Genomic DNA, 57,540 nt, shown 5'->3' with positions numbered 1-57,540 from the left:
GAAACTCACGTCGTTCGCGGGACGCCCCACCGGCGGATCAGGGGCATCGCCGAGACGATCGGTGCGAGCCTGACGATCGTTGGCTCGCGCGGGAAGAGTCCGCTCGAGAACCGCGTGATCGGATCGACGGCGCGAAACCTCGCTCGAACGACGGAAACACCGCTACTCGTCAACCGAATCGAACGCGAAACTGACGAGCCGGATGTCGTCAGGGAGCACCTGTTCCAGCGAATGCTGTACGCGACGGACTTCTCCGAGAACGCCGATCAGGCGTTCGAGGCGTTCTCGTACCTACACCGTGCCGCCCAGGAAGCGACGCTAGTCCACGTCGAGACGCCGAAAGATCCGGGCCTTGCGGAGGAAGAAGCTCCCGAAGAGAGACTCGCGGAACTGGCAGCGCAACTCGAGGAGTGGGGTATCGAAACTCGGATCGAGATCCGGCAGGGCGATCCCGCAGACGAAATCCTCGCAGCGGAGGCCGAGTACGACCCGACGACGATCCTCGTGGGCTCGCGCGGACACAGCAGACTTCGCCGACTGTTACTCGGCAGCGTCTCCGAGGATATCGTCGCCCAGGCAAACGGAAACGTGATGCTCGTCCCGCCGTCTCGAGTGGCGTGAGATCGACGTCTCGAGTTCCGTCCGCTCCCTCGAGAACGACGGGCTGAGGGACACGAAACTGGATCTCGGTAGAGCCGGGATAGCCGTGATCGCGACGGCCGTCAGTGGCCCCATATTCAAGGGAATCGCCATCGTAAAATAGACGATGTATCAGAATATCCTCGTTGCGACTGACGGAAGTGACATCGCGACGACCGCTGCCGATCAGGGCATCTCGATCGCGAAGAAATTCGACGCGACCATCCACGCCGTCTCGGTCGTCGAAGGTGATGGGACCGACGGACAGGCAGACGACGAGGCCCGGTCACGTCACCGACAGTTCGTCGAAACAGTCGAAGAGAAGGCAGTCGATCGCGATGTTTCCGTCGGTACGAGCATCCAGACCGGACAGCCGAGCCGAGAGCTACTCGAGTACGCCGACGAACACGATATCGACCTCTGTGTTCTCGGAACACACGGTCGAACAGGTATTCGACGATGGATCATGGGAAGCGTCGCGAGGGCGGTCGTTCGCGAGGCGCGGTGTCCCGTACTTACCGTGAACCCCTCAGTGACAGATGTGGCTCACGATATCGACGATATCTGTATCGCAACGGACGGCCGACCCGGAGTGGAGGCAGCCGTCGAAAACGGACTCGACCTTGCAGAGGCGTACGGATCGACCGTTCACTCGTTGTACGTCGTCGACGACGTCCACTCGCACATGGATATCGTCCTCGACGCGCTCGAGGAAATCGGTGAACGGTCGACGAACACGATCGCCAACCGCGCCGCAGAACGCGGGTTGGAAACCAAACGAGCGATCGAACGTGGGATTCCGAACGAAGCGATCGGTTCCTACGCGGCGGACCACGACATCGACATCGTCGTCGTGGGAACGGAGAGTCGGTCCGGACTCGACCGACTAGTCACTGGTAGCGTTTCACAGCGAGTCGTCAGCAGTTCACCGGTCCCCGTGCTGTCCGTCCGCACGCTCGAGCAGTGAGCGACTGTGCCGTCTCCGGGCTGCCGTCGACCTATTCCTCCTGCCCGCAGTTATCGGCGAGCAACGATCGTGACGATAGCGTCTTCGGGCGGCCGAACTCGAGGTCGCTACGCTGAAGAAGGTGGGTTAGTCAGCACCTGTTGGAGTGCTTTCGGACGTAGCTCGCTGGCTGCGCCAGACGCCCTGGATGTAGGCGCCGACGAACATGCCCGCGAGCGCCCACAGAATCGTGACGTTACCGACTCCGAGGCTAGCGTAGGCCGCGCCGGGGCAGATCCCCGACAGCCCCCAGCCGACGCCGAAGATCGCGCCGCCGATCAGGACGTTGCGGTCGAACGGTTTCAGTCGACGACCGTAGGTGTCGCCCGTCAGCGGCGCTCGCTCGCGCAGTCGCGGCATCAGCGCGAAGGCGACGCCCGAGACGACCGCCGCGCCGCCCATGACGAACAGCAGTCCGAAGTCCTGGAACTGCAGGAAGTTCAGGACGACCTCGGGCCGGGCCATGTGGCTGAAGCCGAGGCCGAACCCGAAGATCAGGCCGCCGACGAAGATCAGCGGCATGAACAGGGGATGTCGATTTCCGTTCATCGTTATGGACTCACCCCTAGCGCCATCACGATCTGGGCCGTTCCGATCGCCACGGCGAGGAACGTGATCACGCCGACGATCGAGGTCTTCGAGGCCGAGCCGACGCCACAGACGCCGTGGCCGGAGGTACAGCCCTTCCCGATCCGGGTGCCGATCCCGACGAGGATGCCGCCGAGGAACAGCCGCCAGGGCTGGACGTCGGTCAGCCAGATCGTCAGGCCGCCGACCTCTCGCAGCTCCCCGGTCGTCCCGGGCTGGTAGAGCCCGCTCGAGACGAGCCCGGACTGGAAGGTCAGCGCGTACACCGCCGCGCCGGCGACGATGCCGAGCGTGAACACGATGCGCCAGTCGCGCGAGCCGCGGTACTGCTGGAACCGCGACTGGTCGGAGACGTACGATAGCGTCGACTCGAGGAACGTGCTCGCGCCGGCGGGAATGCCGGTGCCGAGGTAGATGACGACGGCGCCGAGGCCGACGAGCAGTCCCCCGACGGCGTACCGACTGATCCCGGCGGGGAACAGGGTCTCGTACAGCGCGGGAGCGATGAGTTCAGTTACCATTCGGCTGGTCGTGTGTGGAGTTAGTCACCGGCCAGCGAGTCCTGGCTGGCGGCGCAGTTGTTCGGGCCGAGCTCGAGTTCGAACGCTTCGTCGTCGTCGGCCGTCTGCTGTCCGAGGTTGGTCGGGATGATCTCCTCGTAGTTGGCCGGTCGCGGGGGCATGTCCGAGAGGATCAGCTCGACGAACTCGTCTTCGTCCATCGTCAGTGCGGCCATCTCCTCTTCGATCTGGCCGATCGGCGCCGTGTAGGTGCCGTCGTCGGCGGGCTCGGCCGCGTCGCTGAAGTGAGCCCCACCGATGAGGGTGTCGTCGGGCAGCGTCAGCACGCGCTCCTGGAGCGACTCGTAGAGCTGTGCGGCGGCTTCGGGCGCACCGTCGTCGCCCTCCTCGAGGTCGGGCCGGGCGACGCTCTCGACGAAGAGGCCGTCGCCGGTCGCCAGCAACTCGCCATCGATCAGGTACGAGGTCATCCCGGAGGTGTGCCCGGGCGTGGAGACGGTCTCGATCGTGACGTCGCCGACCTGGAACTCGTCACCGTCGGCGGCGAGGGTCATCTCGTCGGCGTAGGTGACGCCGCGGTCGACCGACGCCTCGGGAATGACGCCCTCGGCGCCGACGGCGTCGAGCGCGCGAACACCCGAGATGTGGTCGGCGTGGACGTGCGTGTCGATCGCGTACGTCAGATCGACGCCGAGCTCTTCGGCATCGTCGAGGTAGCGATCGGTGAACGCCCGCAGCGGATCGATCACGGCCGCTTCGTCGTCGTCGTAGACGAAGTAGCCGAGGCAGCCACTCGAGGGTCGCTGGTACTGCACCAGCGTGCCGGCGCCATCGTAGCGCTCGACCTCGACGGCCTCGTAGATGCGCGCCCAGCCGTTCATTCCCTCCTCGAGGTGGTCGACCTCGTAGCCGCGCTCTTTCAGCGCACCCGCGACGTACTCGCTCGAGCCCCCTTTCGCACAGAGGACCGTGATTTCGCGATCGTCGGGAATCTGTGCAAGAACGTCGTCGTCGATCTCCTCGTCGAGGAACTCGAAGTACGGAACGTTGATCGACTCGACGTTTTCTCCGTCGATCCGCCACTCGTCGTAGTCCGATTTCATGCGGGTGTCGAGAAGCGTGACGTCCTCGCCCGCATCGATTCGTTCCTTCAGGTCGTCTGGATCGACCGATTCGATCTGAACGTCCGGCGTCGGGAAGTCCATGTCGTCCATGTTGTACACTGCTCAGTACCGGTCGCTCCCATATAAGAGTTTGCATGGTATTTCCCTAATTGCACAATACAGGTAGCGCGGTAGGTATCTGGAATCGCGTATATTGTACTTCTACAGTTTCTATAGCGTACGTGGGCGCACACTCTGTCTATAGATGTTCGAGACTGGTGCAATAATCGATATCCTTTTATGCTCGCACCCGATATTGTATGATAGCTCCAATACAGAGCACAGATATCAATCATGAGTTCGGAACACAACGTTACGGAGACGCTCGACGTAAAAGGACAGTCCTGCCCGATGCCTATCGTGAAGACCAAGCAGGCGATCGACGATCTCGAGGCCGACGACGTCCTCGAAGTCGTCGCGACCGATTCGGGTAGTATGAGCGACGTTCAGGGCTGGGCAGAGGGCACCGACGGGGTCGACCTTCTCGACCAGGTCGAGGACGGCGATCTGTACATCCACTACGTGAAGAAAACGGAATAAGATGAGCACGGACAATCCCACGACGTCGGTTGACGACAGTGACGTCGAGTTCGATGCCGCGGAGTTACAGGCGCTGCGCGAGCGCGTCGAGGAACTCGAGGAATCGGTCGCTGATATAGACGAGGCCGACGATCAGAAGAAGATGACCATCGTCGCCACCCAGGGCAGTTTCGACATGGCCTATCCGCCGCTGATCCTCGCGAGCACGGCGGCCGCGTTCGGCTGGGAGGTCGTCGTCTTCCACACGTTCTGGGGACTCGACATCCTCCACGAGGAGAAGTCACAGGACCTCAAACTGAGTGCGGTCGGCAACCCGAACATGCCGATGCCGAACGCGCTCGCGGCGCTGCCCGGTATGGACGCGATGGCCACGAAGATGATGCAGAAGAAGATCGACGAGAACGGCACCGCGACGATCGAAGAGCTGATCGACCTCTCGCTCGAGAGCGGCGTCGATCTGCAGGCCTGTCAGATGACGATCGAGCTGATGGAGTACGACGAGGACGACTTCTACGACGGCGTCACGACGGGTGTCGGCGCAGCTACGGCGATCCAGCACATGGCCGAATCCGACGTTCAGCTTCTGGTCTAACGATGCCCGGGGACGACACGCCCTCTGAGGACGGGAGCGAGTGTACGACGAGTATGCGCGTCCTCGAGACGATCGGCGAGGCCGACGGCGTCGATCCGATCGACCTCGAGCCGCCGCTCAACGACGTTGTCGACGCGTCTGCGCTGGACCTGCTGTTCGAACCGACGACGGGCGACGATATGACCCGTCACGGTCGAGTCTCGTTCACGTATCGTACCCACGACGTGACGGTCTACTCGGACGGTCGCGTCGAACTCGAGTAATTCGACTGCGAGTTTTTCTCGATAGTCCGCGTCGCTACATCGGTAGTTCCCAGTATTGGGGAACCTGGGAAATACTTTATCGGGTCGACGGCGTAGTGTCTGGTATGAACGATCCGTTCGTTATCGTCGGCGGTGACGCTGCCGGAATGAGTGCCGCGAGCAAGGCGAAACGCGAGGAGCCGGACCGGGACGTGATCGTCTTCGAGTTGGGAGAGTGGGTCTCGTACGCGGCCTGCGGGATGCCCTACTACGTGAAGGGAACGGTAGACGACCTCGAGGACCTCGTGGCCGTGACGCCCGAGGAGTTCCGCGAGGAGCGCGACGTCGACCTCCGAACCGGTCACGAGGTCGTCGCGATCGACCCCGAGGAGAGGACCGTTACTGTCGAAACCGACGGCGAGCGGTTCGAGCAGCCGTACGAGGACCTCCTGATCGGAACCGGCGCTCGAGCCGTCGAACCCCCGTTCGACGGGTTCGACCTCGAGGGCGTGTTCACCCTCCGAAGTATGGACGAAGCCGACGCGATCGAGGACTTCGTCGCCGATCGCGAGCCGACGACCGCCGCGATCGTCGGCGGCGGCTACGTCGGCGTCGAGATGGCGGAGGCGCTCACCGAGCGCGGATTCGAGGTGTCTATTTTCGAAATGCTGCCACAGACTCTCCAGCCCTTCGGCGAGGAAACCGCACGGGTCGTCGAGGACCACCTTCGCGATCGGGGCGTCGAACTCCACCTCGAGACGGCGGTGCAGGGGTTCGCAGGCGATGACCGCGTCGAGGAGGTCGAACTCGAGGGGGAAACGGTTCCGGCGGATCTCGTCGTCGTCGGCGTGGGCGTTGCACCGAACGTCGAACTCGCCGAGGAAGCGGGGATCGAACTCGGCCCGACGGGTGCTATCGCGACCGACGAGTACGGTCGGACGAACGCCGAGGACGTCTACGCCGCCGGAGACTGCGCGGAGGCGACCAACGTCGTCACCGGCGAGCCCGACCACGTCCCGCTCGCGCTGACTGCCAACCGTGCCGGGCGAGCGATCGGCTCGACGGTCGCGGGCGATCCCACGCCGACCGGCGGCACGGCCGGGACGGCGATCGTCAAGGCGTTCGAACTGGGCGCGGCCCGGACGGGCGTGATCGACTCGGAACAGGCGCTCGAGGCCGGGTTCGATCCCGTCTCGGTTACCATCGAGGCGCCGACGCGGCCCCACTACTATCCCGGAGCGACCGACCTCACCGTGACGCTGGTCGCCGACCGAGAGAGCGAGCGCGTCCTCGGCGCCAGCGTCGTCGGACGGAAGGGTGCGAAACGGATCGATACGGTCGCGACTGCGCTGCACGCTGGGCTCACCGTTTCGGAACTACAGAATCTCGACCTCGCGTACGCGCCGCCCTTTAGCCCCGTCTGGGATCCGATCCTCACCGCGGCGAAAGTGCTCGCCGGGAAACTCGAGGACTGACGGGCCCGTCTCCGGGGCCGTCCCTCGTCAGTCGGTTTCGGCGACCGCCGCCGGCGATCGCTCCGCGCCGAGTGCGTCGCCGGCGTCCGTCCCCATCACCAGACGCACGAACTGCCCGGCGTTCGTGACGAGCTTGTTCTCGGCCTTTCGAAGGTGTTCTTCGTACGTTGATCGCGCGACGGACGTCCGTTCGGCGAGTTCGCTGACCGACGCGCCCCGGGGCTGCTGGTAGTAGCCGTTATCGAGCGCGACGCGGAGCGCGGCCAGCTGGCGGTCGGTGAGCCCGTCGAACAGCTGATCGACCGGCGCCAGCATGCTGTGGGGAAGCTGGCTCTCCTCGAGACCCGTTTTCGAGAGCACCTCGATGTCGCGGTCGGCCTCGAGGTCGTCGTACAGCGACCGAACGTTCGTTTCGTCGAAGGCGATGACGGTGTAGTGTTCCCACCCCTGCCGGTGGACGGTCGGGGGCTGGTAGAGGCAGTTGTGCTCCTCGAACCGCTCAATGATCGAATCCTCGAGCGAGCACTGACACGCCTGCATCACGACGTGGATGCCGGACTCGTCGACGTTTTTGTGCAGTACCGTTCCGAGTTCCTCGACGTCCGCGAGCAGTTCCTCCGTCGGACCGTTCACGGACGAAATCTCGAGCACCTGGCAGTCACTCAGGTACCACTCCCTGATCGTGAGGTCGGGATATCGCTCCGACAGGTCCCGGTACGGACACTCGTGGCGGAGCCGGAACGAGGTCTGGTAGAGTCCCATAGTGTAGTGTTCGACCGCCGTCCAGATAGGGGTGCCGGTTATAGCCCGCAGTGCTCATATTGATATCTCGTCCCTACACAAAGTACGATGACTGAACTTTCTCCCGATCGATTCGCGGCGAAATGGGCGCAGGACGACGACGACCTCCTCGTCCTCGATATTCGCCACGAAGCGGAGTACGAAGAGTGGCACGTTCCGGGAAGCGAAAACGTCGACGTGTACGACGAGTTGCAGGACGATCCGAACGCCGCGAAAGACGCCCTCTCGGAGCTTCCGGACGGCAACGAAATCGTCACTGTCTGTACTGCTGGCGTCATCTCCAGGACGGCGACGGAACTGCTCCGAGAGATGGGGTACGACGCGAAGACGCTCGCCGACGGGATGAACGGCTGGAGTCGCGTCCACCGACGCGCGCCGGTCGACGCCGCGCTCGATGGCAACCTGATTCAGGTCGCCCGCCCCGGGACGGGTTGTCTCTCCCACGTTCTCGTCTCAGACGGCGCGGCCGCGGTGTTCGAGCCGTCCCAGTACGTCGACGAGTACGAGGCCGTCCTCGAGGAGCACGACGCCGACCTCGTCGGCGTCTTCGACACCCACGCCCACGCCGATCACGTCTCCGGCGGTCGAAAATTCGCTGCTCGCCACGACGTCCCCTACTACCTGCATCCGGCGGACGCATCCGGGGTCGACGCGACGCCGGTCGCGGACGGTGACACGATCACCGTCGGCTCGGTAGACGTCGACGTGATCCATACTCCCGGACACAGCCCGGGGGGCGTTTCCTACGCGATCGAGGACGAGGCGCTGTTGACCGGCGACACCCTCTTTCACGAGAGCGTCGGTCGCGTCGAACTCGGGGTCGACGCCGGTCTCGAGGACGTCGACGTCGAGGACAACGCCGAGACGCTCTACGAGAGCCTCGAGCGCCTCCGAAACGTGGACGGCGACCCGCTCGTGCTCCCGGCTCACGACCCCGGCTCGCCGGAGCCGCCGGTCGCCGCGCGACTGAGCGAACTCGAGGAGCGTAACGAGGCCTTCGGGCAGGACCGCGAGACGCTCGTCGAGGCGCTGTCCGACGACGTGCCCGAACAGCCGCCGAACTTCGAGCGAATCAAACGCACGAACGTCGGTTCGGAATCGCTGTCCGAAGACGAGGCGGCCGACCTCGAACTCGGCCCGAACCGCTGTGCGGCCGAGTAATCCATGAGCGGCGAGTACACTCAGGGAATCCGGGAGAACTGGCAACAGTTTCTCCTGCAGGTGCTGACGGTCTTTGCAGTCGGACTCACGATGGGGTCCCAGCGCAACGTCGTGCCTATCATGGGCGAGGAGACCTTCGGCGTCGAGTCGCTGCTGGTCATCGGCTCGTTCGTCGTGAGCTTCGGGATCGTCAAGGCCGTCCTCAACCTCTACTCGGGGAAGTGGGCCGACGCGCACGGTCGGAAACCGATCCTGATCCTCGGCTGGCTCGCAGCCGTTCCGATCCCGTTCATCCTCATCCTGGCACCTAGCTGGTGGTGGATCGCCGTCGGGAACGTGTTGCTCGGCGTCAACCAGGGCGTCGCTTGGAGCATGAGCATGATCTCGAAGATAGAACTGGCCGGCCCCGACGAGCGCGGGCTGGCCGCCGGCATCGACGAGGCGTTCGGTTACACGGGCGTCGCCGTCGGCGCGTGGCTCACCGGCGTGATCGCCGCCCAGTACGGGCTGCGTCCGGAGCCGTTCTACTTCCTCCTGCTCGTGATCGTCGTCGCCGCGCTCCTCGCGGTCGTGCTGATCGAGGAGACGCTGCCGTACGCGAAGGCCGAAGCGGCGGCGGCCGAACCCGACGGCGGCGAGTCACGTGAGGCGGAGCTGCCGTTCGTCGAGATCGTCAAGCGCGCCACCTACCAGGATCGTACGCTGTTCGCCGCCGCGCAGGCGGGTCACGTCGAGAACTTCGTCGACACGCTCGTCTGGATCGCCTTCCCGCTGTTTCTCGTCTCGCAGGGACTCGACGTCGCGCAGGTCGGCGTGGTGGTCGGCGTCCACAGCGCGGCGTACTTCCTGCAGGTGTACACGGGTCGGCTCGGCGATCGGATCGGTCGAAAGCCACCGATCGTCGCCGGCTTCTTCCTCGCGGGGGCCGGCATCCTGGGAATGGTCTTCGTCGAGGGCTATTATGCGTGGATCCTGCTGTCGGCCGTTTCGGGCGTCGGAATGGCCCTCCACTACCCAAACCTGATCTCGGTTGCCAGCGACGCGGCCCATCCGCTGTGGCGATCGACTGGACTGGGTGTCTACCGGATGTGGCGCGATCTGGGGTACGCGGCCGGCGCCGTACTCATCGGCCTCACCGTCGACCTGTTGACTATCGAAGCGGCGTTCTACGGGACGGCTCTCGCGATGTTCCTCTCGGGAACGTACGTACTCTTCCAGATGAACGAAACCCATCCGGAACTCGGTAGCCACGAATCAGCAGCATCGATCGAGTAACCAGTACCCCTCGAGAGTCCTCCGGTCGCCATACCCACTTCTTGGAGTGGAGAGAACACAGACTGACGAGTTCACTAGTTCCCGCTCGTTTCACGAGTTCTTTATCGTTCTACATCTCTTCGGAGCGACAGTCAGCTTGGGTTATCAGTATAGAGAATTAACGCACCATCAGGTTCGTATCCGATACGACAGAACACCAAAACCAATTGAAAGAAAAATTAGGGTACCTATTTCAACGACTCGGAGATCAAACTCCCCAAGCAAGCCCAAGAGGAGACTATCGAGTAGGCTGATGAATACGGCGATGAGATAGCCCGGAATCTGGAATAGCCTCATCTGAGTGTTCAGCGAAATCCAGTACAGGGTCACGAGGACGACAAACATCACCGTCATATCCACCACCGGACTTCGAGTGATCCGTCCCATCGAATCCATACCCATATATTATGGCTCTCTGACAATAACTGTTCCTCGTAGAGGACCGATCAGTGCGCAGACTGTACGTAACGCGCGTTCGTCCCCGGTGCAGCTGCGTTCAAGAGCGACGGACGCTCTGTACAGCTGAAATACATACCACGATTGGTGGATAGCTTTTATCACAATAGACGGTCAATAAGAGGAGAGAATGGGGATCGTGTTAACAAATGGAGATCTTATTCTTCAAGTTCAAACCTGAACGCCCATGAGCCATGATCGCCATATTTAGAGGTTGCACGATAACTGCCGGGTTCTGGACATCTCTCGTCCAGTTCGTAATCGGACCCCGCAATACCATACCGTTGCTCGATGGATTCACCGGGTTCGAGATTCGTTGTTACCAGAACATCGTCTCGATCGATGCCCCGTTCCACGCGGGCACATCCGCCTCCCTCCAGTAGTCGCGTCTCGATTTCGTCTTCCAACCCGATCACAAGTCCGCCACCAGTTCCAGTCACAGATCGTCCGGGGAAAGCGAAATCGTTCCCTGCTTGCTCCCATGTAGCCGTTTCCTCGCCGACGTTCTCAACAGATATCTCGAGTGTTGGAAACTCATCGTCAGATACCGTGTCCTCGACCACCGCTATATCGAACGAAAGAACGTCTAGATCGTCGTTTCTGGAGATGAGTGAGAGAGTCAACTCGGTTTGGGCAAGTACAGTGCAACCAGCAGTTGCCGGGGAGAGGCCAAGACTAGCACTGGCGAGGACCTGACGCCGATTCATGTCTGTAGATTATCAATAATTACGTAAATAGATTTTCCAAGCTCAAACGCAGATTGAGTGCCTCTCCATCCGTTCAGTGTGCACTCTCACCGTATCAAATCGGCCATTCCGCGCCCTCCTTCCACTGGTACATATACAACTAGATCTCGAGCGCAGCTTACTCACCGCGTTCGGAGAGTTCGCCCGCGAGCGTCTGGATGGCGACTGGACCTACCTCTGTGCGTATCATGGCGAAACGTGGAACGGCGGCTTCGATTTACCGTTCCTCAGGCGAGCCTGTGTGCGACGGGGCGTTGCATGGCCGTTCCCCGATACTGCCTATGCGGACGTGATGACGGTTGTCACCGGTTCGAAACAGGCGAGATGTCCGATCTCGAGGGAGTGGACGATGACCTCGGCGGCGGCGAGCACTGCGATTCGTTCGACGAAAGCGCGAGCGCGGTTGCCGCGCACGAAGCCGGTGAGTGGGAGCGGCTCTTGTTGCACAACCTCGCGGATATCGAACGAACACGCGAGCTTGCCGTGCTCGCCGGACAGTATGTGTGTAAATCCGATTTCAGAACGAAGAACCTCGCTCCACCAGGTATCTAACGGTCTGTAGAAGACAAATTCTTTCTTCAGAAGTACTCACGAAACGGCCGGTACGTACAGATGGAGTAGCAGACTGATTTCGTATAGCCATATATAATTTATCAATGCCTGTATTCTCCGCTCGTTCGCACGAGACGGTTCGAAACGCCCGTTCTCGATTTGAGAAATCCACTGTGTCAAAGACGAGTTTGACACAGTAACTTTACTAGGGTCGGTACTGTACGGACATCCGAACCGATGGATTCCAGCGAACGACGGGTTCCTGACCGCTCGAGAGGTGGGGAAAACACCGTCAAAACGGCACTACACCGGTACAAAAAGACGCTTTCGGGCCGATCGAAAACGACGATCGATCACGTCCTCTCGGAATGGATCGCCCAGTTCGACCTCGAGTCGTTCGACCAGATCGATCGCGACTGCTGTCGACGCTACGGCGAGTATCTCGACGACCAGGCCAGAGCCGACGACCGCAACCTCTCGGCAGCAACCGCACACACGTACTACGCATACGTTCGGGCGTTCCTCTCCTTTTGCGTTCGCGACGGGTACCTCGAGACGAACCCGGCCGATACGAACGACGTCGACGAGTTCCTCCCACGGATCACGACGCGACCGGACCGACAGTTCTGGACGGCGAAAGAACGCGAGCGAGCGCTCCGATTTTGCGGGAAACGGATCGATCGCAATCTGACGACGCCACCGCTTCCGCCCGAGTTACAACTCGATCGATACCGCGACCGCGCAATCGTGTCCGTACTCGGTCTCACGGGCGTCCGTGGTGCGGAGGTCTTCTCGGTCCCGCGCGACGACCGTCGCGACGGAATCACGTGGTCAGACGTCGATATCGACGGCAACGTCCTCATCGTCCTGGGGAAGGTCAGACGCGAGGACAAGGACCCATACCAGGAGGCACAACTCCCGCCGCGGGCAGCGTCGGCTCTCGAACGATACAAACGCGTCCTCGAGCCACCGACCGACGAGTGGCCAGTCTTCCCGACGAACCATTACCCCTCGAAGCGGCGGGCACTCGAGGCGGAGTTCTCCGAGACTCGAGTCGAGACGATGCTTCGGCGGTCGTCGATCGACGAACTCCTCCGCGAACACGAGGTCCCGCCACCAGCACTGTCGACGAACGGTGCACGATCGGTCCTGAAACGGCTCTCGGCGAAGCTCGATACTGCCTACGACGACCTCGAGTACGATCCCGAAAACGGCGAGTATCTGAAACCCCACGGGGCCCGCCGCGGGCTCGGACACGAGTTGTACAAAAAGGGCCACGCAGAGGTCGCACAGAAATCGCTCCGGCATACGTCGATGGACGTCACCGACGAATCGTACCAGGACATTCAGGCCGGCGAGACCGCGAAAGCGGTCGACGATATTCTCGGACACGGTGAGGACGAGTGAACCGAACGTGGCGGCAAACGCGTTCGCGGCCGGCTGTCTCGGCGAAGGGGTGAAGCAGAAACGATAACTCACGGTCGAACTGTCGCATAGCTTTACATAGTGGTCGTTCCTCGGTGGGTTCGTTGGCATGTCACACACGCACAGCACACTGGAGAGTGGCGGACGAATCGGTGGCACGGAACGGGGACGAAGGAGGCGTAGACCATGGCGGAGGTGACACACGAAGAACTCGAGTACCCGGCCGAATCGTGGACCGGCTTCTTCAGAGACCACTTCGGCCCATCGATGCTGTGGGCGCTGATCAGTATCGGTGGCAGCCACATCATCCTCGCGCCGACGCTCGGTGGCTTCTTCGGTATCTTTGCGGTGTGGATCTTCTTGTTGATCTACGTCGCAAAGTACGGCGGCTGGGAACTCGGCATCCGGTACACCTACGGAGTCGGTGGCAACCCCGTCGAGGCTTACGGCGATCTTCCCGGACCGAAGAACTGGGCGATGTGGGTCTCCGTGTTCATCTTCACGGTTCTCTACACCGGTATCACGGCTGCGGTCGGCTTCGGCACCGCTGCACTCGCTGCAGCGCTGACGCCGCTCGACCCACTCTCGGCGTACGGCATCTTGCTCGCCATCGCCGTCGGGATCGTGCTATTCTCTCGGTACGGCTTGCTCGAAAACATCCTCAAGGTGTTCACCGCCATTCTCGGCGCACTCATCGTCCTCGGTGTGCTGTTCGGTCCCCCGTCGACCGGTGTAATCGCCGAGACGGCGACGGGCCTACCCGAAGGGACGTCGCTCGCACTGTTCGTCGGACTGTTCGCGGCCGCGGCCGGATTCGCTCCGACGGGCCACAGCACGAGTATCCTGATCGGCAGCTGGTCGATGGCAAAAAAAGAGGGGGCGCAGGCGCTTCGTGAAGAAGGGGTCGACCCAAACGATGAGCGGTACCACGACTACATCGCCGCCTGGATCAAGACCGGCCGGCGGGACTTCAACATCGGTTACGCGTTCAGCCTGGTCATCATGCTCAGTATGGTACTCCTCGCGGCGAACGTGCTCTATCCGAACCCGCCAACGGACGAGAATCTCGCGTTCGTCCTGGGAGATATCTTGAGCGACTCCTTCGGTCCGTGGTCGTTCTGGGCCATGCTGGTCTGTGCGTTCGCCGCGCTGTACTCTACCGTGATCACCCTCCTCGACGGCGGCTCGCGTGCGACTGCCGATATTTTACCGCTCGCCCTCGAGAACGACGATCTCGATAGCGAGCGAATCCGCCGATTCGTCGTCGTCGCGATGGGCGTCGGCAGTCTGATCCCGATCGTGGTCATCGGTGAGTTACCGGTCACGCTCATCCTGTGGATCTCGGTGCTGCTCGTCATCTTCGAGGTGTTCTTCTATCCCGCTAACTGGTACATCGTCGAACGGCGGCTGCCGGAGGCGTTCCGGCCGTCGACGCGGTGGAAGATCTACTACGTAGTCACGATCGGACTGGTCGTCGTCTTCGCGCTGATGGGCGCGGCCGAAGAGCTCGGTGTCCTCGGAACCTGAGCCACTCGATCCGAGTGTCTCACGGCGCGTTTTCTACGTACTGCGTACGTTCCCGACCGTTGCGAGCGTAGTTCTCGTCTTCCCCTCGTCAGTTAGAGAGACGCGTGTAAGCGGTGGATAGCGGCAGTACAATCTTCTACCCGGCCGACGAACTGCATTCGCTTCCGGAAGTGGAAGCAGTCGCACGAGGGCGTGGTGGCATCCAGACAACACCCCAATAATTACTTGGGATGTGATCGGGACGGTCCGCTGGGCGAGCGCCGAACTCGCTGGGGGTGTTCGACCGGACGACAGGACTGTGACGAAAATTCACGACTGGTGCCTCGAGTACCGCGAAGCGACCCCGTGTGTTTAATAATCAGAACTGATAATTGGGATGTATGAGTACTGTACTGGCACGAAGTCTCACTGGAAAATCGATCGTTGGAACTGATGGAACGGTTTTCGGCACGCTCCACACCGTCTCTGCGAACGCCGACTCTGGCACGCTGCAGAATTTGGTCGTCGAACCACGAGAACAGGACCAGTCCACACCGATCAGTACCGGAACCGATGCGAACGGTCGACTGCTCGTTCCCGTTAGCCAGGTCAAAACGGTAAGCGATCAGATCGTCGTTCATCCGGAAGCCGTCTGAAAACGACTCGTTCTCGAGACGAATCGCCTGGCGACCGAATCGGAGTCGCACATACCCATCGAAATTCGCCTTTGCTACCGGACGACTGGTTGCCCCTCACGAACCTGAGAGACGTGACGGTCTCGTGAATCGCGTTTCGAGGCATCCGACCGCTTTGCTACCCACTTGATATCTTCTCTGCCCTGAGAGTGGACTCCCACTCTGGCTCTGCGGGATCGCTTCTGAGCCGTGGCTGCTTCCCTAAGACTCAATAGCTACCTGCAGTTCAATAGCCACCTATTGTTTTGAGGTGCCGCTACAGCGACTAAACGACCACATCTCACCTCAGAGGGACGAGATGATATAGTTACCTAAGGACGAATAGATAAAATAGGTAACTATCTTCGAACAGTTGAGATAGATAGGATAGGTAGAATAGGTGAACTATGTTCACTAGTTCCTTCCGGTAGCACAGAGGGATGGATCATGCGAGTACCGGAGACGACCGATGGAATAGACGGTCATCTATATTTGCGTAGACAAAACAATCGAAGTATCGAATCTTATACACCGGAGAAGAGATTAGTAATCGCTATAAGGAATTACCAGTCATTTCGCTGACAATCAGTATGTGGACGAACAACTCGCTATCGAAACCAAAAGTGGCGAACTCATTCTAATTCGATCGAAAATATACTAATACGTTTTCCTCTGTCGAACACGATCTGTCCTCCAAGCTCCCTCTCTGAAGTAGCACCACCGAAATGATAGCCCAAAATAGTATCACTAGTACTGAAGTAACATCTCGAAAGCGTCTATCGATAGGCGGTTGGCATGAGTACTGAGTGGCTTTTCGGCCGGACTGCGGTAGCGATTCGCCTGCCGTGACGATTCACAATCGCTCGCGCTTCGAACTGAGTCGTGGAAGCACCGACGTAATCGATTCACGCGCTTATTTACGAGGGTACAACTGTAATTGGACGGCGGGATGTGCTGAGCGCCGGTCGCTGTCATTAGCGAGATGCGTGCCGTCGGTTTGCGCTCTCGTCGATGAACGCCGACCCACAGTTGAGTTCCGTTCCACGATGTAGAACACCTAGGAATGCTGGTGGTTGAGTTCGATGACGTTCGCCGTCCCGAGGACGATCTCGGGAAGCTCCGTCTGGAACCGATCACCTTGCATTCGGTGTGTCGGCCCGGCGATACTGATAGAGCCGATCACCGAGCCAGAACCGTCGAGAATCGGCGCAGCGACGCTGCGTAATCCGTTCAGTCGCTCTTCGTCGTCGTACGCGATCTTCTCGTCACGGATCGTCTCGAGTTCCTGGGCGAGCACGTCCCGATCCGTGATCGTGTTGTGATTCACCGCGGGAAGCCCGTGGTGGTCGATGATCTCCTGGCGCCGCTGTTCCGGTAGAAACGCCAGGATCACCTTCCCGAGCGCTGTGCAGTGGATCGGAACCCGATCGCCGACGCAGGTATCGATACGAGCAGCCTCGGAGCCGCGGTTCCGGTAGATGAAGACGCCCCGGCCGTGTTCTTCCGCCATGAGGGCCGAAATTTCCCCGGTCTTTTCCACGACCTGGTCGACCTCAGGCCGGGCGACCTGATACAGGTCGTGTTGATTCCGTGCGCTCTCGCTGATCTGCAGAAACTTCAATCCGGTCCGATACTCGCCGTCCTCGTGGACCACGTACTCCGCACGCTCGAGGGTATTTAGGTGGTTGTGAACGGTGCTTTTGGGCAATCCGACGTGTCTGGCGAGTTCGGAGACGCCCGCTCCGTTCAGTTCGGTTAACGATTCCACGATATCGAACGCACGATCGACCGCCTGGATCCCGTTTTCACCCGTCATTGGCACGGATTGACGTACAGACTGAAACGATATAAGTGTTCAGCACCGTGGAACGATTCTCGAGGAGGGTCGAGGGCTGGTGCTGGTATGTACTATGGCAACAGACCTCGAAATTCCTGCGGAACCGGCTGTTTTTATCTGCTACTCTGCCTCTCTTTCCAGGTATTGTGAACAAATGTGCAACGATAGCCGTTTCCTGCGTCCCGTATCGTTGAACGTCTCGCGGGGACAACGAATATACTCGTTGGTGCTAATTGTTCACGTATGACCGACACTGAAATCGCGGATCCGTGGGCTGTTACCAGCCTCGAGATCTTCGAACGCCTCGAGGAGACGATCGCTGGTGAGGCGGATCACGCAGTTGCCACGGTCGTCGACGTCGACGGATCGGCGTACCGTCGTCCAGGGGCGAAGATGCTGCTCGGTGACGACGGATCGACGTTCGGCGGAATCACGGCTGGCTGTCTCGAGGGGCCGCTGCAAACGATCGCTCGCGACGTCATCGCAGACCAGTCACCCAGCGTGGTCACGTTCGATCTCACCGACGACGAGGATGGGTGGGGACTCGGCCTCGGCTGCGAAGGAATCGTCGACGTGCTTGTCGAACCCGCGGACGACGCGTGGCGTGACCCGGTCGACGCGTACGCCGAAGGCGACCCGGTCGCGCTCGTCACTGTCGTCGACGGGACCGAGTCGATCCCGCCCGGCTCGCGCGCGGTCGTGGACGGGGATGGGACGGCGACGGAGTCCGACAGCCGGCCTGCGATTCCCGACCAGATTCTCGAGCAGGTCCGCGACGATGCGCGCGAGCGAGCGGCCGACGGCCGGTGGACGCAGCGAACGGTTTCGATCGGGGAGGAGGAACTCACGCTGTTCGTCGACGGCATCGAACCGGCCGACCGCCTGCTGATCTTCGGCGGACAGCCCGACGTCCGGCCGGTGACGCGGCTCGCTCGAGACGTCGGCTTCGAGGTTACGGTTGCGACCGCTCGCGGGGGTCAGGCCGAGGAGTCGGCGTTTCCGCGCGCCGATCGCGTCGTCTCGACACACCCCACCGAACTCGGCGAACTGGTCGACGAGCGGACGTACGTCGTCGTCATGTCTCACAACTTCCTGGACGACGGACTCGCACTCGAGTCGCTGCTCGAGAGCGACGTCCCGTTCATCGGGCTCATGGGTCCTCGCGAGCGCTTCGAGCGGCTGCGCGACGATCTCGCGGACGAGGGAATCTCGCTGTCGGCGGCCGACCGCAAGCGGATCGCGTCGCCCGTCGGGCTCGACCTCGGCGGCGGCGAACCGATCGAAATCGCGCTGAGTATCGTTTCGGAAGCGCTCGCGGTGAGCAACGGGCGAGAAGGGGGTCGACTCCGCGATCGAAAGGGACCGATCCACGCTCGTCAGCCGACACAGTCCGACTGACGGAGCCGTTCTCTGTCCGCGACGGTATCCACGTCGAGATGGACGCCCGGATCGTCGACAGCGATGCGGTGGACGTCCGCGGTCTCGAATACCGCTCGGCCGCCGGTGTCACCCGACAGTTCCTGTAGGGTGTCGAACTGCGCCGCGTCGAAGAGGACGGGATTGCCGCGCTGGCCGTCGGACGTCGGCACGACGACGTCGTGACGACCGTCTCGGTAGGCTTCGACGAGGCGCTCGACCGTCGTTTCGTCGACGCAGGGCATGTCGCCCGGAAGGAAGATGGCGGCGTCGGCGTCGCGTTCGCTCGCGGCGCGTGCACCCAGCCGAACAGACTGGCTCTGTCCCCGTGCGTACTCGGGATTGTACGTCGTCTCGTCGACGTGCGCGGCGACGACTTTCTCGACGGCGTCGGCGTCGTGGCCGAGGACCGCGATCGTGTGATCCACGGAATCGACGTCCAGCGAGCGGGCGGCGTGGCTAACGATGGGGTCCCCGTCGACGGTCGCGAGCAGTTTGTTCCCGTCCTCGAACCGGGTTCCTCGACCGCCCGCGAGCACGATGCCGATCAGTTCACCCATCGGCTACGCCAGATCGACGCCCTCCGGGCCGCGGGGCAGGTAGTTCCGGCCGCCGGGTTCGGCGAGCAGTTCGCCGTCCTCGACGACGACCTCGCCGCCGACGATGGTGTGCGTCGGCAGCCCCTGGAGCGTTTCGCCGTGGAACGTCGAGTAGCGCGGTTCCATCGTGTGGTAGAAGTCGTCGTCGACGACGGCCGACTTCTCCAGGTCGACGATGACCATATCGGCGTCCGAGCCCTCGGCGATGGCGCCCTTGCGCGGATAGAGACCGAACCGCTTGGCGTTGTTCGTCGAACAGACCTCGACGAGGCGCTCCATGCTGATGCGGTTCTTGTTCACGCCCTCGTGCATCATCACCGGCAGGAAGTACTCGATACCGTTGTTGTCGCCGGGGATGGCGTCCCAGATGTCGCCGTGTTTCCCCTCGTCTTTCTCCTTGAACTCGATCTTGTGGGGGCAGTGGTCGGTGCCGACGGTATCGACGACGCCGGTTCGCAGCCCCTCCCAGAGCCGTTTCCGACTCTCTTCGCCCCGAAGCGGCGGGGAGATCTTCCCCCAGACGCCGAGGTCGTCTTGCTCGTACGTGTGGGAGAGAAACGCGGGAAGCGTCTCGGCGTGGAGGTTGACCCCTTGCTCCTGGAACCGTTCGCAGATATCGACGCCCTCACCGGTGCTCATATGGACGATGTACGCCCGCGAGTCGGTGTACTCGGTGAGCCGTCCGATCTGCTCGATCTGCATCGCCTCGGCGACGTTCGGCGAGGCTTCGCTCCAGGCCTCGAGGTCGTTGCGACCCTCGGCCCTGAGTTCCTCTCGGCGCTCGATCGCGAGATCCTCGTTCTCGGCGTGGAACATCACGACGCCGTCGGGAATCTCCGAGACGGTGTCGAGCACCCGGTACACCTGCCCGGCGTCGGAGTGGTCGATCCCGAGTTCGGGCGAGGCGTGTTTGTACCAGTTGAAGAAGATCTTGTACGATCGGATCCCCTCTTCGGCGAGTTCCTCGATCTCCTCGACGTGGTGGTCCTGGTGGACGATCGCGTGGTACGCGAAGTCGATATAGGAGTTCTCCTCGCCCGCTCGTCTGAAAACGTCCATGTCCGGCAGGTACGGCTCCTTTTGCAGGAGGAAGTTGACGACGGAGGTGACGCCGCCGTGGACGGCGCCGCGGGTCTCGGTCTCGAAATCGTGTTCGAGTCCCTCGTGGTAGTCGAACTCGTACCGGGAGAGTCCCCAGTGGACGTGCGGGTCGATAAACCCGGGGACGAGGTAGTTCCCCGCCGCGTCGATTTCGCGTTCGGCTGGCGGAAGGTTCGCTTCGCTGCCGACCCCGACGATAACGCCGTCGTTCGCTGCAACACCGCCGCTGATCGTTCCGTTCGGCGTGACCACTCGAGCGTCGGTCACACGAAGGTCTACGGTCGATTCGGCCATGTCCCTACATATCCGCCATCCTACTTGAGTGTACCCCGCCGAATCGATTGCGATCCCAGGATTGCCCTCCCAGCGTAGCTTCGCGGTTTCACGGCGTTCGTCGGGGCACAACGTTTATGGCCCGCTCGAGGGATGTAGTAACTATTCCCATGAGTGTTGATAACGCGGGTGGAACGGATGGGCCGGTCACCGAAGAGATCACCGTCACCGTCAACGGCGAGGACGTAACGGCCGAGGTCGAACCGCGGCTCAAACTGTCGGACTTCCTCCGGTACGAGTGCGGGCTTCGGGGCGTTCGCGTCGGCTGTGAACACGGCGTCTGTGGCGCCTGTACGGTACAGGAAGAGGGTCTCACGGTGAAGAGCTGTCTCTCGTACGCGGTCCAGGCCGACGGTGCGGAGATCGAGACCGTCGAAGGGCTCGCCGACGAAGACGGTTCCCTGCACCCGATTCAGGAGGCGTTCCACGAGACGCACGCGCTGCAGTGTGGGTTCTGTACGAGCGGGTTCGTCATGGCGACCAAGGAGCTTCTGGAAGCGAATCCGGACCCGTCCCGTGAAGAGATCGAAACCGGCCTCGCCGACAATATCTGTCGCTGTACCGGCTACCAGAACATCTACGAGGCCGTCGAACGCGCCGCGGCCAAGATGGAGGAGTAACCGTGTCCCAGTCACAGCCGACCGAGGTCGACACCGAGACGGACGCCGACTCGGAGCGCGAATCCTTCACTGGACAGGGGCTCCCTCGCGTCGAAGACCACCGCATTCTCACCGGGAGAGCGGAGTACATCCACGACATCACTCCCGAGAACTGCCTCCACATGGCGCTCGTTCGGAGCATGCACGCACACGCCGAGATCGTCGGGATCGACGCGAGCGAGGCCGAAGCCCACCCCGGTTGCGAACTCGTTCTCACCGGCGAGGACCTCAGGGGCGAGTACAACCCGATGCCAACCGGGATCGAGACGGTCACGACCGACGATGGTGAGGAGGCGCCCATCGAGGAGTGGTCGCTAGCTGCCGACACGGTGCGGTTCGTCGGCGAACCGGTCGCTGCCGTCGTCGCGACCAACCGATACGTCGCCGAGGACGCGGCCGACCTGGTCGACGTCGAGTACGAGAGCAGAGAGGCCGTCGCCGACGGAATGGCGGCCCGAGAAGACGAGGTGGTCGTCCACGAGTCGGTCGGAACGAACGTAGTCGACCACGAGCGACTCGAGTTCGGCGATCCGGCGGCCGCCTTCGACGAGGCCGATCACGTCGTCGAGGGTGAGTACTCGTGGGGACGGATCTCGGGCGTCCCGCTCGAGACGGCCGGCGTCGTCGCACAGTACGACGAGGAGGCCGATGCCTTCGACATCGACTGTAACATCCAGCTACACACGCTCGTCGACGAGACGATCTACGAGACGCTCGGCTACGACGCCGACGACGTGCGGGTGAACGTCCCGGCCGACGTCGGCGGCAGCTACGGAACGAAGATCGCGATCCACCGCTACTGCTGTCTGGCCGCGATGGCGAGCCAGCAACTCGAGCGCCCGGTCAAGTTCGAGGAGGACCGGGTCGAGAACCTGCAGGGCGGCGACATGCACTGTTCGGAACGCGACTACCGGATGCGGATGGCCGTCGACGACGACGGCACAATGTGCGGCCTCGACGTCTGGTTCGTCGACGACTTCGGCGCGTTCCCGCGCTACCCGGTTAACCAGGTTCTGAAGCCGCTGTCGGTGCTGACGAACTCCTACGTGATCGACGACGTCAGCTACGAGTACGACCTCGTCTTGACGAACAAGACCTCACAGACCGCCTACCGCGGGTTCGGCGTCGATCCCCACATCTACGCTCTCGAGATGATCGTCGACGATGCGGCCCGCGAGATCGGGATGGATCCCACCGAGTTCCGTCGACGAAATCTGATCCGGCCGGAACAGATGCCCTACACGCTGCCGTCGAAGAACCTCTACGACTCCGGCGACTACCCCGCGACCCTCGATCGGATCCAGGAGATCGTCGACGAGGAACGCGACGGCGGCCTCCTCGATCCAGAGATCGTCGAGGCCAAACGCGAGGAGGGAAAGTACCGCGGCGTCCAGCCCAGCGTCATCATCGAACCGGGCGTCAGCGGCTCGGACTGGACCGACAGACAGCGATCCGACCGCGAGGACCTCGAGGAGCGCCCCCGCGAGGAGGTCGACGAACTCCCCGAACACCTGCGCGCGACGGTCGGCGAGGACGGCACGATCACCGCATTCCTGGCGACTGACTCGTCGGGACAGGGTCACCAGACGCTCGTCTCCCAACTGCTCGCGGACGAACTCGAGGTGCTGCCGAGCGACATCGAGGTCGACTATCTCGACAGCGTCGACGCGCCGACCGAGTACGGGAGCGCGGCGTCCCGGATGGCGGTCATGCTCTCGGGTGCGACCGTCGGCGTCGCCGAGAAACTCGTCCGAAACCTCGAGGCGATCGCAGCCGACCACTGGGACGTGTCGGCCGACGAGGTCACCTACCACGACGGCGTCGTCGAACGGGTCAGCACCAGCGAGACCCTCTTGCTTGCCGACCTCGCTGCGATCGACGCGGACGGCGACGATCATCGGCGGTCGGTGAGCTACAACTACGACCACCCGGCGACCGAACTCGAGGAGTTCGACGAGGCGCTCGCCCAGAAGTTGCCGGTCTACCCGACCGCCGCGTTCGGGGCGAACGCGCCGATCGTCGAGGTCGACGTCGAGACCGGCGAGGTCGAGATCCTCACGTTCTACACCGTTCGGGACTGCGGCACGATGCTCAACCCGATGATCGTCGACGGCCAGGCCCACGGCGGGATCGCCCAGGGCGTCGGCGCCGCCCTGCTCGAGGAGTTCGGCTACGAGGAGAACGGCCAGCCCCAGGCGATCACGCTCTTCGACTACCTCCTCCCGTCGATCGAGAACGTGCCGAAGATCGAGATGGAACACACAGAGACGCCGTCGCCGTTCACCGAAACCGGCGCGAAGGGCGTCGGCGAGGGCGGCATGATCGACGCGCCCGCGAGCATCGCCACCTCGATCAACGACGCACTGGAGCCACTCGGCCTCGAGGCACCCGCAGATCGGATCCCCGTCGCGCCGGATCACCTCCGGAAGAAGATTCGCGATCGCGAACGGTAGGCTGCGCTCCGCTTTTGCAGGAACCGAAGAAAATCAGCGCCGTCAGTCGTCCGACTCGAGTGCGACGTCTTCGTCGGATCCGAGCGCCACGTCTTCGTCTGCGGGAGCCGCCTCGAGTTCGGATTCCGCCTCGACACCCTCGTCGGCTTTCTCCTGCATATCGGTGAAGAACTTGCCGACCAGGCGGTTCGTGACGCTCTTCAGCGCGCGACCGCCCAGGCTGGCGATCGTCCCGGAGACGTCGGCCGTCGCGGACCAGGAGACGGTCGTCCCGTCGTCGTTTTCCTCCAGGAGCATCTCGGCGGTGGTCTCGAACTCGTTTCGCGGGGCCTGCCCGACGGCCGTCATCTCCAGTCGCTCCGGATACTCCGTCCGGGTCACGACGACGTCGACGTCGAACTCGGGTTTGACGCTGCCGACGCCGACGGCCATGACGGCGTCGATTTCGTGGGGCGATTGCAACGTCATCTCCTTGCAGCCCGGGGCACACTCCGCGAGGACGTCGGTGTCCGTGAAGTAGTCCCACAGTTCCTCTCTCGACTGTTCCATCTCGTTTTCGCCGGTAAATTCTAACATTGATCAGTTGCAGGCGCGTTCGTACGACGTTTCGAGCGAGCGTCTGGCGTACTCGCCGGCCACTTCCTCCTTGTACTCTCGATCCGCGTGCATCTCCCCCTCCGGGTCGACCGCGTCGGTGACGGTCGTCGCAACCTCCTCGAGCGACTCCTCCGAGAGCGGTTCGCCCTCGAGGATCGACTCCGCGTCTTCGACCCGCAGCGGCACGTCGGACGCGTTCGCGAGCGCGACTCGCGCCTCCTCGACGACCGGTTCGTCGGCGGCCGGATCGTCGACGCGAACGACTGTCGCCGCGCTGACGGTCGGCCAGGTCTGTGCCGCCGGCTTGAGTTCGAGAAACGCCATCCCGGTCCGCTCCGGGGGGACGGGATCCGTGGGTACCGTGACGGACTCGACGAGTTCCTCCTCGCGAAGATCCGTGAACATGTACGCGATGAAGTAGTCGCTGACGGGCACCGTCCGCCGCTCCTCGAGCGAGCGCAGCGTCAGCGATCCCTCGAGCGCGAGCAGCGCCGTCGGATAGTTCCCCGCCGGGTCGGCCTCACCGATGCTGCCGCCGATCGTCCCCTGGTTGCGCACCGAGGGGCCGGCAATCTGTTCGGCGGCCTCGGGGAGCATCGGCAGCCGTTCGGCGAGGCGCTCTGACCGCTCGAGCGTCCGGTGAGTCGTCATCGCCCCGATCTGGAAACCGTCGTCGGTCTCCTCGATGCCGACGAGTTCGTCGACGCCGTTCAGGTCGACGAGGTGATCCGGCGTCGCGAGCCGGTTCGCCATCACGATCCCGAGCGACTGGTTCCCCGCGAGGAGTTCGGCGTCCTCGAGTTCGGCGAGCAGTTCGAGCACCTCTGTAACGGTCTCGGGCCGATGGTGGGTGAACGGTGCCGGCTTCATAGCTCCGTCCGCCGTGGACTCGAGCCGGCTTCCTCGTCCCTACCTGCTGGCCGCGGGCTGCTATCGGTACCACACTGGATAGTGTTACGAATAGTCATGGATCGGTCACACGGATATCATACCACTTCTCGAACCTGACTAATAAGTGTTGTTGGCGATTGACACGGGATGAGGTACCATGACCACACGTCGGCGGTCGGCTGTACCCAGCCGATGTCCGGACCGATTCGGCGACAGTGGCGTTGCCGTCGTCGAAAAGAGCGGGTGAGAGTGCGGTGTAGGCGTTACGACCCGGTGAGCGCCACCGAAACGGCCTGTTCACGTACTTTTAAGTGAGGGGCCGGGTATGTACTGGTCATGCTCGACGAGTATGAGCTGTACGACCTGACACAGCCGTGGTCACAGGATACGCCGGCCTGGCCAACCTACGACAACCCGAAGGTCTGGTACGAAAAGAGCCTGGATACGGAGAAGGTCAACGGGCAGAAGATCGAGTTCATGAACCACACCGGTACCCACCTGGACGGCGAAAAACACTTCGTCGCCAGCGGCCGGGACATCGAACAGGTGGGGCTGGACGAACTGGTCGGCGACGGCGTCGTCGCCGACATCTCCGACATGGTCGGTGACTACGACGTCTACACGAGCGAGATGATCGAAGAGGTCTGTGACGTTCGCGAGGGCGACATCCTCTTCATCCACACGGGCTACCAGGACTACGCCTGGCACACGGAGGAGGCCGATCCCCACCGCTACTTCTGTAAACACCCGGGTCCGAACGCGGAGTTCGCCGAGTGGTGCCAGGAGATGAACTTGAACTACCTGCTGCTCGACTGCGGCAGCGCCGACCACCCGATGAACACCATCATCCGCGACGTTCGCCCCGAACTCGCCGAGGAAGCCGCGGACCACCTCGAGGTCGGCGACCTGGACGAGATCTTCCCGCCGGAGGGGTATCAGCTCATGCACACTGAACTCTTCCCCGAGGGAATCATCCACGTCGAGAACGCGCAGGTTCCGGAGGAACTGCTGAACGAACGCGTCCAGATCGGGACCTTCCCGTGGCGGTTCCGCGGTGGCGAGTCGAGCGTCTGTCGCTGTGTCGCCTTCGAGTAACGCTACCAGTGCGAGTCGACCGGCAGTCGAACGGTCGAACGAGCGATCACCGGACCACGAGCACTGGAACCGGTGACCGCCGCGCCACTTTTTCCGCGATACTGCCCAGCAGCACGCGCGCAACGCCGTCCCGCCCGTGGCTTCCGATGACGATCAGGTCGAACCCGTCCTGCTCGGCCCGGGCGACGATCAGCCGATCGGGCCGGCCGCGGCCGCGTTCGGTCTCGACCTCGAGGTCGTGCTCGCGACTGCGCTCTCGCGCCGACTCGAGGATCTCCTCGGAGCGTTCGATCTCCGGCGCGTCGTCGGGGAGGTCGCCGGTCATCCCGGAGAACGTCCCGAGGTCGCCTTCGCCCACTTCGATCGCGTGAAACGCCGTGATACTCGCGTCCGGAAACGTCTCGAGCGCGTACTCGAGGGCGTCCATCGACTGCTCCGATCCGTCGACGGGAACCAGGATTCGTTCTGGCATACGCAGATGGACGGTGAGGAGTACGATAGTGTTTTCACGCGGCTTCAGGGTACGAGACTGCAATCGTAACCGGTCCCGTGACTCGTCGACTACAAGATCGGAAACGACGGGGAATACAACGCTGCGATCGCGCCTCAGCGGGGCTGGACCGGCAGTTCGACGTGCGTCGGATACGTCGCGTCGTGGTGGACCGTGTTCGTCGCCACCCGGTACTCGCGGTCGCCGTAGAGCGGGCCGCCGGTGTTGTGGTTCACGTCGTACCGCGGGTAGTTCGACGAGGAGAGGTCCAGCCGGATGCGGTGGCCCTCCCTGAAGACGTTCGCCGTCGGGTACGGCTCCATCTCGAACTCGTAGACTTCGCCGGGCTCGAGGGGGTCGGGCTCGTCGCGGTAGCCGCGGTAGCGACCGCGACAGATGGAGTCACAGCAGTTCACCGCGAAGCCGTTCGGGAACTCCTCGCTGGGCGGGTGCTCGTCGATCAGCTTCGCCGTGAAGTCGGTGTCCGGGCCGTCGGTCGAGCCGTAGACGCGCACTCGGATCGGGCCCGCGATCTCGAGGTCCTGCTCGAGCGGTGGCGTCCGGAAGACGAGCACGTCGTTGCGTTCCTCGAGCGGGCCGTATGGCGGTTCTGCGCCGAGCGTGTCGGGTCGGGTGCGCTGGTCGAAGCCGCCGCGTCCGGTGATGTCCTGGAGCTTTCGCTCGGAGAGCGGGTACTCGATGAGGTTCTCGTCGCGCTGCTCGTAGGTGATGTACGACGAGCAGTTGCCGCCGACGGTCGGCACGGGATCGCGCGGATCGAACTCGTAGCTCGTCGCGGCGTCCTCGACGGTCGGTTCGTCGGTCGACAGCGTGCCGTCGTCGTGGACGTAGTACGTCCGGAACTCGGTGTCGGGGAGCGGCCACGCCTCGTCCGAGCGCCACTCGCCGCCGTGGAAGAGCCGCCCGTTCCGCGTCCGGGAGCCGTCGCCGGTTCCCATCTGGAAGTACTGGACCGTCGGCTGGTCGGCCCAGGTCTCCTTCCCCTTGAGGTAGTGGTCGAAAAAGCGCAGCCGCGTCTCCTGGTAGTCCTGCAGGCAGTCCTCGCCGAACTCGAGTTCGCCGGAGTAGGACTTGTTCCAGGAGGGAAGCGGGTAGGAGTTCCAGCCGTGGGTCCACGGCCCCATCAGGAGGAAGTGGTCGCTGTCCTTGCGCTCGGAAAGCGCCTCGAAGTTGTCGCAGGTCGCCTTCGTGTAGGAGTCGTACCACGCGCCGGCGTAGACCGTCGGGACGTCCGCCGACTGGTCGTAGTAGGTCTCGAAGTTGACGCCGGGTTCCTGCCAGAGTTCGTCGCTCGCACTCCCCTGGGTCATGATGTCGAACGCCCACTCCTCGTAGTCGGGAATGTGCCGCAGCGGGGACTGGCCCGGCTGAACGGGGCCGTTCTCGAGGACGTCCCGAACGTCGACGTTCGCCAGGCGCTGCTGGACGTCGGGATCCTCGAGCGCGCGCTTCGCGAAGCCGCCGCCGAGGGTGAACGCCCAGCAGAGCCAGCGCAGTTCGAAGGCGCCGTTGTGGCGGAACGTCGCCTTCCGGCCGTCGGCCGCGCCCTGGTTGACGAACATGGCCTCGAGCGACGGTGGATCCTGCGTCGCGAGCGCGTTCTGGACCCACGCGCCGTAGGAGGTGCCGATGGTGCCGACCTGGCCGTCGCAGTAGTCGCGGTCGGCGAGCCACTCGACGGTGTCGTAGCCGTCTTCGGGTTCGTCGACGAAGATGTAATACTCGCCCTCGCTGTCGAAGCGGCCGCGACAGTCCTGGATCGCGACGACGTAGCCGCGCTCGGCGTACCACTCGCCGTGTCGCTCCATGCGACCGCGCTTTCCGTAGGGTGTGCGGTCGAGCAAGGCGGGCTTTGGATCGTCGATCGGTTCTCCGGTGTCGGGATCCGCCGGCCGGTAGACGTCGGTCGCGAGTCGGGTCCCGTCGCGGGTCTCGACCATCACGTTCAACTCGGCGTGGACTGCGTACTCCGGATCTGAAACCATCACTCGAACAGATACAGGCATCATGTAATAAGTTAACTCCCCGCTCTGTGGGTCGCGCGGCGACAGTTTCGGCGGTTCGACCCCGCTACCGACCTGACAGCAGCGGTACCTTTATAATGTTACCCTTGGTTTGTTGTCGCATACCTGTGCGAGCCTTCGACAGAGCTCCGTACAGTATACTCGGTGTGTAACCGGGAGATCACTATGACGGGTGAACACGACAACAGCGACCAGGCGCAGACGGACGGGGGTTCCGTCTCGCGGGAGGAGGCATCGTTCGTCGAGTACGGGATCGAAGACAAACCGCCGCTGGGTGAGTCGATCTTCCTCGGGGTACAGCACTACCTGACGATGATCGGGGCGACCGTCGCCATTCCGCTTATTCTCGCAGGTGCGATGGAGATGCCGGCCGCGGAGACGGCGCGACTTGTCGGGACGTTCTTCGTCGTCTCGGGGATCGCGACGCTGTTGCAGACGACGGTCGGCAACCGGTATCCGATCGTTCAGGGAGGGACGTTCGCGCTACTCGCACCCGCACTCGCCGTCATCGCCGCGCTCGGCGCACAGGGAGTGGGCTGGCAAGTAACGCTGCTCGAGTTGCAGGGTGCGATCATCGCGGCGGCCGTGGTACAGGTCGCCCTCGGCTACATCGGGGCTCTGGGCAAACTGAAGTACTACCTCTCGCCGGTCGTTATCGCTCCGGTGATCGTCCTGATCGGACTTTCGCTGATCGGTGTCGAAGACGTGACGAGGCCGGATCAGAACTGGTGGCTGTTGGGGCTAACCCTGTTTCTGATCGTGCTGTTTTCCCAGTACATCGATCAGTACAGCCGCTACGCGAAACTGTTCCCGGTGCTTCTGGGAATCGTCATCGCCTGGATCCTCGCTGCGATGCTCTCCGTAACCGGCATCTACGGTCCAGAAACGGTGGGGTACGTCGACACGGCAGCCGTCGCTGACGCCTCGCTCATTCAGGTCATCACGCCGCTGCAGTGGGGCATGCCGCAGTTCACGCTCGCATTTGCGGTCGGGATCTTCGCTGGTATCGTCGCCTCGATGATCGAGAGCATGGGCGACTACTACGCCGTCGCCCGGATCGCCGGGGTGGGCGCACCCAGCGAGAAGCGCATCAACCACGGCATCGGGATGGAAGGGATCGGAAACATCATCGCCGGCATCCTCGGGACCGGTAACGGTTCGACTTCGTACGGCGAGAACATCGGTGCTATCGGCATCACCGGCGTCGCCTCCCGGTACGTCGTGCAGATCGGTGCGATCGTGATGCTGATCGTCGGCTTTATCGGCTACTTCGGCGCGCTGATTACGACGATTCCGGCGCCGATCGTCGGTGCGCTGTACATCGCGATGTTCGGCCAGATCGCCGCTGTGGGGCTCTCGAACCTGAAATACGTCGACCTCGACGCCTCTCGGAACGTCTTCATCATCGGTATCGCCCTCTTCCTTGGCCTGGCGATTCCGGAGTACATGGCGAACGTCGGCGGCGCACAGGAGTTCCAGGAGATCGCGTCGGGCGCGGCGATAGTCGGTCCGATACTCGGGCAGCAACTCGTCGCCGACACGATCTTTGTTATCGGATCGACGACGATGGCCGTCGGCGGAATCGCCGCGTTCGTCCTCGATAATACGATCCGCGGGACGAAAGACGAGCGCGGGCTCACGCAGTGGGAACAACTCGCGGAGGACGACGAGGAGTTCGTCACGTTCTTCGAGCGGATGCGATCGAGCGACGAGCCGCCGGCGGTCGATCGGGCCGACTGAGCACCGTTCGCTCGAAGCGAATCCACCTTTGCTGTCAATCGGGGAAACTTTGATCACGAGTGAACGCCCAGTACCGGTAATGCCGAGCCGTGACGGCCTCGACCTCGACCGCGGTGAACGACTTCATTACCGCGGCGAGCTCCGCTCCGGTGACGAGATCGCGGTAACCGAGCAGCGCGTCCTCGTCCGCGACGCCGACGAGATTACGAGCGTTCCGTACACGAACGTCAGCGAGGTTAGCCACGAATCGTTCGACTGGTTTCTCGCGATCATGAGCCTCTCCCTGGCCGGGTTCGGGGTCTACTCGCTCCCGGCGAACGCGTTCGTCGGTGCGGGTCTCGCCGCATTCGGGCTCTGGAGTCTGTATCGCACCTACCGCCATCGCGACCAGGTTCGAATTCACACGCACAGCCAACCGAAACCGATCGAGGTCTTTCCGGAGGATGTCGAGGCGCTGTACGACGAACTCGAGCCAGCCATCGACGCGGTCAGGAACGAGCGGCAGACGACCGATCCGGAGTCGTGACTGTGGCTCCGTAGCAACCGTTTTCTCGGTACGGACGGAACCTGAGCTATGGTCGACCACGACGATTTGCTTTCGCTCGAGGACGCCGTCGATCGGATGCGCACCCACCGCGGTGCGATGCTCGAAACGCACCGCGAGACGACGATCGATATCGGCCGACTCGACGGTCGGATCATCGCCGAGGACGTCGTCGCCGAGCGCGATCGGCCGGCGGCCGATCACGCAACGATGGATGGGTACGCGTTTGCCGCTGGCGACTCCGGTCCGCTCACGGTCGTTGACGCGGACGTGTTTCCCGAGGCGACGCCGCCCGCGCTCGAGGCGGGCGAAGCAGTACGGATCGCTACGGGCGCGCCGCTGCCGGAGCGAGCCGACACCGTCGTCAAGCGCGAGGACGCGGTCGTCGACGGATCGCGCCTCGAGAAGCCGGACCTCGCCGCTGGAACGTACGTCTACGAACGCGGATCGAACGTCACGGTGGGCGATCGGTTGTACGTGCCCGGGGATCGACTTTCGGCGCCCGATGCGATCTTGCTCCGGGACCTCGGCTACGAGGAACTCGGGGTCTACGAACCGTTCTCGATCGGTGTCCTCGCGACCGGAACCGAGATTCACGAGGGAAAACACGCCGACCTCGACTCGCCGATGCTCTGCAACCTGTTCCGGAGGTGGGGTCACAACCCCATTTACGAGGGTTCGGTTCCCGACGACGGTACCCGAGTCGAGGATCGGATCGCCGAACTCGCCGAGCGCCACGACGTGATCGTCACCACGGGCGGCACCAGCGTCGGAACGAAAGATTACATCCTCGACGCGCTCTCGTCGCTCGGCGAGGTCGACTTCCACCGCGTTCGTATCAGACCCGGGAAACCGATCGCACTCGCGCAGCTCCCCGATCACGATGCGCTCGCCGTGGCCATTCCGGGGAAGCCGATCGGCGCCTTCGTCAGCGCCGCCTTCGTGGCTCGAGCGCTGTTCACCGGTGAGGCGGCGACGCCAACGCTCGAGCGAACGCTGACGCACGATATCGGGCTCGGCCCCGAGGGATTCACGTACGTCGTTCCCGTGGTGCTCGACGGATCGGACGCCGTTCCGCTCGGCCACGTCGATTCTCCGCTGGCGATCTACGGGGAGAGGTTCGATCCGAGCGTCCTCTCTTCGAGTACGCGGGCGGCTACCGCGGACGGATTCGTCACGACGACGACCGACCTGGTGGCGGGTGAGCGGGTTGCGGTCGTTCCGACGACGGCGCTGGATTGATCGAGATTCGAACGAGTTCGCTCGGTGAGGGGAACGCTTTTGGTGGAGACTCGATATTGTCATGGTATCACATGACCACCGGCGACCGCATTCTCGAGGACGTGAGAGTCATCGATCTGACGACGTTCGTCACCGGCGGCTTCTGCTCGCTGATGTTGGCTAATCAGGGGGCGGAGGTGATCAAAGTCGAGCGTCCGGACGCGGGCGACGACAACCGACACTCCGGACCGCCGTTTATCGACGGCGAATCTCCGTACTTCTGGACGGTCAACTACGGCAAGAAGAGCCTCGAACTCGACCTCAAGAGCGACGCCGGGCGGGAGGCGCTCTACGAACTCGTGAGCGAGGCCGACGTGTTCCTCCAGAACTACCGGCCGGGAACGGCAGAACGCCTCGACGTCGACGAGGAGACGATCCGCTCGTACAACGATAATATCGTCTACTGTGCGATTTCGGCGTTCGGACAGACCGGCCCCTGGCGTGAACGTCCCGGCTACGACCTGATGATCCAGGGCATGAGCGGCATCATGAGCGTCACCGGAGAGAGCGACGGCCAACCGGTGAAAGTCGGACTCCCGATGACGGATCTCATCACGGCGATGTGGGCCGCCTTCGGCATCTCGACCGCCCTCTACCGGCGAGAACGAGTCGGGGAGGGGGAGTACATCGATCTCGGGATGCTCGACGCGGTACTCCCGTGGCTCACCAAACAAGCCGGGAAAGTCTTCGCCGGCGAGTCCCCCTCACGCATGGGGACGAAAGATCCCGTTCTCGCCCCGTACCAGACGTTCGAAACCGCCGACGGCCACCTCAACGTCGCCTGTCTCAACCAGCGACTCTGGAAGCGGCTTTGCGAGGCGATCGACCGCCCGGAACTCGTCGACGACGACCGTTTTGCGACGAACGCGGACCGCGTCGAACAGATGGCCGAACTCGAGGACGAACTCGAGGCGACCTTTCGCGAACTGACGACCGACGAGTGGGTTACGCTGCTGGCCGAGGAAGCCGGCGTCCCAGCCGGCCCGGTTCTCGAGGTCGAAGACGCGCTCTACAACGAGCAGACGGACGCCCGCAACAGTACGACGACGCTCGAGGACCCCGATCGAGGGGAGATCCCGGTCGTCGAGCACCCGCTGAAGTACGGCCGCGCGCGCAGCGGGTTCGAGGCGCCACCGCCACGGCTGGGCGAACACAATCGGAGCGTCTTCCGCGAACTCGGCTACGACGACGCCGACCTCGACGACCTCGAAGCGCGGGGCGCGTTCGGCGGAGAGCGAGACGATGACCAATGACGGCTTCGGCAGTGGCGTCGGATAATCCGATATCGTGATACGGACATCAAAACCGACCCGTCCAGCAGTGCTGTATCGGTGACGCACGCTCGAGAACCGCGTTTCGCGTCCGGGCGATTTCTGCTGCGTTCTCCTGTACTGAAATGTACGCTATTCACGAGAAACCCGGTGTTCGTGATAGTGTTCGCCGTTCTCCTGAGATGATAAACTACTATCCGCGATATGGACTGCCGCCACCTGAAAGATTATGAAAACAGATCGGCTAATGCGGGGCGGTTCCCACCGGTACACTGACTTTCAGCCGTCTGCTACCACGAGTATGCCAGTCGAAGATGCAGACGGACTCCGTCGGATTCTCGGCCACGAACGTGTTGCAGTGGTCGGGGCATCGACGTCCCACGAGAAAGCAGCGCACATCGTCCCGGCGTATCTCCAGCGCCACGGGTACGAACTCCGCCCGGTCAATCCAACCGCGGACGAGATTTTCGGCGAACGCGCGTATGATTCACTGGCCGACGTTCCAGACCCAATCGACATCGTCGAAATCTTCCGGCCGAGTGAGGAGGTCCCGGGGATTGTAGAGCAAGCGCTGGCTCGTGATGATGTGCAGGCGATCTGGATGCAGACCGGGATTCGGAACGACGAGGCGGCACGGGAAGCGGAAACGGCCGGGTTAGATGTCGTTCAGGACCACTGTATGAAGAGTGAACACGGCCAACTGATTCGCAATCCGATGGACTGATTCAGTATCGGGGATGCGTCGTCCGAGGTTGTAGGCAGATGAAGGGTTTTGCTACCGTCGAAGATATCTCCTGTTTGAGACACTGTACTAGCTACCGAGAATTCGACTTCGCTAGTTAGCAGCGCAGTTGTTCGGACCGAGTTCGAGTGCTTCGGCGTCACCGCCTGGTTGCTCCTTGCCCCAGTTGATCTGCTTGATTTCGTTGTAGTTCGCGGGTTCGTCAGCGAGGCTCTCGACGATGGTTTCGACGAACGTGTCCTGGTCGTCGTCCTCGACGTAACTCAGGAGTTCGTTGGTCGTCTCCTCCTCGAGCGCGCCGAGTTCGGTGGCGAGCGGACGCATCGACTCGTCGCTGAAGTGGCCAGGAAGGACGACGGTTTCGTCCTCGAAATCCGTCAGGTAGCCGAGACTGTCGAATAGCTGGCTTGCAGCCGTCCGGATGGCGTCTTCTGCGCTATCCTCGAGGTCGGGACGACCGACGCTGCGAAGGAACAGCGTGTCTCCGGTGAGAAGTGCGTCGCCGAACTCGAACGAGACGCTGCCGGGGGTGTGACCCGGCGTATAGATCACGTCGAGGTCGCGCTCACCGACGGGGATCGTCTCGCCGTCCTCGAGTTCGGTGACTCCCTCGAGTTCGCCGGTGTCGTCCCCGTGGAGGGAGTACGGCACGTCGAGTTCGCCGGAGAGTTTGCGAGCGCCGGAGACGTGATCGGCGTGTGCGTGCGTGTCTGCGACGCCGACGATCTCGAGGTCGCGCTCGTCGGCTGCGGTCAGGTACTGGTCGATGTACTGACTTGGATCGACGACGACGGCCTCCTCACCGTCGTGAACGAGATACGAGACACATCCCGTCCCAGGCCGGACGATCTGGACGACGCCGTCGACACGCTCGATCTCGTACTGGCGGTGGACGCGTCCCCAGCCGTTCATTCCGTCGTCGACCGATTTCGCATCGAACCCGTGCTCGCGGAGGAACTCTGCAGCACGTGCCGACGTGACGCCGGCGACACAGACGACTGCGATCTCCGTTTCCTCCGGTAGTTCGTCGAGGCGCGTCTCGAGCGTGGAGTAATCGAACTCCAGTAGTTCGTCGTAGATGGGGACGTTCGTACTCTCCTCGATCTGCCACTCGTTGTATTCGTCTTCGTTTCTGACGTCCAGGACGAAGAGATCGTCCGCACCGTCTTCGTGGATACGCCGGGCGACATCCGACGGCTCGAGCGTAGTATTGCTCATTATGTCCAATACAATAGACTACTCGCCCTTAAGTTCATTGTTCAGACGAACGACTGCTTCGAGGCTCTCTCGATCGAGGTACTACGAACGGACAACAGTGAAGCCGATCGCGGGCTGAGACATATATGGGCGTGTAACCGGAAAACAGTATCAAATGTATTAGATAGACAATAGTTTGGGGGAGAAACACGACTAACACTCGAGGTCAGTTCCGCGAAGACTCGGATCGTTCTCCTCCAGGAACCGATGTACCGCTCTCGCTCGCTGTGAACGATGGGGTTTAGTGCAATTCGAGGGGGTGTTGTCGGCCCTTGGGTCGATGTGGACATCCTCGATACGCGAACACGCGCTTCGTTCCGACCGATGGGTTCGGACGATACCGCGAGTCAGTCACTCGCTATTTTCTTCGGTGTCGTCCTCGATCATCCAGCGAGCTGTCTCGGCGAGTCGCTCCGACAGCCTGCGAGCCTCTTCGGGCGTCATCGTCGCGTCGACGTGGGCCGTCCCGTGGTCACCCGCCATCGCATCGACGCTCAGCACCACGCGCTTTCCCTCTGGGCGGACCGAGACGTCCGCCCGGTCGGGATAGTCCCGCGGTGGGCCGAGCTCGAGACCGCTCTCGCCACGCGTGACGCCGAACTGGACCTCCTCCGGATGCTCGAGGTCGAACGTGTCCGTCAGATTCGCTTCTGTCGGGTCGGGTTCCTCAGAGGGGTTGGGGTCTGGGGACATACCCAGAGGTTGAAGCGCCGATGACTTGGCTGTACTGCCCAGCCTGCTCGCCGGCAGTGTGGCTCCGAAGAGACGCTCACGGTTGGTCTGTAGAAAGCGGGAGCGTAGGGTATGGAAGGCGAATCACGGTACCGACTCGAGTTCGGGGAACGTACGGTAGATGACTGAATTTTTGTCTCCCATCCCAGTCTTTTCGAATCGCGTGTGCGATTCTTCCGTGCACAGTGACAGTCACGGTGGGCCTGCGTCTCGAGCGGTTCCTCGCAGGTGACGCGTTCGCCACGTTCGGCCGCGGCAACACGTACTGTCTACGAGCGGCGTTCGGCGTCGGGGTATGGACCGCATTGTACGCGTCAGTGGCCTGGCCTGCCAAGGATGCACCGTGGCCAATAACCGTTTCGGCGTCGGACTCGTCGGCGATTTCGACGGACGAGTCGGCCGACCCGGTCACCAATATCGACGTTTCGCAGTATTTAGGCCTTTGAGGGCTGGTAAGGCACGGTTGGGGACAAAACCACTGATTCCGACGCACGCCGTTCGAACGGTTCCGTCAGGAACGGTCTCCTGTCAGTCGTCGACGAGCGAAAACCTCAAAATAGAATTCGAGTTCCACGGTATGGTGAGTATTCATGAGGTATTGAATCTCTTGGATCAGTACGGATTCTGCTCACCACACGACGATTCTTCGGAATCTGACAGCGGTAGAATCCACAGAATCGGAGACGACACTGAACGGCGTCACAGGGATGGTAATACCGTGTTGGTTACCGAAATAGTCTCTTTTGTATTCAGCATCCAATTACTATAGTGGACAATCAGGTCAAATCACCATATACTATCTCCGTCGGTATTCGGCTCGGTCGATGAGGTATGCTAGCGGGTATGTCAATGTATCATTAGCTCCGCAACCACATCTCCAATCTCTATATCGCTAGTACAACGGTGAGAAGCGCTTTTACTCACAAAATCCCCTAGTAGCCATGGACCGAATCAATCGACGCAGTGTGTTAGCAGGTATCGGTGGTGTGGGGGCGGTATCCCTCGCGGGTCGTCTCGGAGCCGTTCGTAACGTCCAGGAGCGCGAGATCATGCTGGGGATCCTGCAGCCGGAATCCGGTGATCTGGGAGAACTGGGAGGACCGATCGCGGACGGGGCCCAACTCCCCGCGATCCAGCTCGCAGACGAGGGAAGCGAATTCGAAGTTGCAATCCAGCGCGAGGACACCCAGACGCTCTCCGAGGCGGGGATCAGCGCCGCACAGTCGCTCGTCGACGCCGGGTTCCCGATGTTCACTGGCGCAGCAGCGTCCGACGTAACGATCCCCGTCGCCCAGGAGGTCGCAGTTCCGAACCAGACCGTCATGTGCTCGCCCGCGAGTACGAGTCCGGACATTACGGACCTCGACGACGACGGATTCGTCTTCCGAACCGCGCCGAGCGACGCGTTACAGGGGTCGGTCATCGCCGAACTCGCGTTCGAGGACCGCGACTGGGACACCGGAGCTGCGCTCTCCCTGAACGACGCCTACGGACAGGCGCTCGAGGCCGTGTTCGCGGACTCTTTTGAGGAACTCGGCGGCACAGTCACGGCCCGCGAAGCGTTCGAGCCGGAGCAACCGTCGTACACCTCCGTCCTCCAGAGCGCGCTCGCGGACGAGCCGGACTTCTTGCTCGTGATCGCGTTCCCCGTCAGTGGCATCCAGATCTTCCGGGACTTCTACGCGGAGTTTGACCCGGACCTTCCCGTCATCGTCACCGACGGCCTGATCGAGCCCGACCTTCCGGAGGACGTCGACAACCCGATGGACAACGTGCTGGGGACCGCTCCGGCCGCCGACGGTCCGGATGTCGACGCGTTCGAGGGGCTGTACGAGGGTGAGTTTGGGAGAAGTCCAGGGGTATTCAATGCTCACGGCTACGACGCGAGCGCCGTCATGATCCTGGCAAACGCCCGTGCCGGCGATAACGATGGCGTTGCCGTTCGAGACGAGATGGCGGCCGTCGCGAACCCGAACGGCGAGACGGTCGGCCCGTCGAACTTCCCCGAAGCAGTCGAACTCGCCGCCGCCGGAGAGGAAATCAGCTACCAGGGCGCCTCGAGTGTCGTCGAGTTCGACGACAACGGCGACATGCAAGCGGTCACGTTCGACATCTTCGAGTTCGGAGACTTCGAGTTCGAAGTGGTTGATCAGATCGACTTCGAGGAATAGTGCGACCAGCCACCCGTTTTTCGAGCGGACTACCCGCCCAGATTGTCCTGTCGGACCTGTTCGTCGTCGAGCAGTGCGTTGGCATTATTCTCGTGGCGGCTTTCCCCTCCTTTACTATAACTCACTCTCCAGCGGGTGGCACACGTGATCGTTACTATCCCCTTCGGGGAATCCTCGCTCTTTCGGGCGAGGAGGATGTCAAGATATTTCGTATTCCGAGCTATCGTACTCTGCAACTTCCATCGATCCGCAGGAGGAACAGGTCCATTCGACAGACTCGAGTACCGTTCCACAGTTCCGACACTCGTAGATCACGTCGTCGCTGTTAGATAACCACCGCCGAACTGTGGTGGCAAAGGACATATGTACTGTAGCTCTCTAACGCTGTTAAAAGTCTTTGCTTTCAACTGCCGGCATAGTCTGATAAATGCTATAGCTTGCTATACACTATGAATGTTCTACCAGATAACTCGATCCCCGTTATACTGGAAGGAAAGATCTTCTTCAAAATGAACCTGGTACGCCGAAGATGGCCAGGAATCTGCTACGTGGTCGATCGGGCCCTGAGGCCCGACCGAGACGGATCAAACGACGTCGACTATGAGCGAATAGCGTCGGTCACCGCTGCCGACGGAGTGTCAGCATGGCGGCCGCGAGCAGGGCGAAGAGTGCGACACCGACGCCGAAGCCAGGCATGTCGTCTTCATCGTCGACTTCGTCGTCAGCATCCTCCTCATCGATTGCCTCCTCGTCAGCATCTTGTTCATCAGCAGCCTCTTCGTCGGTAACTTCCTCGTCATCAGCATCTTCCGCGTCGTCAACGGCCCCATCATCAGCAGCTTCGTCATCAGCGTCTTCCGCATCGTCAGCAACTTCCTCGTCGTCAGCGTCTTCCGCGTCGTCAGCGGCCTCATCGTCAGCAGCCCCGTCGTCAGCGTCTTCCGCGTCGTCAGCGGCCTCATCGTCAGCAGCCCCTTCGTAAGCGTCTTCGTCGCCAGCGTCCCCATCACCAGCACCTTCGTCGTCAGTACCTTCGTCGTCAGCATCGTCAGCATCGTCGGCATCGTCGCCAACGGTGAGGACACCGGAGCGTTCCTCGTCGCCAACGGTGAGCGTCCAGTCGTGTTCACCTTCCTCGAAGACGTATCCTTCGGCAGTGAAGGTGACGGACTCCGTGTCGTCAGGACTGACAGTGACCTCCTCGTTTACCTCCTGACCGTGGATTTCGAAGACGATGTCAGTCGTGACCTCCTCATCGCCAGAGTTGGTCACGGTCGCGACGAACTCGGCCGATTCACTGGTGTCAATCGAATCAGTCTCGTCGACCGTCAGTTCAAGCCCGTCGCCAGTCGCAGCGTTTGTGGCTGCCGCCCCTGCAGCCGCTGCCGACAGAGCTACCACCGACACAATCAAGAGCGCGGCCACGACCACTGTACGACTCTTTTCGTGATTTACAGTTTTGCTTCCCATATGGTTATTTGTTGACTTTTGTTGTTCGTACGTTGTTCGATAGGCGAGGTTTGCTGCCAGATCTTGTTCCGGAACAGGGGCTAGGTGCCTTTTCTGGTTTCGTTAACTGACTCTTCGCCCGGAATTATACAATTATCTACTATAGGTTTTTGCGTTGCAAGTGCACCCTGAATATCATCACCTCGAGTAAGACAGGTTACGATAAAATTCACTCTCGATAGACTCACCAGGTCGCTGACTCGCAAGTTACAGGTACGTCGATGGGGGCGACGTCGAGTCGTCTGCGAGTACGTATTCAATCCTCGCGAGCAGAACATCGTCCGGGAGCTCGCGGTGTCCAGGGTGGCGACGGTATCAGACCGAGCAGACGACTGTGGGCTGTTGGCGGACAGATCGTTCGATTTGGCCTGAAAAGACGAGTATCCGCTAAAACAGTCCGGTCCACCCTCTGTTCCGGTCTGCAAGCATCGAGTGATCGAGGTAGAGTCGCTCGAGTCCGACGTCGCGGGCGTGTTCGATCACGTCTTCGTACTCCTCCTCGGTGATCGGGCGGTTGATCTCCTCGTAGAAGTCCTCGTCTTTGGCTTTGTAGTACGGGCGATACTGTGCCATGACGTCGACGAACGTCTCTTCGGAAATCTCGTCTGCGACGAACTCCATCACCTGCTTCGCGCTCTCGACGTGGTTCGGCATGACGAGATGGCGCACGAGGAGGCCACCGGTTGCGAGTCCGGTGTCGTCGAGTTGGAGGTCGCCGACCTGGCGGTGCATCTCCCGCAGCGAATCGGTGATGTTCGACCAGTAGTTGGGTGCCTTCGAGTACTTCGCCGCGGCGGCGTCGTCGCCCCACTTCACGTCGGGCATGTAGATGTCCACGATCCCGTCCAATCGCTCGAGGATCTCGGGTCGTTCGTAGCCGCCGCAGTTCCAGACGATCGGGAGGTCGAGACCTGCTTCGGTCGCGATTCGGACGGCCTCGACCAGATGCGGCGAGTGGTGGGTCGGCGAGACGAAGTTGATGTTGTGACACCCCTTCGCCTCGAGTTCGAGGGCCATCTCGGCGATCTCTGCGGGCGTGGCGGGATCCCCCTCGGCCTCGTGACTGGTCTCGAAGTTCTGGCAGAAGACACACTTCATGTTACAGTTCGCCAGGAAGATCGTGCCACTGCCGTTGTGTCCTTTTAGACAGTCCTCCTCGCCAAAGTGGGGGAAGTACGAGGAGACGTAGGCGGTGTCGTCGACCTGGCACGTCCCGACGTTGCCGGCGGTCCGATCGACGCGACAGTCGTATGCACAGAGGTCACAATCCGCGTACCGGCTCCAGAGGTCGTCGACGCGGTTCTCGAACTCCGCCGCCGACAGGCCGTGAGAGTTCGGTGTCGTATCCGGTGTTCCGATGCTCATGCCGCGTGTTATGGCGGTGAGCGAATAAATTTGTGTTGCAAGGTATCATACGACACGAGCTTCGTCGCGCAAAACGCGACCGAACGCTACGCTGCAGCTACGAGACCCCGGAACAGGCCCGAAGAGCGAAACGACACCGTGTTTCCGGTGAAGATCCGGCAGTGAGCCGACAGCACGAGTGATTGTGAGGTGTCGATCTCCGGGTGCTCACGACTGACTCTGCCGGAATTCTCGACCGTATCGATCCGGCGGGTCGTTGTTGGCCACGACGACACCTACTCCAGGTAACATCGTTGTGATTGCTTTCGGATTGGCTCACCGCAGCGTCTGCATCGGTCGGCACCTCCCCAAAAAATCATCGAAGCATCGAATCTATGAGGTCGGGTCCTCGGTGTACGTCGAGTAAGAGGATCTGACCGTCATCCGTTGCAGTCACTCATCGATCCGGATATCTCTCGTTGAAAGGATGGCCTCGAACGTAATACTGTGCCTACTCGGTTCTATCGTCCAATTTGGATCGATCAACGGTTGCGTTCGAAATATCTGTATTTTTCATAATAGGTATCCAGAGGTTACTAATTAGGGATTCCACTGATGGTTCGATCATGGAGAGACGAAAGATACTCCTCGGAAGCGGCGCAGCAATCGCGACCGTACTCGCCGGTTGTTCGAGCACAGAAACTGACGACCCTCAGTCAGACGACCAGTCGGACGATACGACGGAGTCGTTCGGCGACGACACGGGTGGTCCGGATGATGACGAGGACGACGAAAACGGACAGGACGGTGCCGAAGGAGAGGACGATGGCGACGACGCCAGCGAAGACGACCCGGACGACACCGACGGATCAGACGACGAAGACAGCCAGGAGACTATTCCTGGTTTCGACGAGGCGGAGTTCGAAGCCAACACCGACGACGTTTCGGTTACGAACGTCGCACGCGATGACGCTTCGGTTACCGTCGTCGCAGAAGCGGACACGCTCGACGAAGACGAACTCAACGCTGAACTCGAGTCGGGCGTCCTCGCGTTCGCGGACTCGATCGACGACGCCGACGCGTTCACCGAAGAGATCGACGCCGTCCCGTGGCATATCAACTACGACGGTTTCAACGTCGCCGTGTTCGAGATCGAAAGCGAGTGGATCGTGGAGTACGCGAACGGCGAACTCTCGGAAGACGAACTCGAGGAGCGGGTTCTCGAGACGGTTTGACCGGAGGGAGAACGCCACCTCTACCGCAGTTACGAGGCCCTCGACTCGTGTCGGACAGCAGGCGTTAGCCACCCGAGGCTCGCCTCCAGTAGATTTCGGCCGTCTCGGGAGCGGGTAGTCTCTCCGACGGACGAGTCCGGACTGCCCACAACTCTACCCACGCTGACACCTTCCTCACAACCATTGAAAATGTTCGGAACTGATTATAGTTAATGTATAGACTAATACTCCGGACACTATGTCTACGAAACGAGGCTCAGAGGGCGGGCTACTCGACCGGAGATCGTATCTCAAAATAGCAGGCGCCGCGATTTTGGGAACGGCTATGACCGGAACAGCGGCGGCTTCCGACCACGAGACCGTCACCGTTCCCGAGGACGAACGGGAAGTCGTCGAAGTCGGCGACTCCGAAACGCTCGAGAACGTCACATACGACGTGACAGCGCCCGGAGCGGGCGTCACGATTATCGCGACGGGAACGGACTGGACGATCCGAAACGTCGCGGTCGAGGGCCAGGTCGAGATGGGCAATCGCACGATACTCGGGGTGGCCGACACCGACGGCGGCACGTCGCGTATCGAAAACGTGTGGCTCGGCGACGGGTCCGTCTACGAGGAAAACGGTGCGACCGGTCTCTGGGTCGATCCCGATCACGACGGCCACCTCGAGATCGAACGCGTCAACATCCAGGAGATGAGCGACAACGGCTTTTACTGTTCGGCGCCCGGCACCGACTGGGGAGCCGGTGGGACGGTTGCCATACGAGACTGTTACGCGGCGAACTGTTGGATCTCGCAGTTCCGACTCGCCGAGGGCTCCCTCGAGAACTCTACTGCGTCGGTTACCGACGACAGGCAGTATCGCCGGGGGCGAGGTGTCTGGGCGTGGTCACCCGGTCCTGTCGAGGTCCGAGACTGCCACTTCGACATGAACGGTCATCACTATTCGTTCGTCGCCGGGGCGAACGATGAGGGGAGTCAGATTGACGTCTTCGATACGGAGTGGGACGACGAGTTCCACGGCGGGTGGCGAACCATCGGCGACGGAACGGTGAACTTCGAGTGCGGAAACGGCAACGACCCGAAAAACGTCGTTCCAGAGGGTTGTCCGACTTCGGCCGCGGAGGCGGTCGGTGCCGAAGACGATGACTCCGAGGACGATGGCTCCGAAGACGACGAACCAGAGGACGACGAACCAGAGGACGGTGGTTCGTCGGTCGACGACTATCGCGACGACGACACTGGCGACGTCGAAATCGACGGCTTCCAGGATGCACTCTCCGACTGGGAGGATGGAACCATCAGTACGAGCCTGCTCATCGACGTCTTCAACGCGTGGTTCAGCGGGTAGCGCACCCGAACTCGCAACATTTCCGAACTCGCTTCGATCGGTGGTATTGGCCCGACGATTCTCGAAGAGCATCACCCTTGAAGTATCGACGTCGAACGCTCGAGCGCGGCGCCAGGCTACGATTAGCAGTTGTCCACGTCTTCGAGAGCGAATCGGGATACGATCGGTTTCGGTCTCCTCGTCGGACCGGTACTGCTGTTCTCACTGAACGATATCAGAGACTGACTGGGAGACGGGGACACCGAACCAGGGTGGTCAGCGACCCGTTATTCGAGCGGCTGGTTCGCGGATTCCGTACTTCGTACGGCCGAATTGGTGTTTGGATGGGTTTGTCAGAGCCTCTTTTTCAACGGCTGTATAGTCTCGCACATGGGAGATAGAAAAAGACCGACACGGAACGTTGCCGAGATGTACCGACGGCGATTCGCGAGGATGACCGGAGCTTCACTGGGAGTTGCCGCGCTCGGCAGTAGCGTTAGTGCTCGCCACGAGAGCGGTAACCCGAACGATCGACCGACGATCCCGGAGAGCCGGTTCCCGGATGGGACGGACCGCGAGGAGCCGACACTCGTTGCACACCGGTGTTTCGCGGGCTACTTCCCGGAGAACACCCTGGCCGCGATGGAAGGAGCCTGTCACGTCGGCGACGGCGCGTCGCCCTATACGCTCCCCGACCGCGTAGAGATCGATCTGCTACCGACTCGCGAGGAGACGGTCGTCGTCTTCCACGACCAGCGCCTCGACGACCTCACCGACGAGTCCGGCGTCGTCTGGCTCGAGGACGACGAGACGGTCCTGAACGCGGAAGTACTGAAAAGCGGTGAGACGATCCCGACACTACGGGAGGCTCTCGAAACCATCCCCGAGTGGATGCCCGTCCAACTCGATATCAAGTCGCCGGGGGCGACGGCGGTTACGGACTCCGGAACGGTAACTGAAACCAGCGAGACCGCTCGCTACCGACAGTTTATCAGCGATGTCTTCGACGTCGTCGAGGAGTTCGAACACGACTACGTCTGGTCGTCGTTCGAGGACGACGCCCTGGCGGCGGTCAAGGAGTTCGATCCCGACCAGCCGATCATGTACCTGTGGGCCGACGACAACGAACGCGGATACGAATCAGCACGGCGACTGGACGCCGAGGCGGTCGGACCGTCGGTCGGGTCGGTCGATCGTGACCTCGTCGAGCGCGCCCACCGCGACGGCCGCGAGGTGTACGTCTACACCGTCACGCAGTGGCACGAGAGCGAACGGCTCCGGCGGATCGGCGTCGATCACGTGATCTCTGACTACCCGCGGATGCGGGACTTCGGCCGCGCGCAGGGGTTCGGTACCGACGGTTCGGAGATCAGCTGATACAGTCGTCCAATAGAGCGAACGGAATCGCTCGAAGCGTCCGTTACCTGGAGGGCAGAGACTGCAGAGCCGCCCGACACCACACGGCAACCGGACTCTGCGAGTCTCAACCCCGTTCTGGGATCTCGTTTCCGGGGTCGTGCCAGGGCTCACAGTGACGAGTCCGTGAGAGTACTGGAACTGGCTGTCAGATAGCGTCGCGTCTGGAGTCCCGCGTGGAACCGCTGAACGATCTCTGACTGGTGCTCCGAACAGGCTAGCGCGACGACTGCCCCGTCCTGGATCGGTATCATGGGGTGGGGTGAATTGTTCGGCGCGAGACGACAGCCGGGACAGCAGATTCCGCCTGCGGGGCGGTGATCCAGAAGATCAGCTGTCTCCGTGGTGGTCAAGTTACAGATCGAAGAGAACTGCTCGAGATGGTCGTCACAGCCGATCGCGGGAATCGTGAGTTGGTCCAGTAGGAGAAACGAAATAGCCTGCCGGCTCTCAGATCGGAAAGCGGACTGACACTCCTCACAGCGGATAGTCGACCGGCCCTCGGCGACGTCCGACTGAGACTGCTGGAACGCTGCTGGTGACATTCGGATCTAACGGCAGGCCGCCAGGCAGGTAAGTGATGGGTTGTTCTCCCTCGCGTGATTTCGAACACAACGCCTGGTGATCGGAAGACGTTCAGACGAATTCTGGTACGGACGGCGACTGTCGCCGTTCACCGACGACGAATTGACGGGAAAACGCCCAGACGGGACGTCCGATCTGCGTTGCAGCTGCGTCGAACAGGTGGGATATCCCTATGATCGCTCGTCTGGATATGACCGATATGGTCGTCGTCGCCGTGGTGAGTGGAACCACTCGAGCCGAGAGCGTGCTCGTCGAAGCCGCGCGTCGGGCAGACGAGTCCGACACAGTCGTCCACGTCCTCTACGTGGTCGGCCTCGAGTGGTACGCACGCCTGGAACTCCACCTCGCTGAACGCCTCGGGATCCCGACCGGCAGTGAGACGATTCGGTCGATATGCGAGCGAAAGGCGGACCGACTCGCCGCACCCGCACTCGAGGAGTACGAGGCGGTGGGCCGCGTCGGGAATCCGATCGACGAGATCGTCCAGTACGCCGAGCAGGTCGGAGCGGACACCGTCGTCCTCGACGGAGCAGGACACTGGGGTGGTGGCTGGTGGAGACGCTCTTCGAGCCTCCTCGAGCAGTTGCGGGAACGGGACGTCCCGGTGGTTCCGGTGTACTGATGTCGATTCGACGTTCGTGCGCTGCGCGGACTCGAGGTTGCTGGTTCGTCGAGTGCGTGTCAATCGACACAGCTCTACTCCCTCTGACCACGTTGCCATCGACGTAGCGTTCTACGAGCGAGCCACGCGAATCAGGCGGCCGTCCGATCGAAGATGCACGAGACGTCGTCTTCCGCACAGCCATCGAGTTGACTGGCGTCTCGAGTCGGACTGTCTCGGGCAATTGCCGTCGTCTCGGATGGGACGCAGTCGGTCGGGCCCCGACTCCGCCGGTGATATCACTACGCTTATATCTGCCTCCGCGAACGTGGTGAACGACCCATCAATGCGCTGGCGGTACCGAACGACGGTGCTCGGACTCTGTTTGCTCGCCTTCTTCGTCACCTACTTCGCTCGGATGGCGATTAGCCCAGTGATTCCGTTCATCGCCGACGATTTCGACGTCTCGAACACGCAGATCGGGTTCGCCCTCTCGGGGATGTGGCTCGCGTACGGCCTCTCGCAGTTCCCGAGCGGCGTCCTCGGCGACCGGTACGGGGAGAAGCCGGTCATTCTCGTCGCCGTCGGTGGGACCACGATCGCGAGCCTGTTGCTCGCGTTCGCACCGACGTTCGCCGTGTTCGTCGCCTTCGCCGTCTTTCTCGGGTTAGTTGCAGGGCTCCACTACGCCGTTGCAACGACGCTACTGTCGCGAACGTACGACGAACTCGGCCGCGCAGTGGGTATCCACTCGATCGGCGGCCCCCTCGCGGGACTGGTCGCGCCCGTCGCAGCAGCCTGGGTCGGTGTTCGGTTCGGCTGGCGGCCAGCGATTGCGCTCACCCTCGGTGTCGGAATCCCCGTCTTCGCGGCGTTCGCCTGGCTGGTCCGTTCGACTCTACCGCGACGACCCGACCAGCCGATGCGCGAGCGGTTCGAACTCGCCACGCTCCGCGAACTCGTCTCGCGGCCGGCGGTCGCCTTTACGCTCGCGATCGCCATCCTCGGAACGTTCATCGTCCAGGGGTTGCTTACCTTTCTCCCGACGTTTCTGATCGACTACCACCACTACTCGGCACCGCTCGCCGGCGCAGCCTTTTCGGCGTTTTTCGTCGTGCGCACCGTCGGCCAGTTTCTCCTCGGCGAGTTCTCGGATCGGTACGGCCGGGACCTCGCGATCGGCACGGCGATGCTCGCGGGGACGATCGGACTCTTCGGCCTCGTCGTCGGGTCCGGTCTCGCGGCGATCGGCATCGCCGTGGTGTTGGCCGGAGTGGGCTCGAGTTTCTTCGCGGCGCTCGACCCGCGCTTTCTCGATCAGTTCGGCGACACCGAACAGGGGGCCGGCTTCGGGCTCGTCCGGACGGTCTACACTGTCGTCGGTTCCGCCGGCTCGGTCGGGGTCGGTCTGTTCGCCGATCTGTTCGGCTGGGGGCCATCGTTTGTCGTTCTCGCCGGACTGTTCCTGTGTCCGTTCCTCGGACTCGTCACGAACAGGCTGTTCGATCTCGGCTACTGAGTCCTGTTCACGGCTCGAAGACCGGAGGTAGCATCGACTGACCGTCGCTCTCGAGGCGCCTATCGACCGTGAGACGAGCGGTGGCTGTCGTCTCGCCCTCGCCGGCCGCAGACGCACGACCATGCCGGGCGAGGGCGCCGCGATCGACGGTAACGCCACCGGCGCTTTCCGCGTTCGATCGACGCTCATTGGAGCAGCGTTTCCCATCTGACCGATGCAGCCAGTGCGAGACTCAGCGCGAGTGCGTAGCTGCCGAGTTCGACGCTCCAGTGCAGTCCCCATCCCCTCGACAGCAGCCGGACGCCGAGCAGCACTGGTAGCACGACTCCCAGTGACAGCACCGCGTTGCAGGTCCCGAACGGGCGATCCTCGAGCATACGCCAGGTCACAGCAGCCCCGAGTGCTGCGCCGACGGTGGCCGGCATAAACGCGCGTGCCGGCAGCCCGTAGGACGCGATCGCGAGCACGCCTGCCAGCGCGAACAGCCGCCCCGGATCGACGTTCGGCACGCGGAGGAGTCCGACACCCAGCGCCAGCCCGAGACACGCGCCGCCGACGACGTCGCCCAGATAGTGGACGCCGAGCACCAGCCGTGACAGCGCGACCAGCGCGATACCGGCTCCGGCAACGGTGTATCGGCGACGTGGCGTCGCCCAGTCGGACGCGGTTGCCATGGCGCCGTAGACCGCCGCGGCGCCGAGCGAATGGCCGCTCGGGAAGCTGTATCCGCCGTAGCCGTCCGCAGCGAACGCGAGTTGTTCGACAGGCCGCTCGAAAAGCACGAGCCCCTTCAGCCCGTTCGTGATGGCGAACGCGAGGAGCGCGACGGCAAGCACGCGTGCGCCCCGATCACGGTCGGTGGGGGCACTGAGCCAGAAATAGCCCGTCGCGACGGCGAGGACGGTGGCGGGATCCCCGAGATGTGTGGCGAACTCGACGCCCGGGAGAAGTGGGGCTGGCACGGCTGCTCGAACCGTTTCGTTCGTCGCCGGGTCGAACAACAGCGCGTCGATCGTGCACCGAACCATGCGGCCCGCTCTGATGCGTACCACACGCAAAACCCTATCGTGCGTTTCTGATCGACGAACACCGATGGATCAGCGCTTGCGAAATAACTCGAGGAGTGTCAGTAAACTCTGTCCACATATATACTTTTACTGCCTGGAAAGCTACATTCTAACATGGAAGGGGTGCTTTGGTGGGGATTCGTTCTCGCCATCATCCTGGTAGTTGTGACTGCACTCAGGCGAGAAGCGGACGAGGAAGGTGGGGGAGAGACGGACGACTCGTCCGAAGCCCGCGAACCGCCGGCGCTCTTTACGCCTGGAATGGCCGCACAGATGGAGACGATGGAACGAGAGATGGAACTCGAACCATCCCCTGAACCCGGTTGCTGTCGCTTTTGTAATACCGAAAACGACCCCTTTTATACGTACTGTCGGGAGTGCGTGAGCCGACTGCCCTGAAGCGAGACGGGAGTGCGGCGTTTCAGAGTCCGTTGTGTCGCCATTGTTGCTGTTCGATAGCTTCGTTTTCCTGAGATCGCAGTCCTCCTCTGGACCTCGAATTACAGCGGATACGATGGGTACGTCCTCCTGCTCTCTCGTGCGAGCGTCGAACTGGTCGCTCGAGGCATCCGGCTGGGGATCAGTTACGATACCACACAGCTCCGTGAGAGTATCGTCCGACTGGCGGCCGAATCACCCTCGTTCGAAGTCAGGTGTTCCGGCCATGGCGATTCAACCATCACCAACGGCGTCGGCACCCTCGAGACGGCGGCTGCTCGCCAGTGATAGCGAGCGGATTCTGGAAGCTCACAGCTCACGGTCGGTACCGCGCGTCCCAACGTCGGTAGATGGATAGCGCCACAGAGCGCCAGTCGACAACCTGATACAGAGACCGGTCCGGTGATCGCGATACTGAGACCGGTTCGGCAGCGGAGACTGGACACTGCAGCACGGATACCGGGTTCAACAGCGACGGGCACAAACACTCATAATGGTTCGCCCAAGCATTGTACGTATGACAGGTATACTGCGAATCGTCGGGCTCGGCGTGGTCGGCCTCGTCGCACTGGTGATCCTCCTCGAACTCGTCGCGATCCTCTTCGGGATCGTGACGTGGGTCGTGAGTACGGTGGTGTCGATCGCCCTGCTGGCTCTCTTCCTGTACGTTGGGTACATCGTGATTTCGTCGGTCCGTACCTGAACTCGTGGCAACGTAGCGACTGAGAGAATTCCTCGGCGGAGCGCGCCCCGAAACGGCTGGTGTCCTGTGACGACACCGTGGACCGCCTCGAGTTCTTCGGATCTTCGGCTCAGACCGGCACCCGTCCGGGTTTGCGGCGGTCTCGATGGCCGGGGACTCGGTCTCCAGGTCGTACCAGTCGGGGCGCTCGCGGAACCGATCGATCTCGGGCTCAAGGGAGGCTGTCGTTCTCGACGGCGTCGAGGAGACGGGGGAACGAGTGTCGATCGACTCGAGCAGTCTGCGGAGGTGTTGTAGCGGCTTTCGAGGATGAAAACACTTCGAAATTTCCCCGCAGTGAATAGTCGGCCGGCCGTCGATCTCGTCGGTGCGTTGTTCGTGTCGACCTCGACTCCTGTGTCGTTCTCTTGACGACAGCGTTCTGGTACCACGAAGAGAGATTACCAGAGACCAGAACGTTATTGTAATCGGAGAGTGTGATCAATCAATGTCAATGCAAGCAGTCGTACTCGCAGCGGGAAAGGGCACGCGCCTCCGCCCGTTGACAGAGGACAAACCGAAGGGCATGGTCGAGGTCGACGAGGAACCGATCCTCACGCACTGTCTGGATCAGCTGGTCGAGCTCGGCGCGGACGAGTTCGTCGTGGTCGTCGGCTACCTCAAGGAGCGGATCATCGACCACTACGGCGACGAGTATCGCGGCGTACCGATCACGTACGCCCACCAGCGCGAGCAGCAGGGGCTCGCCCACGCGCTACTGACCGTCGAGGAGCACATCGACGACGACTTCATGCTCATTCTCGGGGACAATGTCTTTCAGGCCAACCTCGAGGACGTCGTTCGACGCCAGCAAGAAGACCGCGCGGACGCCGCCTTCCTCGTCGAGGAAGTGCCGTGGGAGGATGCCTCCCGGTACGGGGTCTGCGATACGAACCTCTACGGTGAGATCACGGATGTCGTCGAGAAGCCCGACGATCCGCCCTCCAATCTCGTGATGACCGGCTTCTACACCTTTTCGCCGGCGATCTTCCACGCCTGTCACCTCGTCCAGCCCTCCGACCGCGGCGAGTACGAGATCAGCGAGGCGATCGACCTGCTGATCCAGAGCGGCCGAACGATCGACGCGATCGGTCTGGACGGCTGGCGGATCGACGTTGGCTATCCCGAAGATCGCGACGAAGCCGAGGAACGGCTGCAAGAGGCAGAATCCCTCGCAGCGGCTGACTAAGCGAAGCTGTTACCTATTTTGAAAGTGCCTGAATACGCGACTCGGTAGACGCACGCTCGCGAAGCGTGTGCGTCGAATGGGATTCAACAGTACAGTGGTTCAGCTTCTGATGGGTCGTGACGGTGCTGTTCACTGCCCCCGCCCGTTCCATCGAGACAGATTCGAGGCGATGATCTCGAGCGGTGATCGGCGTTCGTTCAGGACGAGCACGCCAGTCCGAAGCTATTTGCAATTCTGTCATGGAGTGACACACTGACGGTGGCGACAGCCACATTAGACGATCCATGCCAGACGCCCAGGCTCGTTCGTCGGTTTGGCTGGCCCGAGGGACAGCGGCGGCCGAGCCAGTGGGGGTGATCGGGAGGTGACACCGCCGGTGGAGCCGATGCTGGCGGTCGCAGCGCTCGCGTCGATGGTATACCTGCTGCTGTGGTGGCACTGGTGGGACGTCCTCGTCGACGAGGGGATCGAACTCGAGTATGTGGAGTAACGGCGGTGCGATACTCCGCCGAGACGCGTCCCCGGCTACCGAGGGAGAGACGGCTACGGCATCGAGCTGCCCACGAACTCTCCCAGCTGACGCCGATTTGCACGCTGTCGACTGCCGAGTCGGGGACGGGTGGCGATACGGCTGGAACGCCCCTTCGGTAGCGCCATCGGGACCTGTTAATCAGTGGACCCACCCAGCAGCCACTTAATATGGTGTATGATAACAATACACAAATACTAAGCAGAACGTCTTCGTACAGGGTGTATGGGAGCGAACGAGCGACCGACATTTCCCTCCGAAGCCAGCCGGCGCATCTACGAGTACGTGGAACGCCACGGGACGGTGAAACGCCATATGCTGTCGGAGATCGTGCCCCTCTCGGCTGCCGAGTTTCAAACGAATCTCGAACAGCTGAAATCCGACGGCTATCTCAAGGAAGACGACGGAACGCTGCAACTCGCACTCGAGTTTGGCGCGGTCGACGAGTACGAGACCGGCGACCTGAGCGTCACCATCCGACCGGCACAGCAGGCGGATTTTGACGGGCTCATCGAGACGATTCGGGATGTCACGGCAGAAGAGACCTACGTCGTCGCCGAGACCATCGCCGAACAGCTCCTCTACGAGAACGCCGTGACCAGGCACAACACCGTGGAATCGCGCGTGTTCTTCGTCGCGACGGTCGACGGTGACGTTGTCGGCTGGACCCATCTCGAACTCCCCCAGGTCGACCGGCTCCAAGATGTCGCGAAGCTAACCGTCGGCGTGCACCGCGACTATCGTGGCGTGGGGATCGGCGGCAAACTCCTCCAGCGCGGTATCGAGTGGGCCGAAGCGAACGGCTATCGGAAAGTCTACAACAGCGTTCCCGTCACCAACGAGAGAGCGCTCGAGTTCCTCACCGTCCACGGCTGGGATACCGAGGCGATTCGTAGGGATCATTATACGATCGACGGGGAGTACGTCGACGAGGTGATGATGGCGTACACGTTCTAACGCCCCGAGCGGGGCGCTCGCTGGATCTGCGCCATGTCTCGAGGGGACGTCGTGTCGCGACGACGAATCTCGACGCAGGGATCGCGGAGGGATACAGGTGCCTCGAGACCCGACGGCAACCTGTCCGCCCCACTCGGTTGTTTTCAACGCCGCGTACTAACAATGTGCTCCATATGAACGAACTACGATAGTTCGAACCCATGGGCGCTGTCTAAATAAGGGAAACCGCAAGGCGTGGAGTCGGTGATGTAGCGAGAGAGACTGTGAAACTACTGCCCAGAACATAATATAAAGAGGTGCTGTTCGATGGACGGCGAACGTTCGGCTACCTTTGACAGCGAGAGAGTCCCGCCCTTCCCGTAAGCGACGAGTGTTCCGACACTCGCTGTCGGAACCGAGGAGCGAACAGGGCGGGCGTGAATCGCGTCAGCTCCGGTGACAAACCACCACCAGACTGCCAGGCCTGAGTCTCCACCAGTCGGTATCAGATTCACTTTCACTGCGATTGGCTGGCCTTCAACACGGGTCAGGTCGAATACCGAACTGGGAATGAAGCGTACCAACGTGTTCACCGTGCGTCCGCTCTCCGAAGATGGAGAGCACCTGCTCCGAGACCTGTTGGACGCTTCCGCCGCTCTCTGGAACGAAACCAACTACGAACGCCTCATGCGGTACTGAGCGGAGCAAAGCTCCGCGATGTCCGCAAATCTACGATTTGCTTGACAACGACGAGGATGGGTACGAAGGCGACGTATGGGACGCCGATACAGGCCACCTCGAAGGCAGGTACAAAGGCGTTCTCGGTGCGTCTACCGCCCAACAGGTGATTCGGAAGAACTCAGAAGCGTGGCGTGGGTTCTTCCGGCTCAAAGAGCAGTACCACGACGACCCGAACACGTTGGTCACAGAACATCCCGAACCGCCGGGATTCCGTGGCAACGAAGACGACGGGCGGCAACTCAAGACCGTCATTCGCAACACCTCGTACACCGTCGAATGGGGCGACCGTTCCCGGCTTGAGATACTGGTCGGGAGTGAGTTGAAAGACAGATACGACCACACCGGGCGTCTCAGGCTGGGAATCTCCGGCGATCCGAATTGGCCTGACTACGAGAAACAGGGCCGGTTGGACCTGTGGTACGACGAGACTGATAGCACCTTCCGAGCTTCGCAACCCGTGACTATTTCTGACGATGCACGGGACACTCCACTGGCCTCAGAGAAGGCCGCTCTGGACATCGGTGCGAACAATCTCGTCGCCTGTACCACCACGACCGGTCAGCAATATCTGTACGAGAGCCGCGAGTTGTTCCAGCGGTTCCGTGACACGACGCGCCATATTGCCGAGTTACAGTCGAAACTCGAAAATGGCCGATACAGTAGCGAGCGTATCCGGCGGCTGTACCGCAAGCGCACCCGTCGCCGCGACCACGCACAAGAGGCATTGTGTCGTGACCTGCTGGACCGACTGTACGCTGAAGGCGTCGATACCGTGTATATCGGTGGCTTGACCGACGTGTTGGACACGCACTGGTCGGTCGAAACCAACGCCAAGACCCACAACTTCTGGTCGTTCAAGCAGTTCACCGAACGGTTGGCGTGTACCGCCGAGGAATACAGTATCTCGGTTGAGGTTCGGTCGGAAGCGTGGACCAGCCAAGAGTGCCCTCAGTGCGGGGGCACAGACCGAACGACGCGCCACCAGGACACACTCATCTGTCCATGTGGGTTCGAGGGCCACGCCGACCTCACAGCGTCGGAGACGTTCCCAACGCGGCAGACAGACCAAGCAGCCAGGCCGATGGCACGGCCCGTGCGGTTCGAGTGGGACGACCATGACTGGTCGGAGTCACCATGCTCTCACCGTCCCAAAGAACAGCGCACAGACCCGAGTACCGTCCACCGTGGCGGGAATGTTGCCTCCGGGGAATCGTAGATCGGCTGAGACTCCCACGGAGGAAACCGCGCCGTTCACGGCGCGGAGGATGTCATTCCACCATACCTTTCTCGAGGAGTAACGATCATACATTTCACCGCTGCCGGCTCCACAGCCGCTCAAACGCCGTTCTACGGCATAATAACTTAATTAGACAGTGCCGGACGAACTCACGACTAAGCGACCTGAGCGCTATCACAATCCCAAAGTCCTTTCGTCAAGTCGTGTACATCGACCAGTTGTGACTGGGGCTTCGGATATAAATCTACGACCCTATCCGATGCACATTGTTCAGATTAGCTGGTTCCAGCAGTATGCGTAGCTCTGGAACCATGTTTTGGCGGTTGCTGGATCGGCGTTTCTGAAGCAGTTTTCAAACTGGGGGGTACGTCGTTTTATCTCTTGAAAGGGACGTTCAACAGCGTTCCGATTTCCGTGCTTTTCATATCGAAATCGGAGTCCGTGATCGTGGAGTGCAGCTTTGAGCCACGGTGCTGAATCGACGAGAAACACAGCGTCGTTGACGTCGTGTTTCTCTCGAGCGTCCGCTCGAGGCCGTCGAGACGCTCCGGTCGGAGTTGCCGAGCTCCGCGCCGGCATCCAGTCCGGCCTCTCCTACTGTGGCGGGCGGACGATTCCGGCCGACCGGGAACAGGCCGAATTTATACGCGTCGCACCCAGCGCAAAAGAACGCGAGGGATACCACGTGGATCACGACTGGGGGGTGTCAGCGTGGACAGCGAAGGGCCCGCTGGCGACTCACAGACGGCCGACGAGAGCGACGACTGAGCCCGCAAGCGGACAGAGTAGCGGTCACGTCGAGAGCTGATACAGACGCGGGTGATCGGGCTGGTGAATAGAGAGCGCGACTCTCACACGAAATCTGGCTCAATTTGTGGAGGTGGTGAGATCGTCAAGAGCTCACTCTCTGGATGTCTTGGCCGTGGTTTCAAATGGGCCGGTAGATTGAAATCAACACTATTTGTAAAATAAATCTATGACATTACTTCCGGCAGCGGCGATCGGTGAGGCCTACACGGATACGACGGCATGGAACCTCCTTGCCGATCTCTCGGATCTCGACGATCGCATGCCGGGCCACGAGGGTGAACGGATCGGTGCGGACCTGATCGCGGACGAGTTTAGCGAAGCCGGACTCGAGGATGTCACGAAGACGCCATTTCCGATCCCCGGATGGTGGCGCGAGAACGCGTCGTTGACGGTTCATCAGGGACGTCGCGACAGTATCTTCGATCATTCGCACGAACTGGTCGAGCTGCCAGGGACGCCGTCAGGGAGTGTTACCGGCGAGATCGTCGACATGGGAGACGGGCTCCCGGAGGACTTCGAGGGGGTCGATCTCTCGGGAGCGATCGCCATGGCGTCGAGTCTAACCCCGGACGACTACGGTCGATGGGTCCACCGCAGCGAGAAGTATAGCTATGCGGCCGAATCAGGCGCCGAGGCGTTCCTCTTCTACAATCATCTCGAGGGTGCACTGCCGCCGACCGGCGGCATCGGACGCATCGACGGACCGGGGCCGATCCCGGCAGCGGGCCTCAGCAAGGAGGTTGGTGCACGTCTCGCCCGGCACTGTGAGGACGTCGAGGGGAACGGCGGGATCGAAGCGACGCTGTCGGTCGAGGCACGAAACGAGCCCGCAACGTCCGCGAACATCGAGGCGGTCGTCGGCCCTGACACGGAGGACGAAGTGCTGTTTACCGCACACGTCGATGCGCACGATGTCGGAACCGGTGCGAACGACAACGGGTTCGGTTCCGCGCTCGTCGTCGGCGTGGCTCGGATCCTCGCGTCGATCGAGGAGACCCTCGAGAGCCGCGTGCGACTCGTCGTCTTCGGTGCGGAGGAAACCGGTCTGTACGGTTCTTACTACTGGACGCACACCCACGACCTCGATCGCGTCAAATGCGTGGTCAACGCCGACGGGGCGGGGTACTCCCGAGATCTCGAGATCCACACACACGGGAGCGAAGCGATCGGCGAGGCCTTTGCCGAGGTGAGCGACGAGTTCGAGATTCCGATCGGGATCGAGGACGGATTGCGTCCCCACAGCGACCACTGGCCGTTCGTTCAGCGGGGCGTCGCTGGCGCCCAGGCTCGATCAACTACGGAGGGCAGCGGTCGGGGATGGGGACACACGCACGGGGACACGTTCGACAAACTCGATCCTCGTGATCTGCGTGACCTGTCAGTGTTGTGTGCTGCTGGAGTCGCGAAGCTTGCGGAAGCGGATCGGTGGGTCGACGAGCGGTCGAGCGAGGAGATCCGAGCCGAGACCATCGAGGAGGGATACGACATCGGAATGAAAGCAACGGACACGTGGCCGTGGGGAGAGCCACGTCCGTGGCCGTGGAGTGATCGGATCGAGTGAGATTTCACTGCCGTGACCTGGCGGTCCCGGGAGTTGCGAGTGACCCCGAGACGCTAGGCCGGATACAACTCGTGACAAGGCTACTCCTCGTCCTCA

General features: G+C 61.8%; 52 protein-coding genes and 3 pseudogenes (1 of these 55 cut by a window edge). 36 read left to right on the top strand and 19 right to left on the bottom strand.

Features of this window, described 5'->3' with window-relative positions:
• Positions 1 to 621, top strand: the 3' portion of a protein-coding gene (locus tag CV102_RS19730) for a universal stress protein (RefSeq protein WP_148859747.1). Its footprint begins 225 nt before the window's first position; the window shows 621 of its 846 coding nt (coding positions 226-846); the start codon falls outside the window, past its left edge; its stop codon occupies positions 619 to 621.
• Between the two features lie 145 nt (positions 622 to 766).
• Positions 767 to 1,606, top strand: a complete 840-nt coding sequence (locus CV102_RS19725) for a universal stress protein (protein ID WP_148859746.1) — start codon at positions 767 to 769, stop codon at positions 1,604 to 1,606.
• Between the two features lie 126 nt (positions 1,607 to 1,732).
• Here the strand turns inward: CV102_RS19725 and CV102_RS19720 are convergent, their stop codons facing one another.
• Genes CV102_RS19720 through CV102_RS19710 form a run of 3 tightly spaced genes read right to left on the bottom strand, consistent with a single transcriptional unit; the run spans position 1,733 to position 3,968 of the window.
• Positions 1,733 to 2,194: a YeeE/YedE family protein gene (locus CV102_RS19720; protein WP_187433043.1), complete on the bottom strand. Its 462-nt coding sequence runs from the start codon at positions 2,192 to 2,194 to the stop codon at positions 1,733 to 1,735.
• A 2-nt stretch (positions 2,195 to 2,196) separates the two neighbouring features.
• The gene (locus CV102_RS19715; protein ID WP_148859745.1) at positions 2,197 to 2,754 is read right to left on the bottom strand and encodes a YeeE/YedE family protein; all 558 of its coding nucleotides are present in this window, start codon (positions 2,752 to 2,754) and stop codon (positions 2,197 to 2,199) included.
• A 20-nt stretch (positions 2,755 to 2,774) separates the two neighbouring features.
• Positions 2,775 to 3,968 (bottom strand): MBL fold metallo-hydrolase, encoded by a 1,194-nt coding sequence (locus CV102_RS19710; protein ID WP_148859744.1) that lies wholly within the window; start codon positions 3,966 to 3,968, stop codon positions 2,775 to 2,777.
• A 243-nt stretch (positions 3,969 to 4,211) separates the two neighbouring features.
• Between CV102_RS19710 and CV102_RS19705 the strand changes: the two genes are divergently transcribed.
• The 4 genes from CV102_RS19705 (at position 4,212) to CV102_RS19690 (ending at position 6,766) form a co-directional block, all read left to right on the top strand.
• A complete protein-coding gene (locus tag CV102_RS19705; protein WP_148859743.1) occupies positions 4,212 to 4,457 on the top strand; it encodes a sulfurtransferase TusA family protein in 246 nt (81 codons plus the stop codon).
• Between the two features lies 1 nt (position 4,458).
• On the top strand, positions 4,459 to 5,049 hold the full coding sequence (locus CV102_RS19700; RefSeq protein ID WP_148859742.1) for a DsrE/DsrF/DrsH-like family protein: 591 nt from the start codon (positions 4,459 to 4,461) through the stop codon (positions 5,047 to 5,049).
• A 2-nt stretch (positions 5,050 to 5,051) separates the two neighbouring features.
• A complete protein-coding gene (locus tag CV102_RS19695) occupies positions 5,052 to 5,312 on the top strand; it encodes a HalOD1 output domain-containing protein (RefSeq protein ID WP_148859741.1) in 261 nt (86 codons plus the stop codon).
• A gap of 104 nt (positions 5,313 to 5,416) precedes the next feature.
• Positions 5,417 to 6,766 (top strand): FAD-dependent oxidoreductase, encoded by a 1,350-nt coding sequence (locus tag CV102_RS19690; RefSeq protein ID WP_148859740.1) that lies wholly within the window; start codon positions 5,417 to 5,419, stop codon positions 6,764 to 6,766.
• A 27-nt stretch (positions 6,767 to 6,793) separates the two neighbouring features.
• On the opposite strand, the gene CV102_RS19685 is transcribed toward CV102_RS19690, so the two are convergent.
• Complete coding sequence (locus CV102_RS19685) at positions 6,794 to 7,528, bottom strand: helix-turn-helix domain-containing protein (protein ID WP_148859739.1); 735 nt, start codon at positions 7,526 to 7,528, stop codon at positions 6,794 to 6,796.
• An 87-nt stretch (positions 7,529 to 7,615) separates the two neighbouring features.
• Between CV102_RS19685 and CV102_RS19680 the strand changes: the two genes are divergently transcribed.
• Together CV102_RS19680 and CV102_RS19675 are read left to right on the top strand one after the other, a co-directional pair.
• Entirely contained in the window at positions 7,616 to 8,728 is a 1,113-nt protein-coding gene (locus CV102_RS19680) for an MBL fold metallo-hydrolase (RefSeq protein ID WP_148859738.1), read from the top strand.
• A gap of 3 nt (positions 8,729 to 8,731) precedes the next feature.
• The gene (locus tag CV102_RS19675; RefSeq protein WP_148859737.1) at positions 8,732 to 10,003 is read left to right on the top strand and encodes an MFS transporter; all 1,272 of its coding nucleotides are present in this window, start codon (positions 8,732 to 8,734) and stop codon (positions 10,001 to 10,003) included.
• Positions 10,004 to 10,171: 168 nt separating this feature from the next.
• Here the strand turns inward: CV102_RS19675 and CV102_RS19670 are convergent, their stop codons facing one another.
• Both CV102_RS19670 and CV102_RS19665 read right to left on the bottom strand, forming a co-directional pair.
• Entirely contained in the window at positions 10,172 to 10,438 is a 267-nt protein-coding gene (locus CV102_RS19670) for a hypothetical protein (RefSeq protein ID WP_148859736.1), read from the bottom strand.
• A gap of 218 nt (positions 10,439 to 10,656) precedes the next feature.
• Positions 10,657 to 11,205, bottom strand: a complete 549-nt coding sequence (locus CV102_RS19665; RefSeq protein WP_148859735.1) for a hypothetical protein — start codon at positions 11,203 to 11,205, stop codon at positions 10,657 to 10,659.
• Positions 11,206 to 11,568: 363 nt separating this feature from the next.
• On the opposite strand from CV102_RS19665, the gene CV102_RS19660 reads away from it, so the two are divergent.
• From CV102_RS19660 to CV102_RS19645, 4 genes are all read left to right on the top strand, one after another.
• On the top strand, positions 11,569 to 11,796 hold the full coding sequence (locus CV102_RS19660) for a hypothetical protein (protein WP_148859734.1): 228 nt from the start codon (positions 11,569 to 11,571) through the stop codon (positions 11,794 to 11,796).
• 237 nt (positions 11,797 to 12,033) lie between these two features.
• A complete protein-coding gene (locus CV102_RS19655; protein WP_148859733.1) occupies positions 12,034 to 13,203 on the top strand; it encodes a tyrosine-type recombinase/integrase in 1,170 nt (389 codons plus the stop codon).
• A gap of 204 nt (positions 13,204 to 13,407) precedes the next feature.
• Positions 13,408 to 14,748, top strand: a complete 1,341-nt coding sequence (locus tag CV102_RS19650) for an Nramp family divalent metal transporter (protein WP_148859732.1) — start codon at positions 13,408 to 13,410, stop codon at positions 14,746 to 14,748.
• A 380-nt stretch (positions 14,749 to 15,128) separates the two neighbouring features.
• Positions 15,129 to 15,383 (top strand): PRC-barrel domain-containing protein, encoded by a 255-nt coding sequence (locus tag CV102_RS19645; protein ID WP_148859731.1) that lies wholly within the window; start codon positions 15,129 to 15,131, stop codon positions 15,381 to 15,383.
• Positions 15,384 to 16,458: 1,075 nt separating this feature from the next.
• Here CV102_RS19645 and CV102_RS19640 read toward each other — a convergent pair.
• Positions 16,459 to 17,217, bottom strand: coding sequence for an IclR family transcriptional regulator (locus CV102_RS19640; RefSeq protein WP_148859730.1), 759 nt, complete (start codon positions 17,215 to 17,217; stop codon positions 16,459 to 16,461).
• Between the two features lie 264 nt (positions 17,218 to 17,481).
• Between CV102_RS19640 and CV102_RS19635 the strand changes: the two genes are divergently transcribed.
• The gene (locus CV102_RS19635) at positions 17,482 to 18,636 is read left to right on the top strand and encodes an XdhC family protein (RefSeq protein WP_148859729.1); all 1,155 of its coding nucleotides are present in this window, start codon (positions 17,482 to 17,484) and stop codon (positions 18,634 to 18,636) included.
• Here the strand turns inward: CV102_RS19635 and CV102_RS19630 are convergent.
• On the bottom strand, positions 18,615 to 19,214 hold the full coding sequence (locus CV102_RS19630) for a nucleotidyltransferase family protein (protein ID WP_148859728.1): 600 nt from the start codon (positions 19,212 to 19,214) through the stop codon (positions 18,615 to 18,617). The genes CV102_RS19635 and CV102_RS19630 overlap by 22 nt on opposite strands.
• 3 nt (positions 19,215 to 19,217) lie before the next feature.
• A complete protein-coding gene (locus CV102_RS19625; protein ID WP_148859727.1) occupies positions 19,218 to 20,648 on the bottom strand; it encodes a dihydroorotase in 1,431 nt (476 codons plus the stop codon).
• 149 nt (positions 20,649 to 20,797) lie between these two features.
• On the opposite strand from CV102_RS19625, the gene CV102_RS19620 reads away from it, so the two are divergent.
• A complete protein-coding gene (locus CV102_RS19620; protein WP_148859726.1) occupies positions 20,798 to 21,307 on the top strand; it encodes a (2Fe-2S)-binding protein in 510 nt (169 codons plus the stop codon).
• Between the two features lie 2 nt (positions 21,308 to 21,309).
• Positions 21,310 to 23,799 (top strand): xanthine dehydrogenase family protein molybdopterin-binding subunit, encoded by a 2,490-nt coding sequence (locus tag CV102_RS19615; RefSeq protein ID WP_148859725.1) that lies wholly within the window; start codon positions 21,310 to 21,312, stop codon positions 23,797 to 23,799.
• 42 nt (positions 23,800 to 23,841) lie between these two features.
• Here the strand turns inward: CV102_RS19615 and CV102_RS19610 are convergent, their stop codons facing one another.
• Together CV102_RS19610 and CV102_RS19605 are read right to left on the bottom strand one after the other, a co-directional pair.
• Complete coding sequence (locus CV102_RS19610) at positions 23,842 to 24,375, bottom strand: CoxG family protein (RefSeq protein ID WP_342765781.1); 534 nt, start codon at positions 24,373 to 24,375, stop codon at positions 23,842 to 23,844.
• Between the two features lie 3 nt (positions 24,376 to 24,378).
• Positions 24,379 to 25,266 carry an FAD binding domain-containing protein gene (locus tag CV102_RS19605; RefSeq protein WP_148859723.1) on the bottom strand — a complete coding sequence of 296 codons (888 nt, stop codon included), beginning with the start codon at positions 25,264 to 25,266 and terminating at the stop codon, positions 24,379 to 24,381.
• A 357-nt stretch (positions 25,267 to 25,623) separates the two neighbouring features.
• Here CV102_RS19605 and CV102_RS19600 point away from each other — a divergent pair, with 357 nt between their 5' ends.
• The gene (locus CV102_RS19600; RefSeq protein ID WP_148859722.1) at positions 25,624 to 26,382 is read left to right on the top strand and encodes a cyclase family protein; all 759 of its coding nucleotides are present in this window, start codon (positions 25,624 to 25,626) and stop codon (positions 26,380 to 26,382) included.
• A 46-nt stretch (positions 26,383 to 26,428) separates the two neighbouring features.
• Here the strand turns inward: CV102_RS19600 and CV102_RS19595 are convergent, their stop codons facing one another.
• Together CV102_RS19595 and CV102_RS19590 are read right to left on the bottom strand one after the other, a co-directional pair.
• Complete coding sequence (locus CV102_RS19595; protein WP_148859721.1) at positions 26,429 to 26,854, bottom strand: universal stress protein; 426 nt, start codon at positions 26,852 to 26,854, stop codon at positions 26,429 to 26,431.
• Between the two features lie 134 nt (positions 26,855 to 26,988).
• Entirely contained in the window at positions 26,989 to 28,878 is a 1,890-nt protein-coding gene (locus CV102_RS19590) for a CocE/NonD family hydrolase (protein WP_148859720.1), read from the bottom strand.
• 204 nt (positions 28,879 to 29,082) lie between these two features.
• Between CV102_RS19590 and CV102_RS19585 the strand changes: the two genes are divergently transcribed.
• The 5 genes from CV102_RS19585 (at position 29,083) to CV102_RS19565 (ending at position 34,477) form a co-directional block, all read left to right on the top strand.
• On the top strand, positions 29,083 to 30,657 hold the full coding sequence (locus tag CV102_RS19585; protein WP_148859719.1) for a uracil-xanthine permease family protein: 1,575 nt from the start codon (positions 29,083 to 29,085) through the stop codon (positions 30,655 to 30,657).
• 79 nt (positions 30,658 to 30,736) lie between these two features.
• A complete protein-coding gene (locus CV102_RS19580) occupies positions 30,737 to 31,183 on the top strand; it encodes a hypothetical protein (protein ID WP_148859718.1) in 447 nt (148 codons plus the stop codon).
• A gap of 48 nt (positions 31,184 to 31,231) precedes the next feature.
• Complete coding sequence (locus tag CV102_RS19575; protein WP_148859717.1) at positions 31,232 to 32,443, top strand: molybdopterin molybdotransferase MoeA; 1,212 nt, start codon at positions 31,232 to 31,234, stop codon at positions 32,441 to 32,443.
• A gap of 71 nt (positions 32,444 to 32,514) precedes the next feature.
• Positions 32,515 to 33,735, top strand: a complete 1,221-nt coding sequence (locus CV102_RS19570; protein WP_148859716.1) for a CaiB/BaiF CoA transferase family protein — start codon at positions 32,515 to 32,517, stop codon at positions 33,733 to 33,735.
• 319 nt (positions 33,736 to 34,054) lie between these two features.
• Positions 34,055 to 34,477, top strand: coding sequence for a CoA-binding protein (locus tag CV102_RS19565; RefSeq protein WP_148859715.1), 423 nt, complete (start codon positions 34,055 to 34,057; stop codon positions 34,475 to 34,477).
• 111 nt (positions 34,478 to 34,588) lie between these two features.
• On the opposite strand, the gene CV102_RS19560 is transcribed toward CV102_RS19565, so the two are convergent.
• A complete protein-coding gene (locus CV102_RS19560) occupies positions 34,589 to 35,713 on the bottom strand; it encodes an MBL fold metallo-hydrolase (protein WP_148859714.1) in 1,125 nt (374 codons plus the stop codon).
• A 390-nt stretch (positions 35,714 to 36,103) separates the two neighbouring features.
• Positions 36,104 to 36,445, bottom strand: a complete 342-nt coding sequence (locus tag CV102_RS19555) for a hypothetical protein (protein WP_148859713.1) — start codon at positions 36,443 to 36,445, stop codon at positions 36,104 to 36,106.
• Between the two features lie 224 nt (positions 36,446 to 36,669).
• Between CV102_RS19555 and CV102_RS19550 the strand changes: the two genes are divergently transcribed.
• Positions 36,670 to 36,930, top strand: a complete 261-nt coding sequence (locus CV102_RS19550) for a hypothetical protein (RefSeq protein ID WP_148859712.1) — start codon at positions 36,670 to 36,672, stop codon at positions 36,928 to 36,930.
• Positions 36,931 to 37,425: 495 nt separating this feature from the next.
• A complete protein-coding gene (locus CV102_RS19545; protein ID WP_148859711.1) occupies positions 37,426 to 38,655 on the top strand; it encodes an ABC transporter substrate-binding protein in 1,230 nt (409 codons plus the stop codon).
• A 618-nt stretch (positions 38,656 to 39,273) separates the two neighbouring features.
• Here CV102_RS19545 and CV102_RS19540 read toward each other — a convergent pair.
• Positions 39,274 to 39,927, bottom strand: a complete 654-nt coding sequence (locus CV102_RS19540; protein ID WP_187433042.1) for a PGF-CTERM sorting domain-containing protein — start codon at positions 39,925 to 39,927, stop codon at positions 39,274 to 39,276.
• 624 nt (positions 39,928 to 40,551) lie between these two features.
• The gene (locus CV102_RS19535) at positions 40,552 to 41,529 is read right to left on the bottom strand and encodes a radical SAM protein (protein WP_148859709.1); all 978 of its coding nucleotides are present in this window, start codon (positions 41,527 to 41,529) and stop codon (positions 40,552 to 40,554) included.
• 605 nt (positions 41,530 to 42,134) lie between these two features.
• Between CV102_RS19535 and CV102_RS19530 the strand changes: the two genes are divergently transcribed.
• The 5 genes from CV102_RS19530 (at position 42,135) to CV102_RS19505 (ending at position 48,194) form a co-directional block, all read left to right on the top strand.
• Entirely contained in the window at positions 42,135 to 42,743 is a 609-nt protein-coding gene (locus CV102_RS19530; protein ID WP_148859708.1) for a hypothetical protein, read from the top strand.
• A 325-nt stretch (positions 42,744 to 43,068) separates the two neighbouring features.
• Complete coding sequence (locus tag CV102_RS19525) at positions 43,069 to 44,094, top strand: hypothetical protein (RefSeq protein ID WP_233710749.1); 1,026 nt, start codon at positions 43,069 to 43,071, stop codon at positions 44,092 to 44,094.
• Between the two features lie 432 nt (positions 44,095 to 44,526).
• Positions 44,527 to 45,450 carry a glycerophosphodiester phosphodiesterase gene (locus CV102_RS19520; protein ID WP_187433041.1) on the top strand — a complete coding sequence of 308 codons (924 nt, stop codon included), beginning with the start codon at positions 44,527 to 44,529 and terminating at the stop codon, positions 45,448 to 45,450.
• Between the two features lie 796 nt (positions 45,451 to 46,246).
• A complete protein-coding gene (locus CV102_RS19510; RefSeq protein WP_233710748.1) occupies positions 46,247 to 46,696 on the top strand; it encodes a universal stress protein in 450 nt (149 codons plus the stop codon).
• A gap of 325 nt (positions 46,697 to 47,021) precedes the next feature.
• Positions 47,022 to 48,194: an MFS transporter gene (locus tag CV102_RS19505; RefSeq protein WP_148859762.1), complete on the top strand. Its 1,173-nt coding sequence runs from the start codon at positions 47,022 to 47,024 to the stop codon at positions 48,192 to 48,194.
• A gap of 185 nt (positions 48,195 to 48,379) precedes the next feature.
• Here the strand turns inward: CV102_RS19505 and CV102_RS19500 are convergent, their stop codons facing one another.
• A complete protein-coding gene (locus CV102_RS19500) occupies positions 48,380 to 49,222 on the bottom strand; it encodes a phosphatase PAP2 family protein (RefSeq protein ID WP_148859704.1) in 843 nt (280 codons plus the stop codon).
• A 153-nt stretch (positions 49,223 to 49,375) separates the two neighbouring features.
• Here CV102_RS19500 and CV102_RS19495 point away from each other — a divergent pair, with 153 nt between their 5' ends.
• The 6 genes and pseudogenes from CV102_RS19495 to CV102_RS19475 all read left to right on the top strand — a co-directional run bounded on the left by CV102_RS19495 (position 49,376) and on the right by CV102_RS19475 (position 55,052).
• Entirely contained in the window at positions 49,376 to 49,660 is a 285-nt protein-coding gene (locus CV102_RS19495) for a DUF7577 domain-containing protein (RefSeq protein ID WP_148859703.1), read from the top strand.
• Positions 49,661 to 50,216: 556 nt separating this feature from the next.
• Positions 50,217 to 50,402, top strand: a complete 186-nt coding sequence (locus CV102_RS19490; RefSeq protein WP_148859702.1) for a hypothetical protein — start codon at positions 50,217 to 50,219, stop codon at positions 50,400 to 50,402.
• 493 nt (positions 50,403 to 50,895) lie between these two features.
• A complete protein-coding gene (gene aglF / locus CV102_RS19485; RefSeq protein ID WP_148859761.1) occupies positions 50,896 to 51,630 on the top strand; it encodes a UTP--glucose-1-phosphate uridylyltransferase AglF in 735 nt (244 codons plus the stop codon).
• Between the two features lie 364 nt (positions 51,631 to 51,994).
• The gene (locus CV102_RS27070; protein ID WP_267903135.1) at positions 51,995 to 52,120 is read left to right on the top strand and encodes a hypothetical protein; all 126 of its coding nucleotides are present in this window, start codon (positions 51,995 to 51,997) and stop codon (positions 52,118 to 52,120) included.
• Positions 52,121 to 52,384: 264 nt separating this feature from the next.
• Entirely contained in the window at positions 52,385 to 53,116 is a 732-nt protein-coding gene (locus CV102_RS19480; protein WP_148859701.1) for a GNAT family N-acetyltransferase, read from the top strand.
• Positions 53,117 to 53,665: 549 nt separating this feature from the next.
• A pseudogene (locus tag CV102_RS19475) lies at positions 53,666 to 55,052 on the top strand (RNA-guided endonuclease InsQ/TnpB family protein).
• Positions 55,053 to 55,343: 291 nt separating this feature from the next.
• Here CV102_RS19475 and CV102_RS26765 read toward each other — a convergent pair.
• Positions 55,344 to 55,601: pseudogene (locus tag CV102_RS26765) on the bottom strand (IS6 family transposase); the annotation flags it as partial.
• A 28-nt stretch (positions 55,602 to 55,629) separates the two neighbouring features.
• On the opposite strand from CV102_RS26765, the pseudogene CV102_RS26760 reads away from it, so the two are divergent.
• Positions 55,630 to 55,841: pseudogene (locus CV102_RS26760) on the top strand (guanosine monophosphate reductase); the annotation flags it as partial.
• Between the two features lie 208 nt (positions 55,842 to 56,049).
• On the top strand, positions 56,050 to 57,444 hold the full coding sequence (locus CV102_RS19465; protein WP_148859700.1) for a M28 family peptidase: 1,395 nt from the start codon (positions 56,050 to 56,052) through the stop codon (positions 57,442 to 57,444).
• The last annotated feature ends 96 nt before the right edge of the window (positions 57,445 to 57,540 follow it).

It is taken from the genome of Natronococcus pandeyae (genome assembly GCF_008122205.1).
GTDB classification, from domain to species: Archaea; Halobacteriota; Halobacteria; order Halobacteriales; family Natrialbaceae; genus Natronococcus; species Natronococcus pandeyae.
The sequence above is the reverse complement of the archived record's forward strand: the minus strand, read 5'-3'. Positions and strand labels throughout refer to the sequence as shown.

Bases quoted from the DNA above. Each gene is read 5' to 3' on its own strand.
- CV102_RS19725 (WP_148859746.1), top strand. From the start codon at position 767: ATGTATCAGAATATCCTCGTTGCGACTGACGGAAGTGACATCGCGACG.
- CV102_RS19720 (WP_187433043.1), bottom strand. From the start codon at position 2,194: ATGAACGGAAATCGACATCCCCTGTTCATGCCGCTGATCTTCGTCGGC.
- CV102_RS19715 (WP_148859745.1), bottom strand. From the start codon at position 2,754: ATGGTAACTGAACTCATCGCTCCCGCGCTGTACGAGACCCTGTTCCCC.
- CV102_RS19710 (WP_148859744.1), bottom strand. From the start codon at position 3,968: ATGGACGACATGGACTTCCCGACGCCGGACGTTCAGATCGAATCGGTC.
- CV102_RS19705 (WP_148859743.1), top strand. From the start codon at position 4,212: ATGAGTTCGGAACACAACGTTACGGAGACGCTCGACGTAAAAGGACAG.
- CV102_RS19700 (WP_148859742.1), top strand. From the start codon at position 4,459: ATGAGCACGGACAATCCCACGACGTCGGTTGACGACAGTGACGTCGAG.
- CV102_RS19695 (WP_148859741.1), top strand. From the start codon at position 5,052: ATGCCCGGGGACGACACGCCCTCTGAGGACGGGAGCGAGTGTACGACG.
- CV102_RS19690 (WP_148859740.1), top strand. From the start codon at position 5,417: ATGAACGATCCGTTCGTTATCGTCGGCGGTGACGCTGCCGGAATGAGT.
- CV102_RS19685 (WP_148859739.1), bottom strand. From the start codon at position 7,528: ATGGGACTCTACCAGACCTCGTTCCGGCTCCGCCACGAGTGTCCGTAC.
- CV102_RS19680 (WP_148859738.1), top strand. From the start codon at position 7,616: ATGACTGAACTTTCTCCCGATCGATTCGCGGCGAAATGGGCGCAGGAC.
- CV102_RS19675 (WP_148859737.1), top strand. From the start codon at position 8,732: ATGAGCGGCGAGTACACTCAGGGAATCCGGGAGAACTGGCAACAGTTT.
- CV102_RS19670 (WP_148859736.1), bottom strand. From the start codon at position 10,438: ATGGATTCGATGGGACGGATCACTCGAAGTCCGGTGGTGGATATGACG.
- CV102_RS19665 (WP_148859735.1), bottom strand. From the start codon at position 11,205: ATGAATCGGCGTCAGGTCCTCGCCAGTGCTAGTCTTGGCCTCTCCCCG.
- CV102_RS19660 (WP_148859734.1), top strand. From the start codon at position 11,569: ATGTCCGATCTCGAGGGAGTGGACGATGACCTCGGCGGCGGCGAGCAC.
- CV102_RS19655 (WP_148859733.1), top strand. From the start codon at position 12,034: ATGGATTCCAGCGAACGACGGGTTCCTGACCGCTCGAGAGGTGGGGAA.
- CV102_RS19650 (WP_148859732.1), top strand. From the start codon at position 13,408: ATGGCGGAGGTGACACACGAAGAACTCGAGTACCCGGCCGAATCGTGG.
- CV102_RS19645 (WP_148859731.1), top strand. From the start codon at position 15,129: ATGAGTACTGTACTGGCACGAAGTCTCACTGGAAAATCGATCGTTGGA.
- CV102_RS19640 (WP_148859730.1), bottom strand. From the start codon at position 17,217: ATGACGGGTGAAAACGGGATCCAGGCGGTCGATCGTGCGTTCGATATC.
- CV102_RS19635 (WP_148859729.1), top strand. From the start codon at position 17,482: ATGACCGACACTGAAATCGCGGATCCGTGGGCTGTTACCAGCCTCGAG.
- CV102_RS19630 (WP_148859728.1), bottom strand. From the start codon at position 19,214: ATGGGTGAACTGATCGGCATCGTGCTCGCGGGCGGTCGAGGAACCCGG.
- CV102_RS19625 (WP_148859727.1), bottom strand. From the start codon at position 20,648: ATGGCCGAATCGACCGTAGACCTTCGTGTGACCGACGCTCGAGTGGTC.
- CV102_RS19620 (WP_148859726.1), top strand. From the start codon at position 20,798: ATGAGTGTTGATAACGCGGGTGGAACGGATGGGCCGGTCACCGAAGAG.
- CV102_RS19610 (WP_342765781.1), bottom strand. From the start codon at position 24,375: ATGTTAGAATTTACCGGCGAAAACGAGATGGAACAGTCGAGAGAGGAA.
- CV102_RS19605 (WP_148859723.1), bottom strand. From the start codon at position 25,266: ATGAAGCCGGCACCGTTCACCCACCATCGGCCCGAGACCGTTACAGAG.
- CV102_RS19600 (WP_148859722.1), top strand. From the start codon at position 25,624: ATGCTCGACGAGTATGAGCTGTACGACCTGACACAGCCGTGGTCACAG.
- CV102_RS19595 (WP_148859721.1), bottom strand. From the start codon at position 26,854: ATGCCAGAACGAATCCTGGTTCCCGTCGACGGATCGGAGCAGTCGATG.
- CV102_RS19590 (WP_148859720.1), bottom strand. From the start codon at position 28,878: ATGGTTTCAGATCCGGAGTACGCAGTCCACGCCGAGTTGAACGTGATG.
- CV102_RS19585 (WP_148859719.1), top strand. From the start codon at position 29,083: ATGACGGGTGAACACGACAACAGCGACCAGGCGCAGACGGACGGGGGT.
- CV102_RS19580 (WP_148859718.1), top strand. From the start codon at position 30,737: ATGCCGAGCCGTGACGGCCTCGACCTCGACCGCGGTGAACGACTTCAT.
- CV102_RS19575 (WP_148859717.1), top strand. From the start codon at position 31,232: ATGGTCGACCACGACGATTTGCTTTCGCTCGAGGACGCCGTCGATCGG.
- CV102_RS19570 (WP_148859716.1), top strand. From the start codon at position 32,515: ATGACCACCGGCGACCGCATTCTCGAGGACGTGAGAGTCATCGATCTG.
- CV102_RS19565 (WP_148859715.1), top strand. From the start codon at position 34,055: ATGCCAGTCGAAGATGCAGACGGACTCCGTCGGATTCTCGGCCACGAA.
- CV102_RS19560 (WP_148859714.1), bottom strand. From the start codon at position 35,713: ATGAGCAATACTACGCTCGAGCCGTCGGATGTCGCCCGGCGTATCCAC.
- CV102_RS19555 (WP_148859713.1), bottom strand. From the start codon at position 36,445: ATGTCCCCAGACCCCAACCCCTCTGAGGAACCCGACCCGACAGAAGCG.
- CV102_RS19545 (WP_148859711.1), top strand. From the start codon at position 37,426: ATGGACCGAATCAATCGACGCAGTGTGTTAGCAGGTATCGGTGGTGTG.
- CV102_RS19535 (WP_148859709.1), bottom strand. From the start codon at position 41,529: ATGAGCATCGGAACACCGGATACGACACCGAACTCTCACGGCCTGTCG.
- CV102_RS19530 (WP_148859708.1), top strand. From the start codon at position 42,135: ATGGAGAGACGAAAGATACTCCTCGGAAGCGGCGCAGCAATCGCGACC.
- CV102_RS19525 (WP_233710749.1), top strand. From the start codon at position 43,069: ATGACCGGAACAGCGGCGGCTTCCGACCACGAGACCGTCACCGTTCCC.
- CV102_RS19520 (WP_187433041.1), top strand. From the start codon at position 44,527: ATGACCGGAGCTTCACTGGGAGTTGCCGCGCTCGGCAGTAGCGTTAGT.
- CV102_RS19510 (WP_233710748.1), top strand. From the start codon at position 46,247: ATGATCGCTCGTCTGGATATGACCGATATGGTCGTCGTCGCCGTGGTG.
- CV102_RS19505 (WP_148859762.1), top strand. From the start codon at position 47,022: ATGCGCTGGCGGTACCGAACGACGGTGCTCGGACTCTGTTTGCTCGCC.
- CV102_RS19500 (WP_148859704.1), bottom strand. From the start codon at position 49,222: ATGGTTCGGTGCACGATCGACGCGCTGTTGTTCGACCCGGCGACGAAC.
- CV102_RS19495 (WP_148859703.1), top strand. From the start codon at position 49,376: ATGGAAGGGGTGCTTTGGTGGGGATTCGTTCTCGCCATCATCCTGGTA.
- CV102_RS19490 (WP_148859702.1), top strand. From the start codon at position 50,217: ATGACAGGTATACTGCGAATCGTCGGGCTCGGCGTGGTCGGCCTCGTC.
- aglF (WP_148859761.1), top strand. From the start codon at position 50,896: ATGCAAGCAGTCGTACTCGCAGCGGGAAAGGGCACGCGCCTCCGCCCG.
- CV102_RS19480 (WP_148859701.1), top strand. From the start codon at position 52,385: ATGGGAGCGAACGAGCGACCGACATTTCCCTCCGAAGCCAGCCGGCGC.
- CV102_RS19465 (WP_148859700.1), top strand. From the start codon at position 56,050: ATGACATTACTTCCGGCAGCGGCGATCGGTGAGGCCTACACGGATACG.